Below are 57,350 nucleotides of genomic sequence, written 5' to 3'. Positions count from 1 at the left end.
TAGACCGGGCAGTGGTTCATGCAGGCGCCGCAGCGGATGCACTGCAAGGTCTTGCGCAGCTCCTCGTCCCGGTAAGCCTGGCTGCGGCCGTTGTCCAGCAGCACCAGGTGCACCTCGTCCGGGCCGTCCAGCTCCCCTGCCCGGCGCGGGCCGCTGATGACGTTGAAATAGGTGGTGATGGCCTGGCCGGTGGCCGAACGGGTCAGGGCGCTGTAGAGCGGCGGCACATCGGATAAAAATTCCACTACCTTCTCAATGCCGGTGATGGCCACGTGCACTTTCGGTACCGTGGTGCACATGCGCCCGTTGCCCTCGTTCTCCACCAGACACAGGCTGCCGGTCTCTGCCACCGCGAAATTCACCCCCGAGAGCCCCATGCCGGCGCGGCGAAACTCTTCGCGAAGGGCCCGCCGCCCGGTCTGGATCAGGGCGTCCACATCGGTGGTGGGGGTGAAGCCTTCCAGGTTGCTTGCGAAGGTATCGCTCACCTCCTGCTTGTTCTTGTGGATGGCGGGCATGATGATGTGGGACGGAGTGTCGCCGTCGAGCTGGACGATAAACTCCCCCATGTCGCTCTCAAGACAGCGAATGCCGTGGCGCGCCATTTCGTGGTTGAAGCCCACCTCCTCGCTCACCATGGACTTGCCCTTGACGATGGTGCTCACCCCGTGTTGCTGGGCGATCCCCAGAATGATGGCGTTGGCCTCGGCCGGCGTCTGGGCCCAGTGCACCCGGATGCCGTTGCGCTCGCAGTTGGCTTCGAGCTGCTCCAGCAGTTCCGGCAGGCGCGAGAGGCAGCGCTGGCGAATTTGCTCCGCCGCATCGCGTACCGCCGCTTCTTCCTGCGGGTCGGCGAAGGCATCCCGGCGCTTGGCGCGCAGATAATCCATGGCGCCGCGAAAGTTCTGGCGCAGCACGGGGTCGGCCAGGGCCGCCTCGGCCTGGGGATGGAAGCGGCGCGGCGAATACTTGGCGTGATCACTCATGATGGGCCCCCTGTTTTTGCGCTTGTAAGCCCTGAGCCACCGGCTCGCTATGGGCGAGCAGGAAGCTCGCCAGATGGGTGGCGGGGAGCGTCTTGCCCTGATAGGCCAGGGATCCCTTGATGTTTAGGAGGCACCCCCAGTCGGCACTCACCAGGGTATCGGCGCCGGTGGCCAGCAGGTGGCGGGTCTTGTCCTCCACCATGGCCTGGCTGATGTGGGGATGGCGCACCGAGAAGGTGCCGCCAAAGCCGCAGCACTCGCTCTCGTAGGCCTGCTCGTGCAAGGTGACGCCCTCGAGCTGCCCCAGCAGGCTGCGGGCCGTGGTGTGCACCTGCATCTCGCGCCGGGCCGAGCAGGAGGTGTGCATGACGATGCTCGCCTCCCCCACGGCGCGCCAGCGCACCCGGCAGACCCGGGCCAGAAACTCGGTGAGCTCGAACACCCGCTCGCAAAACGCTGCCACCTCGGGGCTGTCCGGGAAGAGGCGCGCATAGTGGTGGTGCATCATGCCGCCGCAGGAGCCCGACAGCACCACCACGGGCCAGGGCTCGGGGAAGAGCGCCATCTGGCTTTTCGCCACCTTGCGCGCCTCCTCCTCGTGACCCGAGGTGTAGGCCGGCTGGCCGCAGCAGGTCTGCTTCTCGACAAAGTGTACCCTTATCCCTTCCCGCTCGAGCAGGGCGATGGCATCGAGCCCCGCCACCGGATCGAACAGGTCCACCAGACAGGTGGCGTAGAGATAGACATCGGCCGGCTTGGCCGGATAGACCCGCATTACCTTCATCACTTGCTCTCCTTTACTTCAACTGCAGCAGTGCGTCCGAGACGTGGAAGCTGTACATGAGCGCCAAACCGATAAGGCCGGTGGCCAGCAGGTAGTAGAGGGTCGGCAGCGCCGTCTTGCGCAGCGTCGCCCCCTCGCGGCCCAAGAGGCCCACAGTAGCCGAGGCCGCCACCACGTTGTGGATGGCAATCATGTTGCCAGCCGCCGCACCGACCGCCTGCAGCGCCAGCATGGCGGCGGTGGAGACGCCGAGGGTCTGGGCCACCTCGAACTGGAACTGGCTGAACATCATGTTCGACACCGTGTTGGAGCCGGCGATAAAGGCCCCCAGCGCGCCGATAGTGGCGCTCAGGGCCGGGAAAAACTCCCCCACCAGCCCGGCGGCAAAGTTGGCGGTGGTCACCGGCATGCTGGCGAGATCCGCCCCGTTGACGCCGGAGTTGATGAAGATGCGCACCATGGGCACGGTGAAAATCAGCACGAAGCCGGCGCCGATCAGGGTGCGGCTCGACTCGCTCACGGCGCGGCCGAGGGGCGCCAGGGCGCGGGCCTGAATGAGGGTGGCGAGCAGGGCGCAGAGCACCAGCAGGCCCCCCGGCAGGTAGAGCGGCTCAATGGAGGCGCTGACCCCCTTCTCTCCCAGCAGATCGGTGAAGGCGAGGCTCACCGACAACAGGCTCGCCTTGAACTCCGGGCTCACCCGGCTCGCCACCAGCAGGAGCGCCAGCGCCACATAGGGGAGCCAGGCCAGCAGCAGGGACATGGGGCGGCCGGCGGCCTCTTTGAGATCGAGCTTGAGGGATCCCAGCCACTCGGCGGGCCACTCTTTCTCGGGAGCGAAATCCCAGGTGTTCTTGGGCACCAGAAAACCGTGGCGCGCCGCCGTCACCACCAGGGCCAGCCCCACCAGGCCGCCGATGAGGGACGGGAACTCGGGGCCGAGCAGCATGCCGGTCAGGGCATAAGGCACGGTGAAGGCGAGTCCGGCGAAAATCGCGAACGGCAGGATGGAGAGCCCCTCGGTCCAGCTGCGATTGCGGCCGAAGAAGCGGGTCAGCATCATCACCATCAGCACCGGCATCAGGGTGCCGACGGTGGCGTGAATGAGGGCCACGTTGGTGGTCACCTGCTGCAGGTAGATGTCCCAGCTGCTGCCACCAGCGCTCAGGGTGTGGCCGATGGCCTGGTTATCCAACCCCTTGTTGATGCCCACCAGGATGGGGGTGCCCACCGCACCGAAGGATACCGGGGTGGACTGGATCATCATGCCGAGCAGCACGGCGGCCAGCGCCGGGAAGCCGATGGCCACCAGCAGGGGGGCGGCGATGGCGGCCGGGGTGCCAAAGCCCGAGGCTCCCTCGATAAAGGCGCCGAAGCACCAGGCGATGATGATGGCCTGGATGCGCCGGTCCGACGAGATGTTGGTAAAGCCTCCGCGAATGGCGCTGATGGCGCCGGTGTGTTTGAGAGTGTTGAGCATCAGGATGGCGCCGAACACTATCCAGAGCACGGTCACCGTGATGATAAGCCCCTGCAGGCTGGAGGCGAGCACCCGGGTCGGGCTCATCTGCCAGCCCCACAGGGCGATGAATACGGTCAGGATAAAGGCGATGGGCATGGCGCGCTTGGCGGGCCAGTTGAGGCCGACCAGCAGCACGGCGGCCACCACGATCGGCGAGAAGGCCACCAGGGCCAACAGGGTGTCTGTCATCATTGCATCCTTGTCCAGAGGTCGTGCGACGGGCGCACCTTGTTGTTGTTTTGTTAAACGAACGTGACCTTACCCTGTTCCTTTTTCGCGATATATGGAAATAATGAACAACATTCATTCCTAAAATCGACAAATATGGCCAGTACCGACGACCTCATTCTCTTCGCCCAGGTGGTGGAGGCCGGCTCCTTCAGCAAGGTAGCCGAACAAAATTCCCTGACAAATTCAGTGGTTAGCAAGCGGATTGGGCGCCTGGAGGAAGAGCTCGGGGTGCAGCTGCTCTATCGCACCACCCGCCGGCTCACCTTGAGCGAGGCGGGCAAGGAGCTCTATCAGGGTGCCAAAAATGTGAAGGCCGCCGCACTGGACGCCTTCGATGCGGTGGCAGGATTCGGTGAAAAGGTGAGCGGTCATGTGCGGATGTCGGTGCCCACCATCTCGGGGGAGCTCTTGCTCGCCGACGCCGTGGCCGATTTTTGCCAGCAGCACCCCGGGCTCACGGTGGAGATGTCGCTGGACAACCGCTTCGTCAACCTGGTGGAAGAGGGGTTCGATCTGGTCATTCGCACCGGCTATCTGGATGACTCGAGCCTGATTGCCCGCCACATCCTCGATTCCCAGTGGGTGATCTGCGCCGCCCCCGCCTATGTGCGCCGCTTCGGGGCGCCGCGCGAGCCATCAGACTTGCTCACCCACAACTGCCTGCGCTACGCCTACCAGAGCACGGGGGCCTCGGAGTGGGCCTTCAAGGGGGAACAGGGGGACTATCTGCTGTCGGTGTCGGGGAGCTTTTGCACCGACAACGCGGGGGCCCTGCGCAAGGCGGCGCTGGGGGGGCGCGGCATCGTCTATGTGCCGCGCTGTCTCGTCTATCACGACCTGATGAACGGCGAGCTGGTAGATTTGTTTCCGGACCGGGTGGGCAAGAAGCTCGGCATCTACGCCGTCTACCCCTTCACCCGCCAGCCACCGCGCAAGATAAGGCTGCTCATCGAGCATATCCGCCAGCGTTACCTCGACATTGCCCACTACTTCGTGTGAGCGAACGGGTTGGCAACTTTGACCTGACGGGAGGCCTTGCTTACCATGGCCTCCCCGTTTACCCAGGAGGCGCCCCATGTGCACCGTTTTCTCCGGCCAGGATCCCTACAACTACACCAGCACCACCCGCTCGGTGCGGATCTGTGGCCATAGCACCAGCATCCGGCTGGAAAACAAGTTCTGGGATATTCTCGAGCAGCTCTGCCACGCCCAGGGGCGCTCCATGGGGCAGTTTCTCTCCGAGCTCTACCAGGAGGCGCAGGGCAACGGCATGGAGATGGGCAACTTTGCCTCCCTGCTGCGCTGCTCCTGCCTTATCTATCTCGAATCCAACCCCGCGACCGCTCGGAACGCCGCCTGAAAAAACGGCCAGAGGATCTCCCTCTGGCCGCCAAGTACATCCTGCCAGTTCAGCATCAGGCGAAGCGCCCGCCGCGCTCGATAAATTCAATCTTGTAGCCATCGGGATCGGTCACGAAGAAGAACCGGGCCAGCAGGTTGCCCTCGTGCTCCATCCCCTTGACCGGTGCCGGCGTGAGCCCAAGCGCCGTCAACCGTTGATGCGCCGCCTCTATATCCTCCACCGCTACCGCCAGATGGCCGTAGCCGCTGCCGTGGCTGTAGGGCTCGGTCTGCCCGTGATTGTGGGTGAGCTCAAGCTCGAAGCCGCTCTTTGCATTGGCAAGATAGGTGAGGGAGAAGCCGTCGAAGGGGAAGTGATCCCGCACTTCCAGCTCGAGGGCATCGCGGTAAAAACCGGTGGAGGCATCCAGATCGCGAACCCGGATCATGGTGTGGATGAGTTTGGTCATGTTGGCTCCTTATCAATGGGAGCCACAGGGTAGCGAAGCGCACGGCGCGCCGGGTAGTAGCTGAGTACCACAGCGGCCGGCAACCGCAAGGCGCCCGATTCAGGGGCGCTGGGCGGTGAGAAAGGCCAGGGTGGTGCGGTTGAACTGCTCGGGCTGCTCCACGTTGCAGACATGACCGCACTGCTCGATCACCATCAGGGAGGCGCTGGCATCGCGGGCCACCTGTTCGCGCACCGGCGCCAGGAACATGTGATCCTCCTCCCCCATCACATAGAGGGTGGGAATGGGCAGGGCGCGCTCGCGGAAATAGCGCATCAGGGGATTAACCTCGGTGGCGAGGCGAAACCAGCGCTTGAACTCTTTCTGGCAGAGCTTGCGGGCCTCGCGCACGAAGAGATTGCGGGACTCCTGATGATGCTGGCGCGGCATGATGATGAAGGCGAACAATCGGTAGAGCCACATGTAGGGCAGGATATGCTGGCCGAGGCGACCGAGCTGCACCAGCACCCGGGAGCGGATGTCGAGGCGCAGGATGGCGCCCCCCAGCACCATGCTCTTGACCCGCTCGGGGCAGAGCTCCGCCAGATGGCGAATAAGGATGGTACCGAGAGAGATGCCGACGAAGTGGGCGCGGCGGATATTCAGATGATCGAGCAGACGAACGATGTCCTCGGTCACGGCGCGAAAGCTGTAGTGGCCCTGGATCACCTGCTGCAGCTTGTGGGACTGACCGTGGCCGCGCAGATCCAGCAGCAGCACGTTGAAATGCTCGCGATAGGCGCGCAGCTGTCTGAACCAGATGGAAGAGCTGCCGCCCGCCCCGTGCACGAACACCACCCAATCCCGTTCGGGACCCAGCTCGAAGGTCTTGTGGTACAACATCCAATGGGCTCCTTCTGTGATGGGGGGTATACTCGGCAGCGCGCATAGTAACAGAAGCAAGCCCCTGATAGATATGCGCAAACCATGACCAGGATCACCCCTTACGCGAGAACCCACCATGGATCTGACTCACTTGCGCCAGTTTCTGCTCACCCTGCCGGGCGCCACCGAAGACACGCCCTTTGGTCCGGAGATCCTGGTCTACCGCATCGCCGGCAAGATGTTTGCGCTGGTGGACTGGCAGGCGGAGCCCCTCACCATCAACCTCAAGTGCGAGCCCGAACTGGCTCTGCTGCTGCGAGAACTCCACCCCGAGGTCAAACCGGGCTGGCACATGAACAAACAGCACTGGAACACGGTCACCCTGAGCGACACCCTGGCGGAGGATCTCTGGCAGGGCTGGGTGCACCACTCCTATGAAAGGGTCGTCGCCGGCTTGCCCAAGGCAAAACGCCCGCAGGCTCCTCAGGCCAAGTCATGACGTCGCAACTTCATATCGTCCCGCTGGGCGAGCAGCATATCCCCGCCCTCATCACCCTGTTCGAACAGACGGTGCGCCGCACAGGCCCCGAACACTACAGCCCGGAGCAGGTAGAGCAGTGGGCTTTGGGTGCCCATCATCCCGGCTTTGCCAATCAGCTTCGCGAGCACCACGGCTGGGTCGCCTGCTGGGGCGACACGCCCCTGGGTTTCGTCACCTTGAGCCAGGACGGACAGCTGAGCCTTCTTTATGTGAGCGCCGAGCATCAGCGCCAGGGACTTGGCAACCTGCTGCTGACCACTGCGTTGGCAAACGCCCCCCTGCTCGGGCTCAAAGCGGTGACCACCGAAGCCAGCGCCTTCAGTTATGGGCTATTTTTACGACATGGTTTTACCCTGACCGGGATGGAGTGTGTGGAGCGTGGCGGGGTCAGTTTTACCCGATATCGCCTGTTCTGCCGCTTGCCAAGCTAGGTCAAGCCACTAAAATACGCCTGATTTTCGCATTGTTACTGTATTGAGGCTGCACCCATGGTGGTAGAAAGTGATGGCTATATCTCGCTGATCGAGTATCTGGTAGAGCGTTTGGGACTGTTCGAGACCCAACAACAGAGTGAAGGGGGCGAGACCATCGAGGATCTGGTCAGCGGCCGTGTGGCCAGCAACCTGATGGCCATCTGCGAGCAGCATCCCGAGCTCGATCCCAAGGTGCGTTTCCTCATCATGCAGGAAGCGGATGCCGTGGTAGCGGATCTGGAAGAGGTACTCTCGGCCGTCTGGCTGCGCGCCCCGACCCCGGAACAGCAAGCCTTCCTCGAAGAGTTCATCGATCTCATCAAGAACCTGTTTGACAGTGCGATCGCCTGATCCGCGCCTGTTCCACTCTCCTTCGCCAGAAAATGAAAAGGGCCGCCTTGTCAGGCAGCCCTGCTTGCTATCATTTTCAACCCACCCGACCGTTCACTTATCGAGTGGTTCTCAAGGCATGAAATGTGTCTGGACTTTGCATCCGATCCCTGGACGCTAATCAGTTAGTCAGCGGTCGTCGCAGTAAGTTCCAGACTTTGATCTTATATTTTTACTTTTTTTAAAAACCAGCTACCGCTCGCCTCAACGGTTGAGCGACGGCGGCAGGCACACCCCAATTCCCCCCAGTCCACAATAGCCATCCGGATTCTTCTCCAGGTACTGCTGGTGATAATCCTCGGCGTAATAAAAGGGAGCATAGGGCAGGATGCGGGTGGTAATGGCGCGACTGTCGCCGCTAGCCACCATGGCCTGCTGGAACGCTGCCAGGCTCTGCTGGGCAATGGCCTGCTGGCTCTCGTCACCATGGAAGATGACCGACCGGTACTGGGTACCGATATCGCCCCCCTGGCGCATCCCCTGGGCCGGGTCATGCTGCTCCCAAAAGAGCTTGAGCAGGTCGCCGTAGCTAATCACCTTGGGATCAAACACCACCTGCACCGTCTCGGCGTGGCCGGTCAGGCCGCTGCAGACCTCTTTATAGGTGGGATTGGGGGTCAACCCGCCCTGATAGCCAGCGGCAGTGGAATAGACTCCCGGCTGCTGCCAGAACAGACGCTCGACACCCCAGAAGCACCCCATGCCAAACCAGGCGATCTCCATCCCTTCAGGCCAGGGGCCCTGAGTCGGGTGACCGTTCACCGCATGTTGCTGGCCAATCACCATCGCCTCGCGGCGGCCCGGCAGCGCATTTGCCGGCGAAATAATCTGTTCCATGAACCCTGTCCTTGTATAAAACCCTGTGTCATCGCACAGCTGACGAAAAGGAATATCGAAGATAACAGTTTATCGCCCCGGATCAACCAGAGCTCCCCTGCATAATCCAGTGATGGCTCACTCCCCTCCTCTACACCAGCCGCCAAGACAGCTGAACAAGGGAAACAACGGCGGGACCAGAAACCCCACAAATCAATATTTAGTCTTGATTTGTGAATTTATTTTCATATATTGAGCGAATCGCTGTTTTTTTATGGAAGATCCCTCAAGTGCGTGAACGCGAACCCAGTCTGGTCAATGCTTTCCGGCAATCCACCCCCTACGTCAACGTGCATCGGGGTGCCACCTTTGTCTTGATGATCGGGGGCGAGGCCATCGCCCACCCCAACTTTGCCAATATCGTCAGCGATATCGCCCTGCTGCAGACCTTAGGGATACGCCTGGTGCTGGTGTTCGGTTCACGTCCGCAAAATGACGAGGCACTGGCCCGCGCCGGCATCGATGCCCAGTACCACAAGCGCACCCGGGTCACCGATGACGAGAGCTTCGCCCTCATCAAACAGGTGTGCGGCGGCCTGCAATACGACATCACGGCCCAGCTCTCCATGGGGCTGGCCAACACCCCCATGCAGGGGGCCCGCATCAGCGTGGTGAGCGGCAACTTCGTCACCGCCCAGCCGCTCGGGGTGGATGATGGCATCGATTTTTGCCACAGCGGCCGGGTACGCCGCATCGACGTGGAGGGGATCTCCCGCCAGCTGGATCAGAAAAGCCTGGTGCTTATTTCCCCCATCGGCTGCTCGGTCACCGGCGAGAGCTTTAACCTCAGCTCCGAAGAGGTGGCGCGCCGGGTGGCAGTGGATTTGAAAGCGGACAAGCTCATCTGTTTTAGCAGCACCCAGGGGGTGATGGACAGACACGGTGAGGCCATCTCGGAGCTCTTCCCCGAGCAGGCCGAGGAACTATTGGTTGAGCTGGAGCAGGCGGGGGCCGAGATGTCCGGCACCGCCCGTTATCTGCGCTCGGCGATTGCCTCCTGCCGTGGCGGCGTGCCCCGCTCCCACCTGGTGAGCTACAAGGAGGACGGCGCCATGCTGCAGGAGCTGTTCAGCCGCGACGGTCTCGGTACCCAGATAGTGCGCGAAAGCGCCGAACAGGCCCGCGCCGCCACCATAGAGGATATCGGCGGCATTCTCGACCTCATCCGCCCGCTGGAGGAGGAAGGGATCCTGGTACGCCGCTCCCGCGAGCAGCTGGAGATGGAGATCGACAAGTTCACCATCATAGATCGCGATGGCCTCATCATCGGCTGCGCTGCCCTCTACTGCTTCCACGAGGAGGCGATGGCCGAGATGGCCTGCGTCGCCATCCACCCCGACTACCGCAACTCCAATCGCGGGGATCAGCTGGTGGCCAAGGTGGCCGAGCGGGCCAAGCGCCTCGGGATCCGCAGCCTGTTCGTGCTCACCACCCGCTCCATCCACTGGTTCCGGGAACGGGGTTTCGAGCCGCTGGAGGTGGAAGAGCTGCCGGTGGCGCGCCAGCGCCTCTACAACTGGCAGCGCCGCTCCAAGGTTTTGTCAAAGAGCATTGCGTAACTTGTTGATTATGCGTTTGGTTGAAGACTAATTTGAACTTTTTCACAAACTCGATTGACAGTGTAATCCAACGCAGGTTATTTCTAATTGTACTCCACCGCCACGGTGGAGCCAGAAGAGGAGCGCTGCCCAGGCAGCCCAAGGGAGGACGCCAGAGTCCGGTGAACTTGGGTCAGGGGGAGCAGCGCCGAGATGGACGAGGTAACTGGATGCCTCGCTGTCGGCTGCGGGGGCTGAATCCCCCGGGTTGTCATCGGTAGTGGTCATCCCCCACCGCGCTCTCACAGGGCGGGTACGGGATGGGCTCTGCGGATGGAGTGCTTCTGGCCGGGATAGCTTCGATCATTCCTGCCATTTTCAGCCTCCTCCTCTCTTTTTGCCCGATGGAACCGGATTTTTATATTAAGACAGGAGTACGCAATGAGCCCGATCAATGTCGCCAAGTTTGGCGGAACCAGTGTCGCCAACGCCGCGGCCATGAACAACTGCGCCAATATCGTGCTGGCCAACCCCACGACCCGGGTGGTGGTGCTGAGCGCCAGCGCCGGCGTCACCAATCTCTTGGTAGCGCTGGCCCAGGGCGAGCTGGATGAGGCGGGCCAGGAGGCGCAACTGGGCAAGCTGGCGGAGATCCAGCACGCCATTTTGGCCGATCTGGGCCACCCGAACGACGTGAGCGAGTTCATCCGGGCCCAGCTTGGCGAGATCCGCACCATGGCGCGCCAGGCCAGCCAGCAGACCGACGCCGAGCTGGCCGATCGCCTCATCGCCTGTGGTGAGCTCATCTCCACCCGCCTCTTTACCGAGCTGTTGCACCAGCGCGGCGTCAAGGCCCACTGGCAGGATGTGCGCCAGCTGATGCGCACCGACAGTCGCTTTGGCAAGGCCACTGTGGATATCGCTGTCACCCGCACCCTCTGCCAGCAAGCCCTGGCCCCCATGCTCGGGGACACCCTCATCATCACCCAGGGCTTCATCGGCGCCGATGGCGACGGTCGCACCACCACCCTGGGCCGGGGCGGCTCCGATTACAGCGCAGCCCTGCTCGCCGAGGCGCTGGACGCTGGCAGCATAGAGATCTGGACCGACGTGCCCGGTATCTACACCACGGATCCGCGTCTGGTCACCCGTGCCCGTCCCATCCCGGAGATCAGCTTCGTCGAGGCGGCCGAGATGGCCACCTTCGGTGCCAAGGTGCTGCATCCGGCGACCCTGCAACCTGCGGTGCGCCAGAACATTCCGGTGTTTGTCGGCTCCAGCAAGGATCCGGCGGCAGGGGGGACCTGGATCCGCTCCAGCACGGATTCGAGCCCGCTGTTTCGCGCCGTGGCCCTGCGCCGCAACCAAGTGCTGGTGACCCTGCACAGCCTCAACATGTTCCACGCCTATGGCTTTCTGGCCGAGGTGTTTGGCATCCTGGCCCGCCACCGCATCTCGGTGGATCTCATCACCACCTCGGAGGTGAGCGTGTCGCTCACCCTGGATCACACCGGCAGCCAGAGCAACGGCGAGCCCGTCTTGAGTGACAAGGTGCTGGCGGAGCTGGGGCAACTGTGCAAGGTGGAAGTGGAGACGGGGCTTGCTCTGGTAGCCCTCATCGGTAACCGCATGAGCGAGGTGAACGGGGTCGGCAGTCAGGTCTTCTCGACCCTGCGGGATCACAACATCCGGATGATCTGCTACGGCGCCAGCGCCCACAACCTCTGCTTCCTGGTACAGGAATCGGACGCCGGCAACATAGTCAACTGCCTCCATCAGGAGCTGCTGGATTAAGCAGCTTTCATAGCAGAGGGCACCCCGGGGTGCCCTCTTTTTTGTCTTCACGGTTGACCCTGTTTCAGGCCGGCGTCGCCACCGGCAGCTGGCAGGCCATGGCCTCGCGGCGCTGTCGCTGCAAGCGTGCCAGCATATCATCCCGGCTGGTGCCCTCCTCCTGCCCAGGCAAGTTATCCACCAGCAGGGGATAGTGATCGGTGACCGCCTGCTCCAGCCAGTCGAGACGGCGCAGGGTGAGCGGGCCGCAGCTCTGGCCGCTCAGATCGTCCGCTACATCGAGCTTGTGGCTGCGATACATGTCGCGCCACCAGTTGGCGACAAGCGCCTCGTCACTGGCCAGCGCCGCGCTCCACTCCCCCTGCAGGGCATGCAGCCGTGCCAGCACGGGGGCGCTCGCCCCCTGGCGGCCGAGATGGAGGATCTCCTGCTTCACCCAGGCAAGACAAAGCTCGCGCCAGTAGCGAAACTGTGGCAAGGGATCGGGCTCATCGAGCCAGAGCCCTGAGAGGGTGCGAGTCTCCAGCCGCTCCGGCACATGAAACTGGGGGTCGACCAGCCCGTTGGAGTTGTATTCGAAGCGGGGATCGAAGGTCCACATGTAGCCAAAATCGAAGACGCTGATCTGCTCGCCGTCATCGAGCAGGTTGCCGGGGCTCGGATCCCAGTCAAACCAGCCCCAGCGGGCCAGCTCCCCCTCCACCTCCAGCATCTGGGCCAGATTGCGCTCGTTGAGGCTATGCACCGGCACGCCACGCAGCCAGGGAGAGACCAGGATGCCGGCCCGGGCCGAGCCATAGCTGGTGCAGACCACGTGGGAGAGAATAGTGGGATGGAGCTCGCGCAGCGCTTCTATTTCCCGGCGGCGCTCCAGCTCGGTCAGAAAGGCGGTCTTGCCATCGAGATTGGCAACCAGTGAATCCTGGCGGCGCCGCTTCAGGCACCAGTGATGGCCATCAACCTTGAGGTGGAACACCTCGGCCGTCAGGCCATGGCGATAAACCTTGAGCACGGCGGGATGCGTCTCCTTGAGATTGACCAGTTGCCCCACGGGCAGCGGGCAATCGCGCTCGCGCCCGATCCGCACCTCCTCCTTGCTCTCCAGCATGCGTAGCAATCTGGCCTGACGCGCCATCACTTTAGGATTCATATATGTACCTCCCGGCTCTATTGAGAGACTAAACAGCCCACTCTCCCCAAACCAGCGGCAAAACATCATGATGACGCTTTCATCACAGAATCCGTGCCGCCTCTCGATCAGGATCACAATTTGCAGGGATGTATCGTCACCCAATATTCATCAAGCCGTCATTAAATTGACAAGCAGGAACAAGGTCAGCACCATCGGGTCAAACAGTATGCGGATACACGCTTTCTTTCTCACTCGCTCAAAGGACGAGCTCATATGAACGTCTCCTCCTCAGGTCGCCCGACGGGCCGCATCCTGAGTCTGCCCACCCTGTTGCTCGCCCTGCTGTGCGCACTGCTGCTGTTTACCCTGGTGTTGCCCCTCATCAATCCGGGCAGCTGGCTCGGCCGTGCCCAACCGCTGGTGCTGGGGCCCGCCGATCAGCCCCTGGCCACCCTCACCCGCCACTCGCTGCTCTATAAAAGCGACAGCCGTGGCCTCTATCTGGTGGTGCGCAGCCAGTGGCAACTGCTCAAACCGCTGCAACCCGAGGACAGGGTGCGCGTCGAACTGCTCAATGACAAGGGGGAGCGGATCGACCAGCTGAGCCAGCGGGTCGACAAGCGTCAGCGTTGCCGAGAGGCCCGCTGCACCCTTGACCTCAACAGTACCTTGCGGGCACCGGACGATGCCCTCGCCAGCCGCTATCAGCTGCGCATCGGCCTGCTGCTGGCAGACCGTCCCGAGAGCGCCGAGTTCAGCCAGATCCTGCAAACCCTGCCAGAACGGGGATTCAATCTCACCTATCTGTTCACCAGCCTGGTGCTGGTGCTGACCTTGAGCGCCGTCGTGCTCAGGGTACTGATGCCCAGACTCAGGCGCAACATGCGCTGGCGGGTGCTCGGCAGCCTGCTGCTCGGCAATCTCACCTTCGTGCTGCTGCACGGCTTCGTGGTGTTCAAGCTGGGGGAATTTCTGCTCTGGTCGGGTTTTCGACCGGAACACTACTATCTGGCCTGGGCCAGCATGGTGCTGGGTTGGGGCCTGTGCGCCCTGGCGGGGTTCAACCTCTATATGGGGCTGGTCTTCACCGCCCTCTCCGGCATCGGCCTCTTGGCCAACTTCATGAAGATTGCCATCTACGGGGTGCCCCTTGGCGGGGATGATCTTGGCAACCTGCTGGCCCTGGTGCGGATCCTGCTCGATCAGCACCCGGTGCTGCCGATATTGGCCACTTTGCTGGCGCTGTTTCTGTGCTGGCGCTTCGCCCTGTCACGCTGGGTGCTGCGCACCGCCGCCGCCACCGCCGCATTTTTTGCCCTGTGCGTATTCGCCACCCAGACCGGCAACAAGCTGCTGGGAGCCAACATTCGCTACGTGGACAGGGCGGTCAACTATCACAGGGACATCATCCGCTCCGGCCCGGGCCTCTATCTGTTCAACCTGGTGGACGAGATGCTGCAAAGCGGCAGCGTGTTTCGCTATCCGCTGCAGATCAACGAGCTGACGCCGCAGTTGAGCCACCCTCCCCAAGGAATCGCGCCGCGCTGGGATCTGGTGATCGTGTTGCAATATGAATCACTGATGCTCGACTGGCAGGGACGGATCTGCGCCCCTGCCCCCACCTTGCACCTGCCCGCCAGCGTGCAGCAGTGGCGCAAGACCATCCACTCCCCCACCACAGGGGGCATGACGGTGCTGGCGGAGTTCGAGATGAATACCGGTCTGCCGGTGGGCCTGCTCAAACAGGGGGTGGTGCCCTACTATTACCTCTCGGAGCAGGTGCCCGGGCTGGCCCAAAGCGCCAGGCAAAGCGGTTACAAGACCCTGTTCGCCCACCCCTATATGGAGAAGTTCTGGGGCCGCGCCAAGGCCATTCCGGCCCTTGGCTACGAAGAGCGCTGGTTCGATACCCGCTTCACCACCCTGGAGCACAAGGGACTCTATATCTCGGATGATGCGCTGATCGACCATCTGCTCAAGCGCAGCGAGCAGGACAGCCAACCCCTGTTTGCCTATGCGGTCACCATGCAGGGGCACGGCCCCTTCGATGGCCCCCGCTATCAGGGACAGGAACTCAATGGCGCCTGCCCGACCCAGAGCGAGTCAGACAAACAGCTGCTCAACACCTACTACACCGGGGTGGTGGATGCCATGGCATCCCTGGAGCGGCTGATCAAGACCCTGGATCAATCGGGCAAGCGCTATCTGGTGGTGGCTTTTGGCGATCACCAGCCCTTCCTGATGTCAGCGGGCAAGGGTATTCACGGCGACAAGCCGCCGCGCGATGCCAGCTACCAGATCCCCATGATGGCCTTTGCTAGGGCCGACGATCCCTTGTCGCTGGCCCAGCAGTTTGCCCCGGTGCGCCAGCTTTACCAGATGGGCCTGGCCACCCGCCAGCTACTGGCGGGGGACACCACCCCCATCACCGACCGGCCCCTGCTCCACCCGGTACTGGGAGAAGAGAAGGGGTTCGAGGTCTCCCCCCTGGTGCCCCAGATCCGTGCCAGCTTCCGGTCAGACGCCTTGCCCTGAGTCTCCTTCAGCTGAATACACAAGAGGCCGCAGTTGCGGCCTCTTTCATAAAACGGCGAGCTATTGCTCCGGCATTGACTGGAGCATCACTGGCTTACACCACCACGGCGGTACCGCTGATGCTCACCATCAGCATGCTGCCACTCTGGCCCACCACTTCGTAATCGATATCGATCCCGACCACGGCGTTGGCGCCGAGCGCCGCGGCGCGCTCCTTGAGCTCATCGAACGCTATCTCCCGGGCCCGGGCCAGCTCCTTTTCATAGGCACCGGAGCGGCCGCCAATGATGTCGCGGATCCCGGCGAACAGATCCTTGAAGACGTTGGCCCCGAGAATGGCTTCGCCAACCACGATGCCGCGATATTCACGTATGCTCTTGCCTTCCAGAGTGGGGGTGGTGGAGAGGATCATCTTGTACTCCTGCAGGTAACGAAGGAGCCAGCCTACCCCAAGTGGCCGCAAATCCCAACCCGCACGCCAGCCGCACACTGGCGGATAAAAACACACCGCGCACGGGGCGCGGTGTGTTTGTCGTTGGCTGGCGTTACGGATTGTAGGAGACGACCGAGCCACTGAGGCCCGTCATCTGGGCAATCCGTCCCTGCATCCCCTGCAGCTTGGCCTTGGAGACATCCGGACCGATAAAGACCCGGTTGAGCTGGCCCTGCACCGGCGTGCGCGGCGAGGTGTGGGCCGAATAGCCCGCCGCCCGCAGCTTGCTCACCAGCGCATTGACGCTATCGACATTCTTGAAGGCCCCGAGCTGGAGGATCCAGCTGCCCTGTGCCGGCGCGGGAGCTGGCTGGGTCGGCGTGTTCATCTTGCTCTCGATCAAATCGTCGAGGGATTTGATCTGGCCAGCCTGTGGCTTGGGCGGCGTCTTGACCACCTCGGCCGGTTTGGCAGGCTCGGGTTTGACCACCGGCTTGGGTGGCTCGACCGGTTTCTTGGCAACCACTTCGGGCTTGGGTTGCGGTTTGGGTTGTTCGACTGGTGCAGGTGCCGTTGGCTGAGCGGCGCTGCCCTGCCCCTGGTTTGCCAAGGTCATGGGATCGGCGATCTCTTCCACCTGCCACTGCTGGGCCGCCGATGCCTGCTGCTGGCTGGCCTGATGCTCGGCAGGCAGGGTGCTGGCCGCAGAAACCTGCAGTTCGGGACGAGCGGGCTCCAGTTCAGGGCGCAGCGGGATCTTGGCGAATGCCTCCTCCTTTTGCGCCAGCTTCTGCCCATCCAGCAGATCCGGCAGGAAAATGACGACCAAGGCCACCAGGATGACGGTACCCACCAGACGGTTTTGAAACTTCGAGGCCAAGTTGACTCCTAGCTTTACTTAACTCGATACGCGGCAGGCCCCCGCAAGCGGGGGCAGGAGGCTGCCCTAGCGGGGGGCCTGTGCCAAAATGTCGGCGACAGTGTAAAACGAACCAAACACAATGACCATATCATCCGGACTCGATGCAGCCAGGGCAGCCCGATAGGCGTCAACCACGGCATCATGAGTCTGTGCCGGGCCTCTGCCCTCCCCCAGCGCATCGCGCAGCTGGGCGGCGCTGGCCGCCCGCGGCCCGGTGAGACTGGCCAGATGCCACTCGTCAATAAGGCCGTCGAGTTCGGCGAGCGATCCCGCCATGTCCTTGTCTTTCAGCATGCCGACCACGGCCCGGCGCACGCCTTTGCAAGGGAGCTGGCGCAGCTGGCTGGCCAGATAGGCAGCCGAATGGGGATTGTGGGCCACATCGACGATGACCAGCGGCGCAGTTTGCAGCTGTTGCATCCGCCCGGCCAGGCGGGCATTCGCCAACCCTTCGCGGATGGCAGACTCCGGCAGCGGCAATCCAAGGGATTCCAGCGCGGCCAGCACAGTCACCGCGTTCATCAGCGGCAGGGCCGGTTTGGGCAGATCGCACCAGTGGTTGAGACCGTGATAATCCCAACCGCTGTCGTGCTCATCACCACGAAAGTCGATGCCGACCTGACGCAAATTGGCACCGATGCGCTGTGCTTCGCTGGCAATGGTGGCTGGTGGATTGGGCTCACCGCTGATGGCGGGTTTGCCGGCGCGATACACCCCTGCCTTCTCCACCGCCACCGCCTCCCGGGTATCCCCCAGCCAGTCGCAGTGATCGAGCGCAATGGAGGTGATCAGGGCCACATCGGATTCCACCACATTGGTGGCATCGAGCCGGCCGCCCAGCCCCACTTCCAGCAGCAGTACGTCCGGCGCGGCGCGGCGAAACAGCCAGAGCCCAGCCAGGGTGGCAAACTCGAAGAAGGTGAGAGCCGTCTCGCCACGGGCCGCTTCCACTTCGGCAAACGCGGCGCAGTGATCGCTATCGGCCAGCTCTTCGCCGTTGATCCGCACCCGCTCGGTGAAACGCAGCAGATGAGGGGAAGAGTAGACGCCGACCTTATAGCCCGCCGCCATCAGGATGCTGGCCGCCATGGCGCAGCTGGAGCCCTTGCCGTTGGTGCCCGCCACCGTGATCACCTTGAACGGCAGCTCGGTGAGCTCCATCCGGCGGGCGACGAGACCGACCCGATCCAGCCCCATGTCGATATTGACCGGGTGGATCTGCTCCAAATAAGAAAGCCAGTCGACCAGCGACCGGCTTTGGGGTTGTTGCATGTTTGAGCTCATCTTTACTCTTCGATGACGTGCGTATTCATCAGTTTGGCAAGCAGGCTGGCCAGACGATTGCGCATCTCGCGACGGTCGATGATGAGATCGATGGCGCCCTTCTCCAGCAGGAACTCGGAGCGCTGGAAGCCTTCCGGCAGTTTCTCGCGCACTGTCTGCTCGATGACTCGCGGACCGGCAAAGCCGATCAACGCCTTGGGTTCGCCCACGTTGACGTCACCCAGCATGGCGAGACTGGCGGAAACGCCACCCATGGTGGGGTCGGTCAATACAGAGATATAGGGCAGGCCCGCCTTGGAGAGGCGATCCAGCGCCGCGCTGGTCTTGGCCATCTGCATCAGGGAGAACAGGGCCTCCTGCATGCGGGCACCGCCAGAGGCAGAGAAGCAGACCAGGCCGCGACCATCCTTCAGGCACTCCTCGACGGCGCGCACGAAACGGGCACCGACCACGGAGGACATGGAGCCGCCGATGAAGGAGAATTCGAATGAACAGGCAACGACCGGCACCCCTTTGAGGGTCCCTTTCATTACCACCAGCGCATCTTTCTCTCCCGTCTCTTTCTGAGCGGCAGACAAACGATCCTTGTAGCGCTTGGAATCCTTGAATTTCAGTACGTCATGGGGCTCCAGCTCGGCACCGACTTCGGTCCGATCCTGCTCGTCGAGGAAGCTCTCGAGACGGGCACGGGCGCTGATGCGCATATGATGATCACACTTGGGGCACACTTCGAGGTTGCGCTCCAGTTCTGCCCGGTAGAGCACCTGTTCACAAGCACTGCACTTGGTCCACACCCCTTCCGGAATGTTGTGACGACGAGGGGCAGTGATCTTGCTCTTGGGAAGAATCTTCTCAAGCCAGCTCATGGAATTCCTTAATGCTTTTGTGCCTGACAACACGCATCGAGCCTTGGTTGTTCAATGACTTAATAGCTCGATGGCAACAAATGACGGGTCATTAAACCACAATTTTTCGGGCGCAGTTACTAAAAACTGGTCGTACCCGGTGCCGAGTCCGGCAGCCACAGCGGACCGAGCGGCACCCGCGGCAGGGCAAGCTCTGCCGGGTAATCCACGTCCACCAGATAGAGACCACCGGCCTTGGCGGTCGGCCCCGCCAGGTTGCGATCTTTGGCCGCCAATACCTCGGCGATCCACTCCACAGGTTTGAGCCCCTGCCCCACCAGCAGCAGTGAACCTGTGATGTTGCGCACCATGTGGTGCAAGAAGGCGTTGGCGCGGATATCGAGCACCACATAGGGCCCCTGACGGCTGACGCACAGGTGGGTCACATTGCGCCACGGGGTCTTGGACTGGCAACCGATGGCCCGAAACGAGCTGAAATCCTGCTCACCAAGCAGATATTGGCCAGCCTGGTGCATCAGCTCGGCATCGATGGTCTCGTGGTAGTGGCTGACGCCGCTGCCGAGGATCGCCGGGCGATAGTTGTGGTTGTAGATGACATAACGGTAGCGGCGGGCGGTGGCGCTGAAGCGGGCGTGGAACTCCTCGTCTACCTCCTTGACCCAGCGCACGGCGATGTCCGGCGGCAGGTTGGAGTTGAGCCCCAGGGTCCAGGCGGACTCGCTGCGGATCGCGTGGGTATCGAAGTGGATCACCTGGCCGGTAGCATGGACACCGGCATCGGTTCGGCCCGCACACTGGATAGAGACCGGATGATTGGCGATGCGGCTGAGGGCTTTTTCCAGCTCTTCCTGCACGCTGATCACTTCGCGCTGACGCTGCCAGCCAAAATACCGGCTGCCGTCATATTCAATACCTAGGGCAATTCGCATGGATAAACTTGTCTTGTTGTAAAAGGACGGTGAAAGAAAACTGGCGGATTATACGCGCCTCGTCTCAAAAATCCCAAAAAGCCGAAAGAAAAGGGGCAGCCTGCCGGCTGCCCCTGTCGTCATTGTCTTGCAGGCGCTGGTCTAGCCAAGGCGCTTGAGCAGCTTCTCGGCTTCGGCGCGCTGGTGATCGCTCCCCTGCTCCACCGCCTCTTGCAGCAGCTCGCGGGCGCTATCCTTGTCGTCGATCTCGAGGTAGGCGCGGGCCAGATCCAGCTTGGCCCCCACGCCGCCATCGTCGGCGTCCACGTCAAACCCGGTGGACTCCGGCAACACTTCGGGGAAACCGTCCAGCCCCACGTCCAGGGAGAAGTTCTGGTAAGGCTCCTGCTCGGGCACACCGGCATCGGCTTCGGCCAGCAGCTTGTCAATCTCGACGTAGCCGTTCTCCTCGGCCTGCTCGCGCGGCTGCACATCGCTCGGATGAGACTCCACCTCGGTGAAGGCATCTTCGAAATCGGCCAGCGCCAGTTCGTTGGGATCCCACTCCAGATCCGGTTTGGCATCCTGGGTACCGGTAGGCTCCAGGCCAAGCTCGGCCAGCATCTCGTCGGCACTGCTGTCTGCGCTCAGTTCGATCGCCTCGTCCCCCTTCGCCTCTTCACTCTTCACCTCATCGGTGGGCGCGTCGAAGGCACTCTCGAAATCGCTGAGATCGAAGCTTGCCAGCTCATCATCCGCCTCTTTATCAGTGGCGTGCTGGTTCAGTTCGGGTTCGATATCCGCAGCAAGATCGGCATCCAGCTCGGCAAACAGGGCCGCTTGCAGCTCCTCTTCGCTCATGATCTCGTCGGCGGCATCCGGCTTGGGATTGAACTCGCCGGCCAGATCCATGGCGGGTTCACTGTCCAGCGCCACCGGTTCGTCATGCTCCAGATCGAGGTCGGGCACCAGATCCGGATCGCGGCTCGCACTCTGGGCCGGCATCCGCTCGGGCTCGAAGCCTTGCAGCTCCATCTCGCCCTCATCGCTGAACACCAGATCCACATCCGCTTTTTCCGGCTCGTCCGGTGCAAAGCCGTCCGGGGTGTTGAGATCCGGCACCACAGAGCGCACCGGTTCGCTGTCGGTCACATCGACGCTGAGCAGGTCGTCAAACTCGTTGCGATCCTGATCCATCATCATGGCGGTGGATTCGGAGAGGCTCTTCTCCTGCTCTTCCAGCTCGCGGCGGGCACGAGCACGCAACCACAGGGTCACCATCGCCAATACCAGCAAGACCGGCAGCAGGATGATCATGGCCAGGTTGAGCGGCGAAGAGAGCAAGTCCATCAGCCAGTTCTGCTTGGGTTCTGGCTCGGCCGCCATCGGCGGTACCGGTTTGGCCTTGAGTTCGGCAATCTCTTTTTGCAGCGCAGTCTGATCCTGCAACTGGGCCTTGAGGGTTTCCACCTCCTCGGTCAGGGATTGCAGGCGCAGCTTGAGCCTGTGGTTCATCTCGGTCATCTGGCCGAGCTGGGCATTGGCATCTTCCAGCGCCAGCGCCATCTCGGTCGCCGGTTGGCCCACCGGCTTGTCGAGATCGGACGGCAGCGGGGTCGGCGCCGTTTCGGCTGCCGCACTCGGGGCCGCGACCACCGCCTCTTTCGGGGCGGGTTCGCTTACCTTGGCCACTTCCTGCGGTTGTGCCTTGGGTTCGACGACAGGTGCAGGAATGGGCGCCGGCTTGACGACCGGAGCGGGAGCCACAGGCGCTTTCACGGATTCGGGTTTGACCGGCTCAGGCTTGGCAGGGGCCGCCTTGGCCACCACGGGCTTGGCGGTATGAGCCTGCTTGTCAGCCAGATATTTGGGGCTCAGCCCCTTCCAGCTGGCGTTGTCACTGCGGAACTTGGCGCGGGCCTCGGCATCCGTGATGACGCTCGCTTCTGCCGCCGTGGGCAGCAAGATGCGGGACCCCACCAAGATATGGTTGATGTTGCCATCGGCGAAGCTGCGGGGGTTTTTCTCGTAGATGGCGACCATGGTCTGGTAGACGCTGACCCGGCTGGAGGGGCGGTACTTGTTCGCCAGGCTCCAGAGGGTATCGGTCGGGCGGATCGGGCCATAGCTGCCCGCATTGGCGGTGGCGACCTGACGAACCACGGGCTGGGCGGTGGCACGCACCGGTTGTGCCACGGGTCTTGCTGCCGGCTCGGCCTGCTGCTGAGTATTGACGGCAGGTGCTTCAGGCTGATCAGGGCCTTTCAGCTCGACAAAAAAAGGCGCGCGCGCAGGATCTTCGGCCTGGGCCGGGCCCAGCAGGCCCAGTGCGAGTAGCGTTGCCAACGTTATGCGGGAATGTCCCATATTCGTTCCTTCGTATGACGGCCCTATCACATTGAAAAATCTGGATAGTTACCCCAAAACAATCGGTTCAATATAAATCAGGCTTGCATCGCAAGCCAGCAGTCCGACACATTTAGCACCCAACTTGTTCCTGAGTGTAGGAAAAAACTTAATCAGTTGATATCACAACAGAATCTGGATGCAACGGAGTGCGGCCCCGGTCACACCCGGATCAGGTGCGCCAGTGCCGGCATCGGGTGCCCGGGTACGCGGCGCTCCCTGCCGCGTCCCCATACTGCCTTCAGCCCTTACAGATAGTCGCGCACCAGCAATTCGGCAATCTGTACGCTGTTGGTGGCGGCGCCCTTACGAACGTTATCGGCCACGATCCACATATTTACACCACAAGGGTGAGAAATATCCTGGCGAACTCGGCCCACCAGCACCTCATCCTTGCCGGTGGCGTCGCGCACCGGGGTCGGATAATCCTCTTCCTCGTCAAACAGGGTCACGCCAGGAGCATGGCGCAGCAGATCCTTGACCTGCTCGGCATCCAGCGGCTGGTGCAGTTCGACATGGACCGCCTCGGCATGGCCGTAGAACACCGGCACCCGCACGCAGGTAGGGTTCACCGCGATGCTGGCATCCCCCAGGATCTTCTGGGTTTCCCACACCATCTTCATCTCTTCACGGGTGTAGCCGTTGTCGGTGAAGCTGTCGATCTGCGGAATGAGGTTGAAGGCGATCTGCTGCGGATAGAGACTCGGCTCCACCGGACGGCCGTTGAGCAGCTGCGCGGTCTGGCCGGCCAGCTCGCTCACCCCCTCCTTGCCGGAACCGGAGACGGACTGGTAGGTCGCCACGTTGATGCGGGCAATGCCCACCTCGTCGTGCAGGGGCTTGAGCGCCACCAGCATCTGGATGGTGGAGCAGTTCGGGTTGGCGATGATGTTGCGGTTGCGAAAATCCGCCAGGGCGTCCGGGTTCACCTCCGGGATCACCAGCGGAATGTCTTCGTCGTAACGGAAGCAGGAGGTATTGTCGATGACGATGCAGCCGTGCTCGGCGGCAACCGGCGCCCATTTGGCGGACGCCTCGGCACCGGCGGAGAAGAGGGCGATCTGCACCTGGCTCCAGTCAAACTCCTCGACATCCTGGATCTCGAGGTTCTTGCCATCAAAGCGCACGGTTTCACCGGCGCTGCGGCTGGAGGCCAGCGGATAGAGGGTCGCCACCGGGAACTCGCGCTCCTCCAGGATCTCGATCATCGCCTGACCCACGGCGCCGCTTGCGCCCAATACCGCTACGTTAAACTGCTGGCTCATTCTGTTCTCCTCTGAAAATGGTGCGATGGCGCCGACAGGCGCCATGGTCGGCAGACTGGTGTCTGCCTGAAATGTCCGAACCGGTGCAAGGAACTCGGCACCGGTTCGGTAATAACTTGGCAATCACGCGCGAATGGCCGCTTCGGGCCACCCGATCAGGGCCGGGAGATATCGAATCCCAAGGCCCCCAACGCCGCGCTGGCATGCTCCCCCCCGATCTGCAGGGAGGATAGTTCACGGCGCTCCGGGTAGTGCTTGCGCTGGGCATCGAAACTGCCGGGCAGCCCCAGCCGGTTGCGAAAACGGGCATCATCGCGGCGCACGTCATAAATAAGGTGCACCAGCTGCTTGATCAACGCCTGATCCGGCGCCCGGCCCGGCTCGACCAGCCGCACATCAGGCGGCGGCAGGAGGCGGCGCAGATCCTGGCGCGGCTCGCGCTCCAGCTGGCGGCAGAGCGCCTCATAGAGCATCCAGGTGCCACGGGCCTTGCCCTCCAGGCTATAGCCCGCAATATGGGGCGTGGCGATCTCGGTATGAGGCACCAGCGCCTGCAACGGATCGGGCTCCCCTTCCCACACATCCATTACCAGCCGCAGTGGTTCAGGCCCCTGTTGGCGGGCAAGCAGCGCCCGGTTGTCCCACACCTCGCCGCGGGAGGCGTTGATAAGGATCTGGCCTGCGGGCCGCCTGGCAATCTCCTGCTCCCCCAGCAAATGGAAGGTGGCATCCGACCCCTCGCGGGTGATGGGCACGTGGAAGCTGATGATATCGGCGCCAAGGGCGCTCTGGTAATCTACATACTCCCCCGCCGCGCCACTGCGGGCCTTGGGCGGATCACAGCGCAGCACCTTCATGCCGAGCGCCTCGGCCTTGCCGGCCACGCACTCACCCGTGTTGCCGGCACCGATCACCGCCAGGGTCAGGTTGGCGAGCACCAGCTCGTAGCGCTCGGCCAGCACCAGCAAGGCGCTCAGCACATAGTCACCGACCGAATACTTGTTGCAGCCGGGGGCACTGAAAAAGGGGATGTGGCGACTCGCCAGGAGCGCCTTGTCCACATGATCCGTCCCTATGGTGGCGGTACCGACGAAGCGCAATTTGGGACAATCCGCCAGCAGGGCCGCATCGACCCGGGTGACGGAGCGCACCAGGAGGACGTCCGCATCCTGCAGATCCTGCGCCTGCATCTGCCGCCCTGGCAGGGGGACGACCTCACCGAATTCGGCAAACAGCTCCACGGCGTGGGGCATATTCTCATCAACGACTATTTTCATCGGGCTCTCTTTGGTCAATACCGCCAGCGCGCGCCATTCTAGCCCAAAGCCAGTCAGGATTTCAGCCCGTTAGGCAATAACAGTGCCCGCGCGTCCCGATTTCAGTGCGGCGGTACACACAACAACCAGACGGAGGGCGCTATGTGGCCGATTGTGTAAGCAGAGGTAACAAGGAGGCGGCAGACTTTGCCCTCCCGGTTACCCGCTGGCACAATGACCCTCTTTTGCCATCGCCCTTGTCTCTTTTCTTTATGTCGCCACAGCTTCACGCCACCGCCCTCACTCGCCGTCAGGTAGCCGGTTTCAGCGCCCTGCTGATCCTTCCCCTGCTGCTGCTCGTCTGCCTGCCCTGGCAACCTTTTATTCCCGCGCTGCTGCATGAGGACTGGCTATGGTGGCTCTACGCCCTTACCCGTACGGTCGATCTCCCCGGTATCGCGGTAACAGGCGCTGTGTTGCTGCTGCTGACCCGCCACAAGCTCAAGTTGGATCACGCCGCCTTCGTGGCCCTCGCCGGCGCCCTGTTTGCCCTGCTGGCCTGTGACTGGCTCCTCAAGAGCCTCATCAAGCACCTGACCGAGGAGCCCAGGCCCTATCTGCTCTGGCTCGAGAGCCAATCCCTCATCCCGGCGCTCAAGACCTTCTACACCAGCGCCACCGAGCTGCGCAGCGAACAGGTCCATGCCGCCAGTCAGTTGCTGGCCCTGCCCGACTGGCTGGGTCATCACTGGCAGGCAGAGGTGAACTACGCCTTCCCCTCCGGCCACAGCATCGCCGCCATCGCGCTGGCCCAGTTTTTCGGCCTGATCTGGCTGGCCCGAGCCCCCGGGGGAGTCTGGCTGCTCCCCCTGTGGGCACTGGGAATTGGTCTGTCTCGGATGCTGCTCGGCATGCACTGGCCCATTGACGTGCTGGCCAGCGCCGTGCTTGGCGCCTTCACCGCCCTCATTGCGGCGCGCTGGTGGCTGCGCCGCTACTAGGTCGCCCCCCTCTGGCCAGACGGGGGGACAAGCACCGGCTTTTTTGCCATAATGCCGCCCTGTTTTACGCCGACCGAGATCCCATGACCGACGCAGTTCATACCCTCAAGGGCCGTTTTCGTGGTTTTTACCCCGTCGTCATCGATGTTGAGACCGCAGGTTTCAATGCCAAAACCGATGCCCTGCTCGAAATCGCCGCTTATACCCTGAAAATGGATGAGCAGGGCTGGCTCGTGCCCGACCAAATCTTCCACTTTCATGTCGAGCCGTTCGAAGGGGCCAATCTGGAGAAGGCCGCGCTGGAGTTCACCGGCATCGACCCCTACAACCCGCTGCGCGGGGCCGTCTCAGAGAAAGAGGCGCTGACCGAGATCTTCAAGGGCATTCGCAAGGGGATGAAGGAGCAGGATTGCGGCCGCGCCATCATAGTGGCCCACAACGCCACCTTCGATCATGGCTTTGTCATGGCCGCCGCCGAGCGGGCCGGGCTCAAGCGCAATCCGTTCCACCCTTTTGCCACCTTCGATACCGCCGCCCTGTCCGGGCTGGCCCTCGGCCAGACAGTGCTGGCCAAGGCGTGTCAGGCGGCCCGCATCCCGTTTGACAACAAAGAGGCCCACTCCGCCCTCTATGATACGGAGCGCACCACGGATCTCTTCTGCCATATCGTCAACCGCTGGAAGAGCATGGGGGGCTGGCCTCCCGCCCAAGTGGATGAAGAGACCACTGATGCCCCTGCCAACAACGATGCGCAGGATGCATAAACAAAAGGCTGCCATGGGCAGCCTTTTTGCTTTTTGGCCATGAGGCCGGAGCCTCTTCCTGGTCCCATTCTGACCAGCATAGAGATGAACTGCGGAGATAAATCCCGTACAGGATCAACTTTGTGCCAGATGCCGCTACCGGATGGCCCTCTCTCCTGATTTTTTTCTCGACATTTGTCACATTTTTCGCAAACTAGCTCTCTTTCATATGACAGACAGCAATCACAAACTATAAGGAAATCAAATGAATCCTGTTGTTGTCGCAGTGGGGCTGATGCTGGTGCTCAGCCTGCTGCGGATCAATGTGGTGGTCTCCCTCGCCTTGGGCGCCATTGCCGGCGGCCTGGTCGGCGGGCTTTCGCTGACCGACACCCTCAGCACCTTCAGCGGTGGCCTGGGTGGCGGTGCCGAAATCGCCCTCTCTTACGCCATGCTGGGCGCCTTCGCCGTCGCCATCTCCCGCTCCGGGATCACCGACCTGCTGGCCCGCAAGGTGATCAGCCAACTGGGCAAGGATGCCAGCAGCTCCCGTATCCTCTGGGTCAAGGCTCTGCTGCTTTGCTCCATCCTGGCCGTCGCCATCTCTTCCCAGAACCTGATCCCGGTTCATATCGCCTTCATTCCGATCCTGATCCCACCCCTGTTGCACGTGATGGCACAGATGCGGATCGACCGTCGCCAGGTAGCCTGTGTCATCACCTTCGGCCTGACCGCGACCTATATGCTGTTGCCGGTCGGCTTTGGCGGCATTTTCCTGAACAACATTCTGGCCAAGAACCTGATCGACAACGGCGTCGCCATCACCACCAGCCAGATCCCGATGGCCATGGCTATCCCGGTCGGCGGCATGGTGCTGGGTCTGCTGGTGGCCGTGTTCATCAGCTATCGCAAGCCCCGTCAGTATGATCTGGCCAAGATCCTGGATGCCGAGCCGGAAGCCGTCGAGCTCAACCTCACCCACATCTGGGTTGCCTTGCTTGCCATCGCCGTGGCCCTCGGGCTGCAGCTGATGACCAACAGCATCGTCCTGGGTGCCCTGGCCGGTTTCGTCATCTTCACCTGTGGTGGCGTCATCAAGTTCCGCGAGAGCCAGGATGCCTTCACCCAGGGGGTGCGCATGATGTCGCTGATTGGCTTCATCATGATCTCCGCCGCCGGTTTTGCCGCCGTGATGAAGGCCACCCACGGGGTCGAAAGCCTGGTGCAGGTCGTTGCCTCCAGCATTGGCCAGCACAAAGGGATTGCCGCCTTCCTGATGCTGCTGGTGGGTCTGCTTATCACCATGGGGATTGGCTCCTCTTTCTCCACCGTGCCCATCATCGCCACCATTTATGTGCCCCTCTGCCTGCAACTGGGCTTCTCCCCCATGGCGATCATCGCCCTGGTCGGCACCGCCGGCGCGCTGGGTGATGCTGGCTCCCCCGCCTCTGACTCCACCCTGGGCCCGACCTCGGGTCTCAATGCCGATGGTCAGCACGACCATATCTGGGACAGCGTGGTGCCCACCTTTATCCACTACAATATCCCGCTCATCATCTTCGGCTGGATTGCCGCCATGGTGCTCTAAGCGCGAGATATCCGGCTGGATAAAGAGATGCAAAAGGCGACCTAGGGTCGCCTTTTTACTGCCTGCCGCCGACTACTAATGGAAGAGTGCACGCATACTCAGGCTTTGCCTCATGTCAGGGGAACAGACATGCTGGCCCCCCGCATCTCTTTATGCTCCTCTTCTCTTGTTTCTCTTGCTTCTCATGTCGCTCGCTCGTTGAGGTCACAAGCGCCCCTTCTCCTTATTTCCTTTCTTGCCGTTGCCAGCCCGACGACAACCACAGGGTAAATCCGTTGCCAACAAGGCACCCTCGATCCCGCACTACCAGCCTTACAGCAGGCTCACCCACAGGATAAAAAAAGGCCGCTCATTGAGCGGCCTTTTGATGGGCAGTGTCGAGATTAACCCAGACGAACCCGGGCATTGCGGAACATCCGCATCCAGGCGCCATCCTCGCCCCAGTTGTCCGGGTGCCAGGAGTTGGCGACGGTGCGGAACACCCGCTCCGGGTGCGGCATCATGATGGTGGCGCGACCATCCGTGGCGGTCACGGCGGTGATGCCGTCCGGCGAGCCGTTCGGGTTGGCCGGGTACTGCTCGGTCACCTGACCGCGGTTATCCACAAAACGCAGCCCCACCAGGCCGCTGGCTTGCAACGACGCCAGGTGAGCGGCATCACGCACCTCCACTCGCCCCTCCCCGTGGGAGACGGCGATCGGCATCATGGAGCCTGCCATGCCGGCGAAGAAGGCGGACGGGGAGTCCTGTACTTCCACCAGGCTGAAGCGGGCTTCGAAGCGCTCGGAGCGGTTGCGCACGAAGCGCGGCCACAGATCGGCCCCCGGGATGAGCTCGCGCAGGTTGGACATCATCTGGCAACCGTTGCAGACACCGAGCGACAGTGTATCGCCGCGCTCGAAGAAGCGCTGGAACTGCTCGCGGGCGCCATCGTTGAACAGGATGGACTTGGCCCAGCCTTCACCCGCCCCCAGCACGTCGCCGTAGGAGAAGCCGCCACAGGCCACCAGGGTCTGGAACGCATCCAGCTTGATACGACCGGAGAGGATATCGCTCATATGCACGTCGACGGCGGTGAAGCCGGCGCGGTCAAACGCCGCCGCCATCTCCACGTGGGAGTTGACCCCCTGCTCGCGCAGCACCGCCAGACGTGGCGAGGCCCCCTTGGCGATATAGGGCGCCGCCACATCTTCGGACGGGTTGTAGCAGAGCTTGGCCTGCAGGCCCGGATCGGTGGCGTCCTGACGGGCGGCATGCTCCTGATCCGCGCACTCCGGGTTGTCGCGCAGACGCTGCATCTGCCAGCTGGTCTCGCCCCAGATGGTGCGAAGGGCAGTGCGGCTGGCGCGGTAGACCTCCTGACCCGCCCGCTGCAGGGTGATGAGATCCCCCTCGCGCACCGTGCCCAGCACATGGGAGCAGGCCGCCAGACCGTGACCGGCCAACAGGGTCATCACCGCCTCTTTATCCTCGCGGCGCACCTGGATGACGGCACCCAGCTCCTCGTTGAACAGGGCAGGCAGCAGGTCGCCGCCGACGCGATCCAGTTGCAGGTCGAGGCCGCAGTGACCGGCGAAGGCCATCTCCACCAGGGTGACGAACAGGCCACCATCGGAGCGGTCGTGGTAGGCGACGAGTTTGCGATCGGCCACCAGCGCCTGGATGGCGTTGAAGAAGCCCTTGAGCTGAACCGGGTTGTCCAGATCCGGAGCCTTGTCACCCAGCTGGCGATAGACCTGGGCCAGGGCGGAGGCGCCGAGGCGCTGCTTGCCGTTGCCAAGGTCGATGAGGATAAGGTCGGTTTCACCGAGATCGGTGCGCAGTTGCGGTGTGACGGTGTTGCGCACGTCCTCGACCCGGGCAAAGGCGGAAATGAGCAGGGAGAGCGGCGAGGTGACGCATCGCTCCTTGCCATCCTGCTGCCAGCGGGTCTTCATGGACATGGAGTCCTTGCCCACCGGGATGGTGATGCCAAGGGCCGGGCAGAGCTCCTCGCCCACCGCCTTGACCGCCTCGTAGAGGCCGGCATCTTCCCCCGGGTGACCGGCTGCGGCCATCCAGTTGGCGGAGAGCTTGACCCGCTTCAGCGATCCGATGTGGGCCGGCGCCAGGTTGGTGAGCGCCTCGGCCACCGCCATACGGGCCGACGCAGCATGAGACAGCAGCGCCACCGGGGTACGCTCGCCCATGGACATGGCTTCGCCGTGGTAGCTGTCATAGGTAGCGGCGGTGACGGCGCAATCGGCCACCGGGATCTGCCAGGGGCCGACCATCTGGTCGCGGTTGACCAGACCCGTCACGGTGCGATCGCCGATGGTGATGAGGAAGGATTTTTCCGCCACGGTCGGCAAACGCAATACCCGCTCGGCGGCCTCGCTCAGAGTGGTGCCATCCAGCTGCAGCGGCTTGCCCTGCGCGGGCAGACTCTGCACCTCGCGGTGCATCTTGGGGGTCTTGCCGAGCAGCACATCCAGCGGCAGATCGATGGGGTGGTTGTCAAAATGCTGATCGGACAGGGTCAGGTGCTTCTCTTCGGTGGCGGTACCGATGACGGCATAGGGTGCACGCTCACGCTCGCACAGCGCCTTGAACAGCGGCAGTTTGTCCTGGGCGACGGCCAGTACGTAACGCTCCTGGGATTCGTTGCACCAGATCTCGAGCGGGCTCATGCCCGGCTCGTCATTCGGGATGGCACGCAAATCGAAACGGCCGCCGCGATCGCCGTCGCTCACCAGCTCCGGCATGGCGTTGGAGAGGCCACCGGCGCCCACGTCGTGAATAAAGACGATGGGGTTGTCGTCCCCCAGCTGCCAGCAGCGGTCGATCACCTCCTGGCAGCGGCGCTCCATCTCGGGGTTGTCGCGCTGCACCGAGGCAAAGTCGAGATCCTCGGCGGACTGGCCGGAGGCCATGCTTGATGCGGCGCCGCCGCCCAGACCGATGTTCATGGCCGGGCCACCCAGCACGATGAGGGCGGCCCCTACCGGGATCTCCCCTTTCTGGACGTGCTCGGTGCGGATGTTGCCGATGCCGCCCGCCAGCATGATGGGCTTGTGGTAGCCACGCACCTCGACGCCGTTGTGGCTCGGCACCTCCTCTTCAAAGGTACGGAAGTAACCGAGAATGGCCGGACGGCCGAACTCGTTGTTAAACGCTGCCCCGCCAAGCGGCCCTTCCTGCATGATGTCAAAGGCGCTGACGATGCGGCTCGGTTTGCCGAAATCCTGCTCCCAAGGCTGCTCGAAGCCGGGGATGCGCAGGTTGGAGACGGAGAAGCCGACCAGACCCGCCTTGGGCTTGGCGCCGCGGCCGGTGGCGCCCTCGTCGCGAATTTCGCCGCCAGAACCGGTGGCAGCGCCCGGGAACGGAGAGATGGCGGTCGGGTGGTTGTGGGTCTCCACCTTCATCAGGATGTCGACCTGCTCCTGGTGGTACTGGTACTCACCGTTGGCGGGGCTTGGGAAGAAGCGGCCGGCCTGGCTCCCTTCCATCACGGCGGCGTTGTCTTTATAGGCAGACAGGACATGATCCGGCGTCTGCTCGAAGGTGTTCTTGATCATCTTGAACAGCGACTTGGGCTGCTGCTCACCGTCTATGGTCCAGTCGGCGTTGAAGATCTTGTGGCGGCAGTGCTCCGAGTTTGCCTGGGCAAACATGTAGAGCTCGATGTCGTTGGGGTTGCGGCCAAGCCTGGTGAAGTTCTCCACCAGATAGTCGATTTCGTCATCGGCCAGGGCCAGACCCAGGGCCACATTGGCCTCCACCAGGGCGGCGCGGCCACCGGCCAGCACATCTACCTGGGTAAAGGGGCGCGGCTCGTGATGGGCAAACAGGGCTGCAGCCTGCTCCATCTCGCCAAACACCACTTCCATCATGCGATCGTGCAGCACGGCCGCCACGTCGGCACGCTGGGCGGCGCTCAGTTCACCCTTGGCCTGCACGTAATAGGCGATGCCGCGCTCGAGCCGCTTGACCTGGGTCAGGCCGCAGTTGCGGGCGATGTCGGTTGCTTTGGAAGACCAGGGGGAGATAGTGCCGGGGCGGGGGGTAACGAGAAACAGCTGACCGCTGGGGGTGTGTTCGGGGATGGTCGGGCCGTAGCGCAGCAGCTGGCCCAAGGTCGCTCGCTCGGGGGGCGACAGCGGGCTGGTCAGCTCGGCAAAGTGTACATATTCGGCATAGATCCCTTCTATCTCTACTCCTCTCTCCGGTTCACTCTCTGCCGCTATCTGCGCGAAGCGTTGCAGCAGTTTTTGGACTCGAAACTCAGACAGTGCAGGGGCACCACGCAAGATATCCATATGACCTTTCTCACCAAGTTTTAAAGTGGGGGGGAATTGAGACGCGCGTATTATAGGGATCTGGCTCACAGCGGACAAACGTTTTTCTAATTTGATGCAGTGTGACTCGACGCACACTCTCTGGTATAAAGGTGCCTCTTTTTTGACAAATGCCGATTTTTTCAACAAAGGTACTCACCTACTTGCGCTGCATTTTTCGACTGTTTATCGGGTTGATGTTGACGCTGGCCCTGGGTGGCTGTGACTTCTATACCCCCTCCAGCCAGCTGGAGCAGATCCGCCAACGGGGCGAGATCCGGGTTGGCACCCTCTACGGCCCCACCTCCTATTACCAGCGGGACGACATCGCCCAGGGCTTCGATTACGAACTGGCCAAAAACTATGCCGACTGGCTGGGGGTCAAGCTCACCATAGTGCCGGTCAACACCGCCGACGAGCTGGTAGCCCTGCTGCAAAAAGACAAGCTGGATCTCGCCGCCGCCGCCATCATGGTCACCCCGGAGCGGCGCGCACTGCTGCGCTTTGGTCCCGGCTTTTATCAGGTCTCCCCCAAGCTGGTTTATCGCAACGGCAAGCCCAAGCCTGCTTCCCTGAACGACATCAAGGGCAAACTGGTGGTGGCCGCAGGCTCCAGCGGCGAAGATCTGCTCAAAGAGCTCAGCAAGGACTATCCCAACCTCAACTGGAGCACCCGCACCGATGCCGACGTGGAAGATCTGCTCAAACAGGTCGTAAAAGAAGAGATCGACTACACGATAGTGCAGGATACCGTGCTGGCTCGCACCCAGCGCTACTACCCCGAACTCACGGATGGCCTGACCCTGGCCCAGCAGCAAACCGTGGCCTGGGCCATGACCAAGCTGCCCGATGACAGCCTCTATGCCAGCGTCATCGACTTCTTCGGCCAGCGCTTCATGGATGGCGCCATCGCCAAACTGGACGAGAAATACTTCGGCCACGTGCAGAACTTCGACTTCGTCGATACCCGCACCTTCCTGAAGCGCGCCAAGAGCCTGTTGCCGAAATACCAGCCTCTGTTCCAGGCCTATGCCAAGAACATCGACTGGCGTCTGTTGGCTGCCATCAGCTACCAGGAGTCCCACTGGGATCCCCAGGCCCGCTCCTATACCGGGGTGCGCGGCATGATGATGCTGACCGAACCCACCGCCAAGGCGATGGGGGTCAACGACCGGACCCATCCGGAGGAGAGCATCAAGGGGGGCGCCCTCTATCTGCAACACATGATGGAGAAGGTGCCCGACTCTGTGCCCGAGGATGAGAAGGTGTGGTTTGCCCTCACTGCCTACAACATCGGCTACGGCCACATGATGGATGCCCGTCGTCTGACCAAGGAACTCGGCAAGAACCCGGATGCCTGGGGCGACGTGAAAGAGGTGTTGCCGCTGCTGCAGCAGGCGCGCTGGCATCGCAAAGTGCGCTATGGCTATGCCCGTGGCGGCGAGGCGCGCAACTACGTCAACAACGTGCGCCAGTATTACCAGAGCCTGCTGTGGCTCGACAACGAACAGCAGAAGGATCAGCAGCGGGAAAGTCTCGATCGGGATGACGACAGCCCGTCAGAGCCGGTAGAGCGGCCGACCATCATCGCCGAGGTAGTCAGCCGGATCACCCAGAGTTAACCTGCTGATCCGGCTGTTTTCGGCCAAATTTCTCTGCTACCATCTGATCACATCGGAGCCTATCTGAAATCGCATTGTTTTTCATAGCGTTGAGATATGCACTAACAGCAATTTCCGATGGGCTCCGCCAATGACCCAAGGCCGGGATGGCCACCCAATTGGGAGGAGACCAAGATGCAAAAACGTAGAAAAATCAGTCTGGTCAGAAAAGCAAAGAGCTGCTGGAGCCCCAGACGCAAACTCAAGCTTAATGACATGAAGCGCAAGATATGGCGCAGAAACCGCTCATTTACCCTGCTCATCGCTGAGCACACAGCATAAACCCGGCATTTGCCGGGTTTTTTTATCGCTTCTTTCGCTGACCAACCATCATGGCAACAGGGTCGCCTGGAACTGCACCGAGCGTTTCGAGACCAGACTGTTGCAGTGGTTGCAGAAGTAATCCACCGCGCCGCACGCCTTCAGCCGCTCCAGCTCCTGCTGGCAGGCGGGGCATAGCGCCGTGATGCGCACGTTGGCATGACACTGGCCGCAGGTCTGTTCCTTGCTGCGGGTATCCAGTTCGGCCTGGCAGGATGGACAAAGCAGGGCTTCCATTTTCGACTCCTCGTAAAGTGAACCAGCCATGGGGTGGCCCATGGCTGGTTCCCCTTCCCTTGCGGATCCGGGAGAGCATAACAAAGCGGCTGCCGGTGAGGGCAGCCGCCATGGCTTATTTCTTCTTCATCTTCAACAAGCGTTTGCGCTGACGCTCCTGACTCAGGGTCAGGGTGTTCTTCTTGCCCTCGAACGGGTTGACCGATTCCTGGAACTCGACCCGGATCGGGGTGCCCATGATCTTGAGGGACTTGCGGAAGTAGTTGATGAGGTAGCGCTTGTACGAATCCGGCAAGTCGTTGAGCTGGTTGCCGTGGATCACGATGCGCGGCGGGTTGTAACCACCGGCGTGGGCGTACTTCAGCTTGACCCGGCGACCGTTCACCATGGGCGGCTGGTGATCTTCCTGGGCCATCTGCATGATGCGGGTCAGCATGGCGGTGCTGGTACGGCGGGTCGCCGACTGGTACGCCTCCTGAATGGATTCGAACAGGTGGCCGACACCGCTGCCGTGCAGGGCCGAGATGAAGTGAACGCGGGCGAAGTCGATGAATCCCAGACGACGGTCGAGCTCGTTCTTGACGTCCTCTTTCACCTTCTGATCCAGACCGTCCCACTTGTTCACCACCAGTACCACGGAGCGGCCGGTGTTGAGCACGAAACCGAGGATGCTGAGATCCTGATCGGTGATGGTCTCCTGGGCGTCGATCACCAGCAGGCAGACGTTGGCATCTTCAATGGCCTTCAGAGTCTTGATGACGGAGAACTTCTCCACCGTCTCGTGCACCTTGCCACGACGACGCACACCGGCGGTGTCGATGATGACGTACTTCTGATCGTCGCGCTCCATCGGGATGTAGACGGAGTCGCGGGTGGTGCCCGGCATGTCATAGACGATGACCCGATCTTCACCCAGCATGCGGTTGGTCAGGGTCGACTTGCCGACGTTGGGGCGACCGACGATGGCAAACTTGATGGGCAGGTCGGCAAACGGGGTCTCCTTGGTGTCTTCCTTGGTATCCAGGTCACCGGCGGCCACCATGCGCAGCAGGGCTTCTTCGTCGAAGTCCTCCTCTTCTTCATCCTGCGCCTCTTCCCCGGCTACCGCACCGACCAGCTCCTCCAGGTGGGGCGCCAGAGCCAGCTCCAGCAGGCTCAATACACCACGGCCATGGGCCGCCGCCATCTGGTACACCTCGCCCAGGGCCAGACCGTAGAACTCGGACACCGCGGAATCACCGTCGATGCCGTCGGTCTTGTTGGCCACCAGGAACACCTTCTTGTGGGACTTGCGCAGGTGCTCGGCGATGGCCTGATCCGCGGCGGTCAGACCGGCGCGGGCATCCACCATGAACAGCACCACGTCCGCTTCATCGATGGCCAGCAGGGACTGCTCGGCCATCTTCAGCTCGATCCCCTCTTCGGTGCCATCGATACCGCCGGTATCGACCACGATAAATTCCAGCTCGCCCAACTTCGCCTGACCGTATTTGCGGTCCCGGGTCAGACCGGGGAAGTCGGCAACCAGGGCATCCCGAGTACGGGTCAAGCGGTTAAACAGGGTGGATTTCCCCACGTTGGGGCGGCCCACCAGGGCTACTACAGGAGTCATAAAAGCCTCATTCTCAAGACGACAAAGGCTCCGGGTCCGAAGACCAGGAGCCGGATATTCACATTTTCGGACGATCAGGGACGCTTGATGGCGTACAACTTGCCGTCACGGCTCTGCACATACAGGGTGTCACCATCCACCAGGGGGGCGGAGTAGAGACCACTGCTGTCGAGCTGCTGCATCGCCTGGATGGTACCGTCGGTACGATCCAGCCAGTACAGGTATCCTTCCACATCACCCACCACCACATAGTCACCCAGGATGACAGGTGCGGTAACGGTACGATTCTCCAGCTGGGTATTGGACCACAGCTCCAGACCATTGCGACGGTCGATGGCAAACAGATGGCTGCGGCTGTCGGTCAGCACGATGGCATTGCCGGTCAGCGCCAGATCGCGGTAGCCGGAATACTTGCGCTTCCACACTTCGTCGCCGCTCATCAGCTTGCGGGCCATCAGCTGGCCGTTGTAGGCGATGGCATAAAGCTCGTCACCGGCGATGAGCGGGCTGGCATCCACGTCCACCATGCGATCCAGCTCGGTGGCGCCGCGCGGGTCGGCCACCTTGGACTGGCGCACCGGCTGGCCGTTGCTCAGCAGCGCAATGCCCACCTTGCCATCGGCACGACCGTAAATGACGGCACCGTTGGTGATGATGGGGGCACCGGTACTGCGCAAGGTCAGCGGCGGCTGCTCTTCGGAGAGCGACCACTGCAGCTTGCCTTCATCGGTATCCAGCGCCACCAGGCGACCGGAGGTGGTCAGCACCACCACACGGCCATCTTCCACCGCCGGGCTTGCCACCACTTCACCGGGCACCGAGGTCTGCCACAGCACCTCGCCGTTCTCCTCGTTCAGAGCGTAGACCACCCCGTTTTCGGAGCCGAGGAACAGTTTGCCATAACGGGCAACCAGACCGCCGGAGAGACGAGCGCTGCGCTTGTCGGCATTGATCGGCAGATCAGCCAGATCGACGCTCCACAGCTCCTTGCCACTGGCGCGGTCGAAGGCGGTGACGTCACCGTCACGGGCAGCGGCATAGATGCGTTCCTCTTCCACCACCGGCTTGAGCTGGGAGTAGAAGTTGCCGATCCCGTCACCCACGGTGGAGGACCAGACGGTATCCGCCGTGAAGGAAGAGGTCACCTGCGGCAGGGGCGCCATCGGGGTGAGATCCTCTTCCGAACTGAACAGGGAACACCCCTGCAGAGCGAAGGAGACTGCCGTCCCCAACGCCATCATCTTGAATAGATTACGCATCCGCTGCCTCACCTGTGGTCGTGGCCGGCAAGGCCAGATCGTCCATCTTCAATTTGAGTTCCTGGCTGCCCTGCAGGCCGCCGGCATCCGCCGCCGCCTGATAGGCATCCCGCGCCTCTTCCAGCTTGCCCTGCCCCAGCAGGATATCGCCGCGCACTTCCGCCACCTGGGCCTTGAAGGCGTCGTTATTGATCTTGCCAAGCTGGGCCAGCGCCTCGTCGGCCTTGCCCTGACCGTTCAGCACCCGGGCCAGACGCAGGGAAGCAAACGGACGAATGCTCTCGTCACCGGAGGAGGCCACCAGCGCAAGCTGCTCGGCAGCCAGGTCCAGCTTGCCCGCCTTCACAGCAGCTGAGGCCAGTTGCAGTGCAGCCATATCGCCGTAGGCATCGCCCTTGTTGGCGGTGACGAACTGCTGCGCCTGCTCCAGGTCGGCGGCTTCGCCCTTGGCCAGCTGCTCCAGCACCTGGTTGTAAGAGCGGGAAGCAGCCTCCATGGTCTCCTGCTGATGCTGGTTGTAATAGCGCCAGCCGAACAGACCAACCAGACCGATCACGGTCCCGGCGATCACCGAGGTTCCGTTCTCTTTCCACCACTCCTTGATAACCTCAACCTGTTGTTCTTCGGTGGTATAGACTTCCACAGCTTACTCTCCTTTGGCTGCCAGCAGGGCAATGGCGGCATCGACCGTGATGGTCTGTTGCTCGGCCTGACCACGCAGATATTTGATGGTGATCTCCCCGTTTTGCACCTCGGTCTCTCCGAGGATCAGGGCGATCGCCGCGCCGCTCTTGTCGGCACGCTTGAGTTGTTTCTTGAAGTTGCCACCACCGCAGTGGCTCATCAGGCGCAAGGAAGGCAGCGCATCGCGCAGACGCTCGGCCAGCTGGAAGCCAGCCTGCTCGGTCCCCTCGCCCACCATGCAGAGATAGACATCCACTGCCGGGCGAATATCGGCGTTGAGCTCGAGGGTTTCGAGCATCAGCACCAGACGCTCCATGCCCATGGCGAAACCCACCGCCGGGGTCGGCTGGCCGCCCAGCTGCTCTACCAGACCGTCGTAACGGCCACCGGCACAGACGGTGCCCTGAGCACCCAGACTGTTGGTCACCCACTCGAATACGGTGAGGTTGTAGTAATCGAGACCACGCACCAGGCGCTCGTTCACTTCATACTGGATACCGGCAGACTCGAGCAGGCGCTTGAGCCCCTCGAAGTGAGCCAGGCTCTCCTCGCCCAGGTGATCGAACAGACGCGGGGCATTGACCAGGATGGCCTGGACTTTTTCATCCTTGGAGTCGAGCACCCGCAGCGGGTTGCTGTACATGCGACGCTGGCTGTCTTCGTCCAGCTGATCCTTGTACTGCTCCAGGTAGGCCACCAGGGCATCACGGTAAGCCGCACGCTCACTGCTCTGGCCCAGGGTATTGAGCTGCAGGGTGACGTGATCCTGGATGCCGAACAGACGCCACAGGCGGTGAGTCAACATGATGAGCTCGGCGTCGATATCCGGCCCGTTGATGCCAAACAGCTCGACACCAAACTGGTGGAACTGACGGTAACGGCCCTTCTGGGGGCGCTCGTGGCGGAACATGGGGCCCATGTACCACATGCGGCGTTCCTGGTTGTAGAGCAGGCCGTGTTCGATACCGGCGCGCACACAGCTGGCGGTCCCTTCCGGACGCAGGCTCAGGCTGTCGCCGTTGCGATCTTCAAAGGTGTACATCTCTTTTTCGACCACGTCGGTCACTTCACCGATGGCGCGCTTGAACAAATGCGTCTGCTCGACGATGGGCATGCGCACTTCGCTGTAACCATAACTGGCAACGACCTGGCGCAGGATCTGTTCAACTTTCTGCCATACCGGGCTCTGCTCCGGCAGGCAATCATTCATACCGCGAATAGCTTGGATCTGTTTTGCCACGTTGATACTCGAGAAAAAGAGGTAAAATTTGGCCGCATTATAGGGATTTTCACCCCCGAGGTAAAATCAGGGAATCCGGATGCGGGATGTAAAATCAGTCACCTGGACACGGGACCACCGAATGTGGCCCCGTTTCGCTCAATCCTTGTCCAGCAGGATCTGGTTGGCGGGATCCAGCATGGCCGCCCGGGCGCGAATGCGACGCTCCAGGGTCGGGATCAGATCCTTGTTATCGAGCCTGTCGACCCGTTGGCCCCCCTCGTAGAAGGCGCTCTTGTTGGCCGCCCCGGCCAGCCCCAGATCGGAAACCAGCGCCTCCCCCGGACCATTCACCACGCAGCCGATGATGGAGACATCCATCGGAGTGATGATGTCCTCGAGACGCTGCTCGAGTTCGTTGACCGTGCCGATGACGTCGAACTCCTGACGGGAGCAGGAGGGACAGGCGATAAAGTTGATGCCACGGGAGCGGATACGCAGGGATTTCAGGATATCGAAGCCCACCTTGATCTCTTCCACCGGATCGGCGGCCAAGGAGATGCGCAGGGTATCGCCAATGCCCTCGCTCAGCAGCATGCCAAGGCCGATGGCGGATTTGACCGCACCGGCACGGAAACCGCCCGCCTCAGTGATGCCAAGGTGCAGCGGCTGCTCGATCTGCTTGGCCAGCAGACGATAGGCGCCGACCGCGAGGAACACATCGGAGGCCTTGACGCTCACCTTGAAATTCTGGAAGTCGAGACGGGTCAGATAATCCACGTGACGCATGGCGGATTCCACCAGCGCCTCCGGAGTCGGTTCGCCGTACTTCTCCTGGATATCCTTCTCCAGCGACCCGCCATTGACCCCGATGCGGATCGGGATGTTGAGGTCGCGGGCGCAGTCGACCACGGCGCGCACCCGCTGCTCGTTACCGATGTTGCCCGGGTTGATACGCAGGCAGTCGGCACCGTACTCGGCCACTTTCAGGGCGATGCGGTAGTCGAAGTGGATATCGGCAACGATAGGAATGCGGGTCTGCTGCTTGATGAGTTTGAAGGCTTCCGCCGCCTCCATGGTGGGCACGGAGACCCGGACGATGTCGGCACCGACCCGTTCGATCCGCTGGATCTGCTCGACGGTGGCGGCCACGTCCGTGGTTTTGGTGTTGGTCATGGTCTGCACCGTGATGGGGGCATCGCCCCCAACCGGCACATTGCCGACCATGATCTGCCGAGATTGACGACGAATAATGGGAGATTCGTGAGCGGACATGACTGAGAGATTACTCCTGCGGCAGTGAGAAGCGGGCAGTACGGCCGTTGTTGTAACGACTCATATCAAACGACTGGCCCTTGTATTCGAGCTTGACGGCCATGGGCGCGCCAATGATCAATTTCAGCGGCTCGGCGCCTTCCAGCACCAGTTCGTCGTTTGCCTTCTTCAGACCGCTATACAGGGTCTTGCCATTGGCATCCTTGACATCCAGCCAGCAATCGGCGGTAAAACTCATCTTGAGCTGGGGCGCGCTGGCCGGCTCGCTCGCGGCGCTCTCGTCGGTCGCGGCCACATCAGATGTGCTGCTCTCAGCCTGGGTGCTGACGGCGGCGCTGGGATTTTCCTCAGGCAGGACCGCCGCCTCCGGCGCCAGGGTGCCAGTCGCATCGGAGACGGCAGCGGGCGCTGCAGCGTCGATGGCAGTATCCGCTGCATCAGTCACCGGCGCCAGGCTCTCGGTTCCCGGCACAGAGTCTGTGGCTGCAACGGTGGTTGAGGCGCTCATCTCGGTGGCAGCGAGGGCTTCGTCACCTGCGGAGCGACGGGCCGTGCTCTGCCACCACCAGGCAACGGAGAGGCCGATCAGCACCAGGATCACCAGCCAGGTCACCACCTTGAGCCGACTGTCGTTGGCTTGCTGGCGGGAACGGCGGGAGAAGCTCTGCATGTCGATGTTGTCGGGAGGCGTCAGACCCAGCTTGTCGTAAGCCGCCAGTATGGTCTCTTCGGGGATCCCGACCAGCTTGGCATAGGTACGCAGATAGCCACGGATAAAGGTATGGGACGTGTGCTTGTCGTAAGTATCCGATTCAATGGCGGCAATCAGGGTCAGACGAAGATGAATGCGAGACGCAACCTGCTCTCGTGTCCATCCGAGCTGTTCACGGGCGTTGCGCAGCAGCTGGCCTGGGCCCACTGCCTGGGAATCGTCTTGGAAATCGTGTTGCTGTTCAGTAGTCATTGGCTAAGTAACGCTTGGCTTGTTGCGAAGTGGGATATTGCCTTACCAGCTCAGTCCCGAATTGGTGAAGTAATGCCGGTTTGTCCATGGCCTGCGCCAGCCGCAATCTCAACCAGAGACTCGCTTCGTTTTCGTCCGACACATCGGCAAAACGGGCGAGGTAGGACTGCACGTCAGGTAGCTTGCCATCTTTCATGGAAAGTTCGGCCAAGTCCAGCAATAACCTTGGATCGCGGGGATTATACCCCAAGGCCAGACGATAGTACTCGCCGGCTTTATCATTTCTGCGATTTTGCAGGGCACAAAGCGCCGCATTCTCGTACGTATCGGCTATTTTCACGTACCCTGGCTGGGTGACCGCCTGGTTGAACGCCTTGTCCGCCTCATCATAGCGACCCCGGTTGCACAGAAAGGCGCCATAGTTGTTCATTGCGTCAGCATTGGACGGATCCATGGCCAGGGCATTCTTGTAACTGGTTTCGGCCGCCTTGAAATCCCCCACCTTCTGGTAGAAGTAGGCAAAGCCGATCTGAACCTGGGGATTGGAGGGGTCGTACTGGAGGGCGCGGTCAAGGTTGAACTTGGCCTGTTCGGCATTGCCTTGCCGCAGATATTGAATACCCAAATCCAGGCGAGTCTGGGCAGCCGCCTTGAGGTCGGGGCCCACTTCACGCTGGGTCGAATTCTGGCCAGCGTAAGTGGTCTCGGTCACACAGCCTGGCAGCGCACAGAGCGCTGCCACTACGATCAATGTACGTGTATCCATTCCCTGTCTATACAATGGCTTAGCAATTAAACCATTTTGACGGAAATCCCATCCTGTTGCATCCGATTTTTGATGGTGCGCTTGGTGCGGTCGATCACATCCCCCACCAGCTGACCACAGGCGGCATCGATGTCATCACCCCGGGTCTTGCGGACGATCACGGTGAAACCGTACTCCATCAGCACCTTGGAGAAGCGATCGATACGGCTGTTGCTTGGCTTGCCGTAGGGGTTGCCCGGGAAGGGGTTGAACGGGATCAGGTTGATCTTGCTCGGGGTGTCTTTCAGCACCTTGGCCAGCTCGTGGGCGTGCTGCATGTCGTCATTGATATGATCGAGCAGCACATATTCCACGGTCACCCGACCGCCGTTGGCATTGGATTTGGCCAGATAACGGCGCACCCCGGCCAGGAAGTCTTCGATGTTGTACTTGTCGTTGATCGGCATGATCTCGGAGCGCAGCTTGTCATTGGGCGCATGCAGGGAGATGGCCAGGGCCACGTCGATCTGATCCCCCAGCATGTCCAGTGCCGGCACCACCCCGGAGGTGGAGATGGTCACCCGGCGCTTGGAGATGCCAAAGCCGTAGTCGTCCATCATCAGGCGCATGGCGGGCACCACGTTGGCCAGGTTCAGCAGCGGCTCGCCCATCCCCATCATTACCACGTTGGTGATGGGGCGTTTGCCACCGACAACCCGGGCGGCACGCCACACCTGGCCGATGATCTCGGAGACTTTCAGGTTGCGGTTGAAGCCTTGCTGGGCGGTGGAGCAGAACTTGCATTCCAGCGCACAGCCGACCTGGGAGGAAACACACAGGGTGGCGCGATCGTCTTCGGGAATGTAGACGGTCTCCACTTCCTGGTCCCCTACCTGCAGCGCCCACTTGATGGTGCCGTCAGAGGAGCGTTGCTCACGGCTGATCTCGGGGGCCTTGATCTCGGCGATGGCCTTGAGGCGCTCCTTGAGCACCTTGTTGACGTTGGTCATCTGATCGAAATCATCACAACCAAAGTGATAGATCCACTTCATGACCTGATCTGCCCGGAATGGCTTCTCGCCCAGTTCGACGAAAAAAGCGCGCATGGCATCCCGATCAAGATCCAGCAGGTTGATTTTTGTTTCGCTCATCAATGGCCTCGGTTCAAACACTTCATCAATTATTGGCTGACGATGTCAGGGGGCGGCATTGTACAAATTATGGGTCTGGCTTTCTACCTGGAGAATAGAGGGATATTGCGCTGGGGGCGAAAACAACAAAGGGAGCCGAGGCTCCCTTTGTCATATCACCCGGACCTTATCAGCCGCGCGGGCAGATCTCGTCATCGGAAAAGAAGTAGGCGATTTCACGGGCGGCAGAGGCCGGGGCATCGGAGCCGTGAACGGCGTTGCGATCGATGCTCTCGGCATAGCAGGCACGCAGGGTACCGGCCAAGGCCTCTTTCGGGTTGGTCGCGCCCATGATTTCACGGTGACGGCGGATGGCATCTTCGCCTTCCAGCACCTGTACCATGACAGGGCCCGAGGTCATGAAGCTGACCAGGCCGTCATAGAAGGGCTTGCCCTGGTGCTCGGCATAGAAACCGGCGGCCTGTTCGCTGCTCATGTGCAGCATCTTGGCGGCAACCACTTTCAGACCTGCGCTCTCGAAGCGGTTGTAGATGGCACCGATCAAGTTCTTGCTGACAGCATCCGGCTTGACGATAGAGAAAGTACGTTCGATGGCCATTGAGATCTTTCCTTAACTACAGAGGTTTATTGTTAGAATCCATGTTCGCTGGCGATTATACGTAAACAAAAACCCAAAAAACACACAGTTCAGCAACTTTTTATTAAAAACACTGTTCTTGCAGTCAACATCAGAGCCATCTTGGCCGAGCCAGGCCAGAAAATATGTGCGCTTGTGCACGATAATCCTATGAAGCGCTTAAAAAGCCATCTTTTGCTCATTATTCAAGCACCATGAAAAAGGGCGCCCAAGGCGCCCTTTTCGTTTAGCCAGCCTCTGCCAGCAAGGTGTGCGCTATGGTGCGCATTCCCAGGGTATTGGCCCCCGGCGCCCAGAGGGCATCGCCGTTGTCGCTGAAGCAGGCGGCCAGATCGATATGAAGCCAGCCAGCCCCCTCGTTGGCAACAAAACGGGAGAGGAAACCCGCCGCGTTGGAGGCGCCACCCGGCCCGCCCCCCTTGACCGGACGACTGTTGGCCGTATCGGCATAATGAGACGGACACTGCTGGCGATGCCAGGGCTCGAGCGGCAGCGGCCAGGCCGGCTCCTGCTCTGCCTCTGCATAGGCCATGGCCCGGCTCACCAGCGGCTTGTCCAGACCAAACAGGGCGTTGTAACGCCCACCCAGCGCCATCACGGCGGCGCCGGTCAGGGTGGCCGCATCTATGATGAGCGGGGCTCCAGACTCGCTCGCGAGCTGCAGACCGTCGGCCAGCACCAGCCGCCCTTCGGCATCGGTGTTGACGATTTCCACCGTGGTACCGTTCTTGTAGGTGAGGATATCCCCCAGCTTGTAGGCATGACCCGACACCAGGTTTTCGGCGCAGCAGAGGATGAGCTTCACCCGCTTGTTGAGCCCGCGCAGCATGGCCAGCGCCAGGGCACCGGTGACGATGGCCGCCCCGCCCATGTCACACTTCATGGTGAGCATCCCCTCGGAGCTCTTCATGGAGTAGCCGCCGGAGTCGAAGGTGATCCCCTTGCCCACCAGGGCCGCCGCCACCGGTGCCTTGGGATCCCGACTCGGGTTGAAGTCGAGTTCGAGCAACACGGGTTCGCGCTCGCTGCCACGCCCCACCTGATAGAGGCCAACCCAACCCGCCTGCTGCAAGGCGGCCCCCTTGAGGATCCGGTGGCTCACCTTGTCCGGCGCCAGCTCGGTGATGAAGGCTGCAGCCTCCACCGCCAGTTCCAGTGGCCCCAGCTGCTCGGGGGTAGCATTGGTCATCTCGCGCACCCAGCGACCACATAGCCAGCGCGCCTCTAGTTCCTCCCTGTCCTCTTCCGACGACATGGCCCACTGCAGTTGCACCTCGGCCTTGGGGGTCTGCAAGCCCTGGGCAAAGGCCCACTGCTGTTCACGTTCCCAGTGACCGGCCAGAGTCACTTTCTGGATCCCCTGCTGGCAGAGGCGGCGCGCCGCCTGCTGGATATCGAGCAGGGGGCTCGTGCTCACCAGGTGGATCACCATGCCATCGGCACGGTGGGAGAGCAGTGCCCCCTCCCCCCATTCAGCCGGGGCAAAGTCACGGCATAACCAGACGTTCATACACTCACCTCCTGCAACCAGCGGGCGATGGTGCGCAGGCCATGCCCCTTGGCACCGGTTGCCCAGAGATCGTTGCCCGCTTTTTGATAGGAGGCGGCCAGATCCAGGTGTACCCATCCCTTGCCTTCGTCACGCACGAAACGCGACAAAAACGCCGCCGCCGTGGTGGCGCCGGCCGTTCCTTCCGCTGAGGCGACATTGCCCAGATCGGCAAACGCCGAGGTGAGCTGGCCTGCATGCCAGGACTCCAGCGGCAACGGCCACGCCTTCTCGTTTTCAGCTTTGGCGGCGGCCAGCGCACGCAGTTGCTCGGCCTCGTCCAGGGCAAACACGGCGTTGTAATCACGGCCCAGCGCCATCTTGGCGGCGCCGGTCAGGGTAGCGGCATCGAGAATGTGAGCGGCGCCGCTCTCGCTGGCGACCAGCAGCCCGTCGGCCAGCACCAGGCGGCCTTCCGCATCTGTGTTCTGGATCTCGACCGAGACACCGTTGCGGTAAGTGAGGATGTCACCGAGCTTGAAGGCGTGGCCGGAAACCAGGTTCTCGGCGCAGCAGAGGATGAGCTTGACCCGCTTGTCGAGCCCTCGGCTGATGGCCAGTGCCAGCGCCCCTGTGACCATGGCAGCGCCGCCCATGTCGGATTTCATCGGCAACATGTTGTCGGAGGACTTCATGGAGTAGCCGCCGGAGTCAAAGGTGATCCCCTTGCCCACCAGGGCCGCCGCCACTGGAGCATCGTCACGGCCGGTCGGGTTATAGTCGAGCTCGAGCAGCACGGGTTCCCGCTCGCTGCCACGGCCCACCGACCAGATCCCGATATGGCCCGACTCTTTCAATGCCTCGCCAACGGTGAGACGCGCGGTTACCTTGTCTCCCGCCAAGCCGCGAATGAGCAGCAGCGCCGACTCCGCCAGGCTCATGGGATAGATCTCCTCCGGGCAGCCATTGGTGACGTCGCGCACCCAGCGGGTCGCCTTCTGCATGGCCTCCAGCTCGCGGGCTTCTTCTGCTGGTTGCTCACCAAAGTCGAGCTCCCGCTCCCCCTTGGCGGCGTAGAAACCCTGGGCAAACGCGTAACGACGCTCCAGATCCCAGCCACCGCCGGCCAGCGTGATGCGCTTGATCCCGGTCGATTCAAGGCGACGGGCGGCACGTTGAATGGCACGCAGCACCTCGTTTTCCTGGCACACAGGATCGAGATGGATCAACGCACCGTCACCGTTGAAACTGAGCAGGGCACCCTCGCCCCAGTGAGCGGCCGCAGCCTGGGTGGACAACCCTACCTTCATCATGTCAGCCATCTTTTCTTGCTTCCTTCTTCACTGGCACTGTTTATTGGCGCTTGTCATGGCCAAAGGGAAATCACGAATACAAAAAAGGCCGTGCCCTCACGGGTCACGGCCTTCACCATATCACTGATGCACCACAGGTTGCTGCATGTGCAATTCACTCATGTCCGATTAATGACGCTCGGAGGCGAGGTTCAGAGTGTACTTGGGCAGCTCCACCACCAGATCCTCGTCCGCCAGCTTGGCCTGACAACTGAGACGGGATTCCGGCTCCAGTCCCCACGCCTTGTCCAGCATGTCGTCTTCCAGCTCGTCACTCGGCTCGAGGGAGTCAAAACCTTCCCGCACCACGCAATGGCAAGTGGTGCAGGCACAGGATTTCTCGCAGGCGTGCTCGATCTCGATGCCGTTGCGCAGCGCCACGTCCAGGATGGTCTCGCCGCTTTGCCCCTCGAGGGCAGCGCCATCCGGACAGAGCACGGGGTGAGGAAGAATGATCAGTTTTGGCATATTACACCTTGTTGACGTTTTGTCCGGTCAGCACCTTGCGGATGGAGGCATCCATCCGGCGGGCTGCAAATTCGCCACTGGCAGCATCCGCCGCCTCAATGGCCTCTTTGATTTGATTGGTGGATCCCGACTGGCGCATGGCCAGCAGATGGGCGATTGCCCCGTCGATCTCGGCACGCTCGTCCGCGTTCAGCAACGCCTCACCATCGGCAGCCAGGGCAGCATTGAGGCTCTCGACCACGCGATCTGCCTCAACCTGCTGCTCGGCCAGCATGCGGGCCTCCATGTCCTGCTGGGCGTTCTCGATGGAGGCGCTCAGCATGGAGAGAATGTCCTCTTCCGCCAGCCCGTAGGAGGGTTTGACCTGGATCTCGGCCTGCACACCGGAGGATTTCTCCATGGCGCTGACCGAAAGCAGGCCATCCGCATCCACCTGGAAGGTGACGCGAATGTGGGCGGCCCCCGCCGCCATCGGCGGAATGCCGGTCAGGGTGAAACGGGCCAGGGAACGGCAATCAGCAACCAGCTCGCGCTCCCCTTGCACCACGTGAATTGCCATCGCGGTCTGGCCATCCTTGAAAGTAGTGAACTCCTGGGCGCGGGCCACCGGAATGGTGGTATTGCGCGGGATCACCTTCTCGGCAAGGCCGCCCATGGTCTCAAGACCGAGAGAGAGCGGGATGACGTCCAGCAGCAGCATCTCGGCATCCGGCTTGTTGCCCACCAGGATATCGGCCTGGATGGCGGCACCGATGGCCACCACCTTGTCAGGATCGATGCTGGTCAGCGGGGTGCGCTCGAAGAACTCGCCCACCAGTTCGCGCACCAGCGGAACCCGGGTGGAGCCACCCACCATCACCACCTCCAGCACTTCCACCTGCTCGAGCCCCGCATCGCGCAGCGCGCGGCGGCAGGCCAGCAGGGTCCGTTTGACCAGCGGAGTGATGAGCTCGTCAAACTGGCTGCGCGTCACCTCCCCCTGCCAGCCGGCAAAAGCGCAAGGCACGGCATCAGCATCGGTCAGACCGTGCTTGACGGCAGCGGCCACATCCAGCAGTTCCCGCTGCAAACGGGCATCCAGCTCGCCGGACAAACCAGCCTGCCCCTTGATCCAGTCGGCCAGCAGGTGGTCGAAGTCATCGCCGCCGAGGGCGGAATCACCACCGGTGGCCATCACTTCAAACACGCCGCGGTGCAGACGCAGGATGGAGATATCGAAAGTACCGCCCCCGAGATCGTACACGGCGATCACCCCTTCCTGACCGGAGTCAAGGCCATAGGCAATAGCTGCCGCAGTCGGTTCGTTGAGCAAGCGCAACACGTGCAGACCGGCCAGTCTGGCCGCATCCTTGGTGCCCTGGCGCTGGGCATCGTCGAAATAGGCGGGCACAGTGATCACCACGCCATCCAGATCGCCGCCCAGGGTCTGGGCGCCGCGCTCGGCCAGTTTTTTCAGGATCTCGGCTGACACCTGCACCGGATTGACCAACCCCTGACGGGTCTGCAACTGGGGCATGCCGTTGTCGGCAGCCACAAATTCATAAGGCTGCTGGCGGGTGTCGATGTCGGCCAGCGCCTTGCCCATCATCCGCTTGACCGAGACGATGGTGTTGTGGGGATCGAGGGCTGCTTCGCGCTTGGCGTCGAAACCAACCCGGATCCCGTCGGCCTGATAGTGCACGACGGACGGGAGAAGATCGCGACCTTGCTCGTCACTGAGGGTATCGGCGTGGCCGCTGCGCACTGCGGCGACCAGCGAGTTGGTGGTTCCAAGGTCGATGCCGACGGCTCGCTTGTGCTGATGAGGAACGGCGCTCTGGCCGGGCTCGGCGATTTGCAGTAATGCCATGGGTAATCAAACTTCCAGCGTTAAGGGATCAAGACTCGAGCAGCGAGTCTTCGAATCGTTCCAGCTCCTCAAGGAGCTTGTCGACAAACTTGAGTTTGCGAACGCAATCTGCTGCCCCGAGATCCTCGCCATCGGCGAGCATTCGAGTCAGCTGCTGCATCAACAGCTGGTGATCATGCCTGATCTCGTGACGAAAATCCTTGATGGCGCGCTCAGGGTCGGCCTCGCCTTTCAGATCGGCCAGGCGCTCGCGCCACTCCAGCTGTTGCATCAGGAAGGCCGTGTCTTGCAGGGTTTGCTGTTCGCCGCGAATATCGGTGCCACGCAGGGAGAGCAGATATTCTGCACGGCGCAGAGGCGCCTTGAGGGTCGTGAAGGCATCGTTGATCTGGGCGGCACGCTGCACCGCAGCCAGCTGCTCCCGCTCGGGAGCAGTGGCAAAACGATCGGGGTGAAACTGGGTTTGCAGCTGACGATAGGTGTTTGCCAGCTGGCGGGTATCGAGCTCGAAGCCTTCAACCAGCCCAAACAGCTCGAAATGGTTCATGCCAACCTCTTAGACACTGAAGCTTTCGCCACAACCACACTCGCCCTTGACGTTGGGGTTGTTGAACTTGAAGCCTTCGTTGAGGCCTTCCTTGACGAAATCCAGCTCGGTGCCATCCAGATGGATCAAGCTCTTGGCATCGACAATAATCTTGACGCCATGCTGCTCGAATACCTGATCTTCATCAGCCAGTTCATCGACAAACTCGAGCACGTAGGCAAGGCCGGAGCAGCCGGTGGTCTTGACGCCGAGGCGCAGGCCAATGCCCTTGCCCCGGTTTGCCAAGAAAGAAGAAACCCGTGCCGCTGCGGCATCTGTCATGGTAATAGCCATACTGCTCTCCGGCGCTTAAAGACCTTTCTTCTGCTTGTAATCGGCGATGGCCGCCTTGATGGCATCCTCGGCCAGGATGGAGCAGTGGATCTTCACCGGCGGCAGGGCCAGCTCTTCCGCGATGTCGGTATTCTTGATGCCAGCCGCTTCGTCCAGGGTCTTGCCCTTGACCCATTCGGTCACCAGGGAGCTGGAGGCGATGGCGGAGCCACAACCGTAGGTCTTGAACTTGGCATCTTCGATGATGCCATCGTCGCTGATCTTCAGCTGCAGTTTCATCACGTCGCCGCAGGCCGGTGCGCCGACCATGCCGGTAGCGATGCTGGGATCGTTCTTGTCGAAGCCACCTACGTTGCGGGGATTCTCGTAGTGGTCGATTACTTTTTCACTGTAAGCCATATCTCACTCCTGCTAATTCTGTTGTTCACCGATCATCGAGATCAGTGATGAGCCCATTCGACCGTGTTCAGATCGACGCCGTCCTTGTACATCTCCCACAGAGGAGACATCTCGCGCAGGCGACCGATGGAGTCACGAATAAGCTTGACCGCGTAGTCGATCTCTTCTTCTGTGGTGAAGCGACCGATGCTGAAGCGGATGGAGCTGTGAGCCAGCTCGTCATTCAGACCCAGGGCACGCAGCACATAGGAGGGCTCCAGGCTGGCGGAAGTACAGGCAGAACCGGAAGAGACCGCCAGATCTTTCAGCGCCATGATGAGGGATTCCCCTTCCACATAGGCAAAGCTGACGTTGAGGTTGCCGGAAACACGCTGCTCGAGGTCACCATTCAGGTAGACGGCTTCGATGTCCTTGAGGCCATCCCACAGGCGCTGACGCAGTGCCATCACACGCTGACCTTCGCTGGCCATCTCTTCCTTGGCGATACGGAAGGCTTCACCCATACCGACGATCTGGTGAGTTGCCAGGGTGCCGGAACGCATGCCGCGCTCGTGACCACCACCGTGCATCTGGGCTTCGATACGCACACGCGGCTTGCGGCGCACGTACAGAGCACCGATCCCTTTCGGGCCATAGATCTTGTGAGCGGAGAGAGAAAGCAGATCGATCTTCATCGCTTCGACGTCGATCTCGACCTTGCCCACGCTCTGGGCGGCATCTACATGCAGCAGGATCTTGCGGGAGCGGCACAGCTCACCCAGTCCCTTGATGTCCTGGATGACGCCAATCTCGTTGTTCACGTGCATCATGCTGACCAGAATAGTGTCATCGCGCATGGCATTTTCGATCATCTCGAGGGTGAACAGACCGTTCGGCATCGGCTCGAGGTAGGTCACTTCGAACCCTTCGCGCTCCAGCTGGCGACAGGTGTCCAGCACCGCCTTGTGTTCGGTCTTGGAGGTGATGATGTGCTTGCCCTTGCTGGCATAGAAGTGGGCGACGCCCTTGATGGCCAGGTTGTCAGACTCGGTCGCACCGGAAGTGAAGACGATTTCGCGTGGGTCGGCACCGATCAGCTCAGCCACTTGATTACGAGCCAGATCTACCGCTTCTTCAGCCTGCCAGCCAAAGCGGTGAGAACGGGAAGCCGGATTGCCAAACAGGCCATCCATGGTCAGACACTGCATCATTTTTTCTGCGACACGCGGGTCCACCGGACAGGTTGCCGAATAATCAAGGTAAATGGGCAATTTCATGTTTTTCTCCGTCACAGTTCGGGTCATACATCGCCCCGCTGTGGAAAGCACGTTTATAGTTGGACTTTCAAGCTCACATCGCCGCGTTCCGCCCGTTCAACCAGGGACAACGCAGTTTTCATCTGTTCATCTTGCTTGCCGGCAATCCGGCGCACATCGGCCTGGCAAACCAGTTCGGCCAGGGTGATATTCCCAAGGAAACTGGAGATCCGCTCGCTCAAGTCCCGCCACAGGGAGTGAGTCAGGCACTGGGTACCACCGTGGCAGCCACCCTTGCCCAGACATTTGGTCGCGTCGACCGACTCATCAACCGCGGTGATCACCTGGCCAACCGAGATCTCGTCTGGCGCCAGACCGAGTCGATAACCGCCACCCGGGCCACGCACGCTGCTCACCAGGCCATGCTTGCGCAGGCGGGCAAACAGTTGCTCGAGATAGGACAAGGAGATGCCCTGGCGCTCGGAAATATCGGCAAGGGGAACAGGCCCCTGCTCAGCATGCAGCGCCACGTCGAGCATGGCGGTTACAGCGTAACGTCCTTTTGAAGTCAGTCTCATGTGCCTTACCGTCTTGCGAAGCAATTAATGGGCACATGGTCACATACCCGACCAAATCAGTCAAGTATATGGTTGAGTAAATTAGTCAGGATTAATCGATGACGCCCGATTTCTGAACCGAGGTCAAAATTCCCCGCAGGATATTGAGTTCCACCGCTTCCGGTCGAGCCCGATTGAAAAGACGACGCAACTTGCTCATCACGTGCCCCGGGTGATCTTCGGTGATAAAGCCGGTCTTGAGCAGGGTCTGCTCCAGATGCTGGTAGAAACCTTCGAGCTGGGCCGCACTCGGGTAATCTTGTACACCGTCAGTTTCAGCGACTTGTTCCTGCGACTGCAGCCAGTGCATACGCACCTCATAGCAGAGGGTCTGCACCGCCATGGCCAGGTTAAGGGAGCTGTACTCAGGGTTGGCCGGGATCGCCACATGGTAGTGACACTTTTGCAACTCATCGTTGGTCAGGCCGGTGCGTTCACGGCCAAATACCAGCGCCACCGGATGCCTAACCCCTTCCGCCACGGTTTTTTCACCCGCCTCGCGAGGATCCAGCATGGGCCAACTCAGGGTGCGAGAACGGGCACTGGTACCGATGACCAGACCACAATCGGCGATGGCTTCATCCAGGGTAGAGACGACTCGGGCATTGGCGAGTATATCGCTGGCACCGGCAGCCAATGCATTGGCATTGCCATCCGGCAAGGCTTGCGGATCAACCAGCACCATCTGGTTCAAACCCATGGTCTTCATGCCGCGTGCCGCAGAGCCCATGTTGCCGGTATGAGAGGTGTTTACCAAAACAATACGAATCTGATCCAACATGCCCAGTCAATCTTCGGTGAAAAATGGCGCGCAATTATAACATAAGAGAGCGCTATTTTGGCACCGTTAAAGGAACGCCATTTCAGCACTAACGCGACAGTTTGTATAACAAACCAGCATGAGGCAAACGTGAGAGATGACTAAACTTGAAGGATAAGCGATTAACAGCGCAGGAGTGCCACAGCCATGCTTCCCCCGTATATCTATGAGAGACTGCCCAGCCTCTATTTGCTGATGGCCATTGTCATGATCACCTTGAGCGAGCAGCCTCTGCTGTGGTTTGCAGGTTGTCTGCTGTTTATCGTCGGGGCGATCACCTGGATGATGCGCTCCAGTTATCGCCGTACCGACCTCATCATCTTTCCAGACAAACGCTGGTTGCAACCGGAGTGGCTCTACGAGGCACAACCCTTTATCTGGCTTGCCTTGGGGCTGCTGATATCGCAGCAACCCGCCCCCTTTGCCTCGCTTGCATTGCTCCCCTGTCTGTGGGCATGCCGTTGTCTTTGGGCCCGGCACCGCTACCGTCATCACGTCTGCGGGGCGACAGCCCACTTAAGACGGGATCCCGCCCGGCGTCGCCTGCATCGCAGTCTGAACTGACCCGTTGCGGGCACGCTCGATAAAGGTCGCCAGGTCCATCAAGGGATACTTCATCAGGCTCGGCAGACCATCGAGATCCAGGCTATCCATCAGGTTTTTCACTTCCAGACCCAATTCCGTATCGCCTTCAATTTTCAGCTTGCGCTGGAAGAAGAGCGAATCCGGGTCTTCCTTGCGTCCGGCGATCAGGATGAGGTCATTGGTAGTGCCGCTGAAGCAGACATCCACTTTTTCGCAGTCGCGCGCCACAACCAGTTGACCCTTCTGCTCGCTGATGAACCAGCACAGCTCGAGATCGGATACTTCCACCTTAAGCCACTTGCCAGCCAGAAATTCGAAGTCGCCATCCTCAATGGCCTCCTTGAATACCCGTGCCAACAGGCTCTCCATTACCTGCTTTTGCAGATTGAAGGGCACCAGTTTGAGGGGATGACGCAAGAAACGGGGGGCCTGCTCTACCAGACCAAGATGCAATTTTTGAAACACGATGGACTCCCTTTTTTGCGCATTCAACCATATGCCTTCCAATCAGATCCTGTGGGAAATCAAACTTCTGCCGAGTTACCTCTAGAAGGGTAAAGCCACCGAAAACTGCCTCAGGTCAAAAAGCAGCGCCATGCCGATGAATACAATCAGGGCCTATTTGCCCTTCATATGCACCCTCGGAGCGTACTAATGGAATTACTCTGTCCGGCAGGCAGCTTGCCGGCACTGAAAACCGCCGTAGATAACGGGGCTGATGCCGTTTATATCGGCTTCAAGGACGACACCAATGCCCGCCACTTTGCCGGTCTGAACTTCACCGACAGCAAACTTGAGAAGGCGGTTGATTATGTGCACCAGCATGGTCGGAAACTGCATATCGCCATCAATACCTTCGCCCACCCGGGGGCCGATGCCAGGTGGAAGCAGGCGGTGGATCGCGGCGTGGCGCTTGGCGCCGATGCCCTGATCATCGCCGATTTGGCTGTGCTTGATTATGCCAGCCGTCGCTACCCGGAGATGGAACTGCATGTCTCGGTACAGGCCAGCGCCACCAATGCCGCTGCCATCCGCTTCTATCAGCAACAGTTCAATGCCAAACGGGTCGTTCTGCCCCGGGTGCTCTCCATGCATCAGGTCAAGCAACTGGCCCGCGAGACCGATGTCGGCCTCGAAGTCTTTGCCTTCGGCAGTCTCTGCATCATGGCCGAAGGGCGTTGCTACCTCTCTTCCTACATGACGGGCGAGAGTCCCAACACGGTCGGCGCCTGCTCACCGGCCAAGTTTGTGCGTTGGGAAGAGACACCAAACGGCCTCGAATCGCGCCTCAACGAGGTGTTGATCGACCGCTACGGTCCGGGTGAAAACGCCGGTTATCCGACCCTGTGCAAGGGGCGCTTCGAGGTGGACGGCCTGACTTACCACGCCCTGGAGGAGCCGACCAGCCTCAACACCCTCGGCCTCTTGCCCGAGCTCTTCAAGACCGGGATCCAGTCGGTCAAGATTGAGGGACGCCAGCGCAGCCCCGCCTATGTGGAACAAGTGACCCGGGTCTGGCGCGCCGCCATTGATGCCTACCAGGCCAATCCCGATGTCTACCAGGTCAAGAGCGAATGGGATGCCCAGCTCGCCCGCGTCTCCGAGGGAAGCCAGACCACGCTCGGTGCCTATCACCGCCAGTGGCAATAAGGAGTCCCCTATGTCCTTCTCTTTCCTGCTCTTCTCTTGCGGCTACAAGGAGCTCAACTCATGCAATTCTCTCTAGGGCCCCTGCTCTTCTACTGGCCCAAGGCCGACACAGAGGCGTTCTATCAGGCCGCGGCCAGGAGCGACGCCGATATCATCTATCTGGGAGAAACCGTCTGCAGCAAGCGTCGCGAACTCAAGGTGGATGACTGGATCGCGCTGGCCCACCAGGTGGCGGATTCCGGCAAACAGGTGGTGCTCTCCACGCTGGCACTCATTTCGGCCCCTTCCGAGCTCAAAGAGGTCAAGCGGCTGGTCGACAATGGCAATCTTATGGTCGAGGCCAACGATCTCGGCACTGTCCAACTTGCCCGGGAAGCGGGCCTGCCGTTTATATGCGGTCCGGCCATCAACGCCTACAACGCAGATGTGCTCGGCATGCTGCTCAAACAGGGGATGAAACGCTGGGTGATGCCAGTGGAGCTGTCGCGCGACTGGCTGGTGCAACTCAACCAGGATCTGGGCGCTATGCGCCAGCAGTTTGAAGTAGAGGTGTTTGCCTATGGTCATCTGCCACTGGCCTACTCGGCCCGCTGCTTCACCGCCCGCTCCCTCGACAAACCCAAGGACAACTGCGAGCTCGCCTGCATTCACTACCCGACCGGTCGTCTGGCCAACAGTCGCGAGGGGCAGCGGGTGTTCAACCTCAACGGGATCCAGACCCAGTCCGGTTACTGCTACAACTTGGGCAACGATCTGGCGAGCATGGCGGATCTGGTGGATGTGGTCAGGCTCTCTCCCCAGGGCATGGATACCCTGGACATGCTGGCCCGCTTCAAGGCCAATCAGCAGGGAGAGGCCCCCCTGCCCCTGCAGCAGGATCGTGACTGCAATGGGTACTGGCGCCAGATCCCCGGCATGAGTCTGGTGGAATAACGCCGGCTCTCGCCCAGCAAAAAGGCCTCATTGCGAGGCCTTTTTTACAGCTGTGTGTCCCGTCCTGAATATGGTTTATACCTTTACCCCGAATATACGGAAACCCTGATGGGACAAGGAGTGAAACGAACACCATACGATTGCTTGCTGACGTTTAAACTGACCCTAGCCGAGCGGCGAGATGGCATACAAACAGGCACCAGTGCACTATGGCATTCAGGGCAAGGCGACCGATCTTAGCGCCAACTTCTACCAGCTGCGCCAGACCAGCTATCACCAGCTAACCGTCGGCAGCACGTTGATGCCAGCGCCACAGTCCCACCCCAGCCTGCGCCAAACGCTTCAAGGGCATTCAGATCGACCACATCGACCAGCAGAACGAAAGCGCTCCCGACTTCCTCACTCGGCTGGCAGGTCAATGTGGCGCCCTGATCACCATCAAGTTGGGCCGCCTGCTCTTTATCGGGCGGGGCAAGGAGCTCTCCCCTCCGTCACCATCCCACGCTAGAACGGCGACCAGCACCGCTTCGCCGTCGCTGACTGTGAGGCTTACACCAGCGTCGTGGCCAACTAGCACCACGACCAGAAGAAGACCACTACCGAGGGCTCTACCGTCAAGCGCAAACGCAAGAAGAAGCCAAAGTCGGAACAGGAATTGCCGAGTGGTACCACAGTCAGGGGATTCAAACCGCAGATCAACGAGGCCGCCAGGGTTGTGTACAACATCAACAACAGCGGCTACACCAACAACAATTAACCTCGAAGTGGCGCTCGAAGATCTGCCGGAAGTAAGCTAGAAAAACTCCGTGTGGACCAAATATGGGCGTTGTTGCCCAAATC

At 61.3% G+C, this 57,350-nt stretch carries 53 protein-coding genes and 1 riboswitch (1 of these 54 running past the window's edge); of the genes, 16 read left to right on the top strand and 37 right to left on the bottom strand.

The features are described from left to right. The 3 genes in view from BN1123_RS06710 to BN1123_RS06700 are tightly spaced (at most 13 nt apart) and all read right to left on the bottom strand, a layout consistent with a single transcriptional unit that may run on beyond the window. Positions 1-986 carry the 5' portion of a LutB/LldF family L-lactate oxidation iron-sulfur protein gene (locus BN1123_RS06710; protein WP_042026003.1) on the bottom strand. It extends 451 nt beyond the left edge of the window, so the window shows 986 of its 1,437 coding nt (coding positions 1-986); it begins with the start codon at positions 984-986; its stop codon lies off the left edge, out of view. Next, complete coding sequence (locus BN1123_RS06705) at positions 979-1,770, bottom strand: (Fe-S)-binding protein (RefSeq protein ID WP_156130419.1); 792 nt, start codon at positions 1,768-1,770, stop codon at positions 979-981. The genes BN1123_RS06710 and BN1123_RS06705 overlap by 8 nt, the downstream gene beginning before the upstream one ends. Before the next feature lie 13 nt (positions 1,771-1,783). Beyond that, positions 1,784-3,481 carry an L-lactate permease gene (locus tag BN1123_RS06700; protein ID WP_042026002.1) on the bottom strand — a complete coding sequence of 566 codons (1,698 nt, stop codon included), beginning with the start codon at positions 3,479-3,481 and terminating at the stop codon, positions 1,784-1,786. Between the two features lie 63 nt (positions 3,482-3,544). On the opposite strand from BN1123_RS06700, the gene BN1123_RS06695 reads away from it, so the two are divergent. Together BN1123_RS06695 and BN1123_RS06690 are read left to right on the top strand one after the other, a co-directional pair. Beyond that, a complete protein-coding gene (locus BN1123_RS06695; protein ID WP_156130414.1) occupies positions 3,545-4,522 on the top strand; it encodes a LysR family transcriptional regulator in 978 nt (325 codons plus the stop codon). A 76-nt stretch (positions 4,523-4,598) separates the two neighbouring features. Further along, a complete protein-coding gene (locus BN1123_RS06690; protein WP_042025999.1) occupies positions 4,599-4,883 on the top strand; it encodes a ribbon-helix-helix domain-containing protein in 285 nt (94 codons plus the stop codon). Between the two features lie 55 nt (positions 4,884-4,938). On the opposite strand, the gene BN1123_RS06685 is transcribed toward BN1123_RS06690, so the two are convergent. Next, on the bottom strand, positions 4,939-5,334 hold the full coding sequence (locus tag BN1123_RS06685; RefSeq protein WP_042025998.1) for a glyoxalase superfamily protein: 396 nt from the start codon (positions 5,332-5,334) through the stop codon (positions 4,939-4,941). Between the two features lie 99 nt (positions 5,335-5,433). Beyond that, positions 5,434-6,216, bottom strand: a complete 783-nt coding sequence (locus BN1123_RS06680; RefSeq protein ID WP_026456517.1) for an alpha/beta fold hydrolase — start codon at positions 6,214-6,216, stop codon at positions 5,434-5,436. A 118-nt stretch (positions 6,217-6,334) separates the two neighbouring features. On the opposite strand from BN1123_RS06680, the gene BN1123_RS06675 reads away from it, so the two are divergent. The 3 genes from BN1123_RS06675 to BN1123_RS06665 are packed head-to-tail and all read left to right on the top strand — an operon-like array spanning position 6,335 to position 7,563. After that, on the top strand, positions 6,335-6,697 hold the full coding sequence (locus tag BN1123_RS06675; RefSeq protein ID WP_042025997.1) for an MmcQ/YjbR family DNA-binding protein: 363 nt from the start codon (positions 6,335-6,337) through the stop codon (positions 6,695-6,697). Further along, positions 6,694-7,170, top strand: coding sequence for a GNAT family N-acetyltransferase (locus tag BN1123_RS06670; RefSeq protein WP_042025996.1), 477 nt, complete (start codon positions 6,694-6,696; stop codon positions 7,168-7,170). Before BN1123_RS06675 ends, BN1123_RS06670 begins: the two co-directional genes overlap by 4 nt. 57 nt (positions 7,171-7,227) lie before the next feature. Then, positions 7,228-7,563 carry a DUF3802 family protein gene (locus BN1123_RS06665; RefSeq protein WP_042025995.1) on the top strand — a complete coding sequence of 112 codons (336 nt, stop codon included), beginning with the start codon at positions 7,228-7,230 and terminating at the stop codon, positions 7,561-7,563. A 243-nt stretch (positions 7,564-7,806) separates the two neighbouring features. Here BN1123_RS06665 and msrA read toward each other — a convergent pair whose 3' ends face one another. Continuing rightward, positions 7,807-8,439 carry a peptide-methionine (S)-S-oxide reductase MsrA gene (gene msrA, locus BN1123_RS06660; RefSeq protein WP_042025994.1) on the bottom strand — a complete coding sequence of 211 codons (633 nt, stop codon included), beginning with the start codon at positions 8,437-8,439 and terminating at the stop codon, positions 7,807-7,809. A gap of 269 nt (positions 8,440-8,708) precedes the next feature. Between msrA and argA the strand changes: the two genes are divergently transcribed. Both argA and lysC read left to right on the top strand, forming a co-directional pair. Next, a complete protein-coding gene (gene argA, locus BN1123_RS06655; RefSeq protein ID WP_042025993.1) occupies positions 8,709-10,037 on the top strand; it encodes an amino-acid N-acetyltransferase in 1,329 nt (442 codons plus the stop codon). Between the two features lie 107 nt (positions 10,038-10,144). Then, positions 10,145-10,368, top strand: a riboswitch (Lysine riboswitch). 89 nt (positions 10,369-10,457) lie between these two features. Beyond that, the gene (gene lysC / locus BN1123_RS06650; RefSeq protein WP_042025991.1) at positions 10,458-11,810 is read left to right on the top strand and encodes a lysine-sensitive aspartokinase 3; all 1,353 of its coding nucleotides are present in this window, start codon (positions 10,458-10,460) and stop codon (positions 11,808-11,810) included. Between the two features lie 64 nt (positions 11,811-11,874). Here the strand turns inward: lysC and BN1123_RS06645 are convergent, their stop codons facing one another. Next, positions 11,875-12,960 carry a protein kinase family protein gene (locus BN1123_RS06645; RefSeq protein WP_042025990.1) on the bottom strand — a complete coding sequence of 362 codons (1,086 nt, stop codon included), beginning with the start codon at positions 12,958-12,960 and terminating at the stop codon, positions 11,875-11,877. A gap of 255 nt (positions 12,961-13,215) precedes the next feature. Here BN1123_RS06645 and BN1123_RS06640 point away from each other — a divergent pair, with 255 nt between their 5' ends. After that, complete coding sequence (locus tag BN1123_RS06640) at positions 13,216-15,477, top strand: LTA synthase family protein (protein ID WP_042025988.1); 2,262 nt, start codon at positions 13,216-13,218, stop codon at positions 15,475-15,477. A gap of 94 nt (positions 15,478-15,571) precedes the next feature. Here BN1123_RS06640 and BN1123_RS06635 read toward each other — a convergent pair whose 3' ends face one another. The 8 genes from BN1123_RS06635 to BN1123_RS06600 form a co-directional block, all read right to left on the bottom strand. Continuing rightward, positions 15,572-15,889, bottom strand: coding sequence for a heavy metal-binding domain-containing protein (locus BN1123_RS06635; protein WP_042025987.1), 318 nt, complete (start codon positions 15,887-15,889; stop codon positions 15,572-15,574). 133 nt (positions 15,890-16,022) lie between these two features. Continuing rightward, positions 16,023-16,790, bottom strand: coding sequence for a cell division protein DedD (gene dedD / locus BN1123_RS06630; protein ID WP_042025986.1), 768 nt, complete (start codon positions 16,788-16,790; stop codon positions 16,023-16,025). A gap of 66 nt (positions 16,791-16,856) precedes the next feature. After that, complete coding sequence (gene folC / locus BN1123_RS06625; protein WP_042025985.1) at positions 16,857-18,116, bottom strand: bifunctional tetrahydrofolate synthase/dihydrofolate synthase; 1,260 nt, start codon at positions 18,114-18,116, stop codon at positions 16,857-16,859. A 2-nt stretch (positions 18,117-18,118) separates the two neighbouring features. Further along, positions 18,119-18,982 carry an acetyl-CoA carboxylase, carboxyltransferase subunit beta gene (gene accD, locus BN1123_RS06620; protein WP_026458562.1) on the bottom strand — a complete coding sequence of 288 codons (864 nt, stop codon included), beginning with the start codon at positions 18,980-18,982 and terminating at the stop codon, positions 18,119-18,121. Positions 18,983-19,101: 119 nt separating this feature from the next. Then, a complete protein-coding gene (gene truA, locus BN1123_RS06615; RefSeq protein WP_042025983.1) occupies positions 19,102-19,911 on the bottom strand; it encodes a tRNA pseudouridine(38-40) synthase TruA in 810 nt (269 codons plus the stop codon). Between the two features lie 141 nt (positions 19,912-20,052). Then, positions 20,053-22,257, bottom strand: a complete 2,205-nt coding sequence (locus BN1123_RS06610; RefSeq protein ID WP_042025982.1) for a FimV/HubP family polar landmark protein — start codon at positions 22,255-22,257, stop codon at positions 20,053-20,055. Between the two features lie 287 nt (positions 22,258-22,544). Next, on the bottom strand, positions 22,545-23,561 hold the full coding sequence (locus BN1123_RS06605) for an aspartate-semialdehyde dehydrogenase (protein ID WP_042025981.1): 1,017 nt from the start codon (positions 23,559-23,561) through the stop codon (positions 22,545-22,547). A gap of 155 nt (positions 23,562-23,716) precedes the next feature. Beyond that, a complete protein-coding gene (locus tag BN1123_RS06600) occupies positions 23,717-24,838 on the bottom strand; it encodes a 4-phosphoerythronate dehydrogenase (RefSeq protein ID WP_042025980.1) in 1,122 nt (373 codons plus the stop codon). Positions 24,839-25,089: 251 nt separating this feature from the next. Between BN1123_RS06600 and BN1123_RS06595 the strand changes: the two genes are divergently transcribed. From BN1123_RS06595 to BN1123_RS06585, 3 genes are all read left to right on the top strand, one after another. Beyond that, entirely contained in the window at positions 25,090-25,818 is a 729-nt protein-coding gene (locus tag BN1123_RS06595; protein WP_042025979.1) for a phosphatase PAP2 family protein, read from the top strand. 83 nt (positions 25,819-25,901) lie between these two features. Next, positions 25,902-26,582 (top strand): ribonuclease T, encoded by a 681-nt coding sequence (gene rnt, locus BN1123_RS06590; protein ID WP_042025977.1) that lies wholly within the window; start codon positions 25,902-25,904, stop codon positions 26,580-26,582. Positions 26,583-26,826: 244 nt separating this feature from the next. Further along, positions 26,827-28,149, top strand: a complete 1,323-nt coding sequence (locus tag BN1123_RS06585) for a Na+/H+ antiporter family protein (protein WP_042025976.1) — start codon at positions 26,827-26,829, stop codon at positions 28,147-28,149. A gap of 383 nt (positions 28,150-28,532) precedes the next feature. On the opposite strand, the gene purL is transcribed toward BN1123_RS06585, so the two are convergent. Next, on the bottom strand, positions 28,533-32,450 hold the full coding sequence (gene purL, locus BN1123_RS06580) for a phosphoribosylformylglycinamidine synthase (RefSeq protein ID WP_042025975.1): 3,918 nt from the start codon (positions 32,448-32,450) through the stop codon (positions 28,533-28,535). Between the two features lie 149 nt (positions 32,451-32,599). Here purL and mltF point away from each other — a divergent pair, with 149 nt between their 5' ends. Then, positions 32,600-34,090: a membrane-bound lytic murein transglycosylase MltF gene (gene mltF / locus BN1123_RS06575; protein WP_026456140.1), complete on the top strand. Its 1,491-nt coding sequence runs from the start codon at positions 32,600-32,602 to the stop codon at positions 34,088-34,090. Positions 34,091-34,264: 174 nt separating this feature from the next. Then, a complete protein-coding gene (locus tag BN1123_RS21650) occupies positions 34,265-34,411 on the top strand; it encodes a hypothetical protein (protein ID WP_197064459.1) in 147 nt (48 codons plus the stop codon). Between the two features lie 48 nt (positions 34,412-34,459). Here BN1123_RS21650 and BN1123_RS06570 read toward each other — a convergent pair whose 3' ends face one another. The 20 genes from BN1123_RS06570 to trmJ form a co-directional block, all read right to left on the bottom strand. Next, complete coding sequence (locus BN1123_RS06570; RefSeq protein ID WP_042025973.1) at positions 34,460-34,687, bottom strand: zinc ribbon domain-containing protein; 228 nt, start codon at positions 34,685-34,687, stop codon at positions 34,460-34,462. Between the two features lie 115 nt (positions 34,688-34,802). Further along, positions 34,803-36,299 carry a ribosome biogenesis GTPase Der gene (gene der / locus BN1123_RS06565; protein ID WP_042025972.1) on the bottom strand — a complete coding sequence of 499 codons (1,497 nt, stop codon included), beginning with the start codon at positions 36,297-36,299 and terminating at the stop codon, positions 34,803-34,805. 74 nt (positions 36,300-36,373) lie between these two features. Continuing rightward, positions 36,374-37,558, bottom strand: a complete 1,185-nt coding sequence (gene bamB / locus BN1123_RS06560; protein ID WP_042025970.1) for an outer membrane protein assembly factor BamB — start codon at positions 37,556-37,558, stop codon at positions 36,374-36,376. Continuing rightward, entirely contained in the window at positions 37,551-38,201 is a 651-nt protein-coding gene (locus tag BN1123_RS06555) for a YfgM family protein (protein ID WP_042025969.1), read from the bottom strand. Before BN1123_RS06555 ends, bamB begins: the two co-directional genes overlap by 8 nt. A 3-nt stretch (positions 38,202-38,204) precedes the next feature. Continuing rightward, positions 38,205-39,482, bottom strand: a complete 1,278-nt coding sequence (gene hisS / locus BN1123_RS06550) for a histidine--tRNA ligase (protein ID WP_042025967.1) — start codon at positions 39,480-39,482, stop codon at positions 38,205-38,207. Between the two features lie 138 nt (positions 39,483-39,620). Beyond that, positions 39,621-40,736: a flavodoxin-dependent (E)-4-hydroxy-3-methylbut-2-enyl-diphosphate synthase gene (gene ispG / locus BN1123_RS06545; RefSeq protein WP_042025965.1), complete on the bottom strand. Its 1,116-nt coding sequence runs from the start codon at positions 40,734-40,736 to the stop codon at positions 39,621-39,623. A gap of 10 nt (positions 40,737-40,746) precedes the next feature. Next, complete coding sequence (rodZ, locus tag BN1123_RS06540; RefSeq protein ID WP_042025964.1) at positions 40,747-41,700, bottom strand: cytoskeleton protein RodZ; 954 nt, start codon at positions 41,698-41,700, stop codon at positions 40,747-40,749. Beyond that, complete coding sequence (gene tapF, locus BN1123_RS06535; protein ID WP_156130408.1) at positions 41,690-42,481, bottom strand: PilW family type IVa pilus biogenesis/stability lipoprotein TapF; 792 nt, start codon at positions 42,479-42,481, stop codon at positions 41,690-41,692. Before tapF ends, rodZ begins: the two co-directional genes overlap by 11 nt. An 11-nt stretch (positions 42,482-42,492) precedes the next feature. Further along, complete coding sequence (gene rlmN / locus BN1123_RS06530; RefSeq protein ID WP_042025961.1) at positions 42,493-43,596, bottom strand: dual-specificity RNA methyltransferase RlmN; 1,104 nt, start codon at positions 43,594-43,596, stop codon at positions 42,493-42,495. Positions 43,597-43,765: 169 nt separating this feature from the next. After that, positions 43,766-44,194 carry a nucleoside-diphosphate kinase gene (gene ndk, locus BN1123_RS06525; protein WP_026457648.1) on the bottom strand — a complete coding sequence of 143 codons (429 nt, stop codon included), beginning with the start codon at positions 44,192-44,194 and terminating at the stop codon, positions 43,766-43,768. Between the two features lie 265 nt (positions 44,195-44,459). Then, positions 44,460-45,743, bottom strand: coding sequence for an aminopeptidase PepB (pepB, locus tag BN1123_RS06520; protein WP_042025960.1), 1,284 nt, complete (start codon positions 45,741-45,743; stop codon positions 44,460-44,462). Further along, positions 45,740-47,044, bottom strand: a complete 1,305-nt coding sequence (gene pepB / locus BN1123_RS06515; protein ID WP_042025959.1) for an aminopeptidase PepB — start codon at positions 47,042-47,044, stop codon at positions 45,740-45,742. The genes pepB (BN1123_RS06520) and pepB (BN1123_RS06515) overlap by 4 nt, the downstream gene beginning before the upstream one ends. Positions 47,045-47,203: 159 nt before the next feature. Next, entirely contained in the window at positions 47,204-47,542 is a 339-nt protein-coding gene (fdx, locus tag BN1123_RS06510; RefSeq protein WP_005333808.1) for an ISC system 2Fe-2S type ferredoxin, read from the bottom strand. Position 47,543: 1 nt separating this feature from the next. After that, positions 47,544-49,391: a Fe-S protein assembly chaperone HscA gene (hscA, locus tag BN1123_RS06505; protein WP_042025956.1), complete on the bottom strand. Its 1,848-nt coding sequence runs from the start codon at positions 49,389-49,391 to the stop codon at positions 47,544-47,546. 28 nt (positions 49,392-49,419) lie between these two features. Then, the gene (hscB, locus tag BN1123_RS06500) at positions 49,420-49,938 is read right to left on the bottom strand and encodes a co-chaperone HscB (RefSeq protein WP_042025955.1); all 519 of its coding nucleotides are present in this window, start codon (positions 49,936-49,938) and stop codon (positions 49,420-49,422) included. 9 nt (positions 49,939-49,947) lie between these two features. Continuing rightward, entirely contained in the window at positions 49,948-50,271 is a 324-nt protein-coding gene (iscA, locus tag BN1123_RS06495; RefSeq protein WP_026457929.1) for an iron-sulfur cluster assembly protein IscA, read from the bottom strand. A gap of 15 nt (positions 50,272-50,286) precedes the next feature. Further along, positions 50,287-50,670 carry a Fe-S cluster assembly scaffold IscU gene (gene iscU, locus BN1123_RS06490; protein WP_005299770.1) on the bottom strand — a complete coding sequence of 128 codons (384 nt, stop codon included), beginning with the start codon at positions 50,668-50,670 and terminating at the stop codon, positions 50,287-50,289. Positions 50,671-50,711: 41 nt separating this feature from the next. Continuing rightward, positions 50,712-51,926 carry an IscS subfamily cysteine desulfurase gene (locus BN1123_RS06485; protein ID WP_042025954.1) on the bottom strand — a complete coding sequence of 405 codons (1,215 nt, stop codon included), beginning with the start codon at positions 51,924-51,926 and terminating at the stop codon, positions 50,712-50,714. Positions 51,927-51,979: 53 nt separating this feature from the next. Beyond that, positions 51,980-52,483: a Fe-S cluster assembly transcriptional regulator IscR gene (gene iscR, locus BN1123_RS06480; protein WP_042025953.1), complete on the bottom strand. Its 504-nt coding sequence runs from the start codon at positions 52,481-52,483 to the stop codon at positions 51,980-51,982. 91 nt (positions 52,484-52,574) lie between these two features. Then, entirely contained in the window at positions 52,575-53,303 is a 729-nt protein-coding gene (gene trmJ / locus BN1123_RS06475; protein WP_042025952.1) for a tRNA (cytosine(32)/uridine(32)-2'-O)-methyltransferase TrmJ, read from the bottom strand. Between the two features lie 186 nt (positions 53,304-53,489). Between trmJ and BN1123_RS06470 the strand changes: the two genes are divergently transcribed. Further along, positions 53,490-53,906, top strand: coding sequence for a hypothetical protein (locus tag BN1123_RS06470; protein WP_026457687.1), 417 nt, complete (start codon positions 53,490-53,492; stop codon positions 53,904-53,906). Here the strand turns inward: BN1123_RS06470 and ubiT are convergent. Next, entirely contained in the window at positions 53,859-54,392 is a 534-nt protein-coding gene (gene ubiT, locus BN1123_RS06465) for a ubiquinone anaerobic biosynthesis accessory factor UbiT (RefSeq protein ID WP_042025951.1), read from the bottom strand. The two genes, BN1123_RS06470 and ubiT, sit on opposite strands and share 48 nt — an antisense overlap. Before the next feature lie 189 nt (positions 54,393-54,581). Between ubiT and ubiU the strand changes: the two genes are divergently transcribed. Both ubiU and BN1123_RS06455 read left to right on the top strand, forming a co-directional pair. Next, complete coding sequence (ubiU, locus tag BN1123_RS06460) at positions 54,582-55,577, top strand: ubiquinone anaerobic biosynthesis protein UbiU (protein WP_042025950.1); 996 nt, start codon at positions 54,582-54,584, stop codon at positions 55,575-55,577. A 60-nt stretch (positions 55,578-55,637) separates the two neighbouring features. Beyond that, the gene (locus tag BN1123_RS06455; RefSeq protein WP_042025948.1) at positions 55,638-56,510 is read left to right on the top strand and encodes a U32 family peptidase; all 873 of its coding nucleotides are present in this window, start codon (positions 55,638-55,640) and stop codon (positions 56,508-56,510) included. The last annotated feature ends 840 nt before the right edge of the window (positions 56,511-57,350 follow it).

The organism is Aeromonas enteropelogenes (assembly GCF_000819845.1).
Classification (GTDB): domain Bacteria; phylum Pseudomonadota; class Gammaproteobacteria; order Enterobacterales; family Aeromonadaceae; genus Aeromonas; species Aeromonas enteropelogenes.
Note: the sequence above shows the minus strand (reverse complement) of the source record. Positions and strands in the feature narration are given on the sequence as shown.

Bases quoted from the DNA above. Each gene is read 5' to 3' on its own strand.
- BN1123_RS06705 (WP_156130419.1), bottom strand. From the start codon at position 1,770: ATGAAGGTAATGCGGGTCTATCCGGCCAAGCCGGCCGATGTCTATCTC.
- BN1123_RS06700 (WP_042026002.1), bottom strand. From the start codon at position 3,481: ATGACAGACACCCTGTTGGCCCTGGTGGCCTTCTCGCCGATCGTGGTG.
- BN1123_RS06690 (WP_042025999.1), top strand. From the start codon at position 4,599: ATGTGCACCGTTTTCTCCGGCCAGGATCCCTACAACTACACCAGCACC.
- BN1123_RS06685 (WP_042025998.1), bottom strand. From the start codon at position 5,334: ATGACCAAACTCATCCACACCATGATCCGGGTTCGCGATCTGGATGCC.
- BN1123_RS06680 (WP_026456517.1), bottom strand. From the start codon at position 6,216: ATGTTGTACCACAAGACCTTCGAGCTGGGTCCCGAACGGGATTGGGTG.
- BN1123_RS06675 (WP_042025997.1), top strand. From the start codon at position 6,335: ATGGATCTGACTCACTTGCGCCAGTTTCTGCTCACCCTGCCGGGCGCC.
- BN1123_RS06670 (WP_042025996.1), top strand. From the start codon at position 6,694: ATGACGTCGCAACTTCATATCGTCCCGCTGGGCGAGCAGCATATCCCC.
- BN1123_RS06665 (WP_042025995.1), top strand. From the start codon at position 7,228: ATGGTGGTAGAAAGTGATGGCTATATCTCGCTGATCGAGTATCTGGTA.
- msrA (WP_042025994.1), bottom strand. From the start codon at position 8,439: ATGGAACAGATTATTTCGCCGGCAAATGCGCTGCCGGGCCGCCGCGAG.
- lysC (WP_042025991.1), top strand. From the start codon at position 10,458: ATGAGCCCGATCAATGTCGCCAAGTTTGGCGGAACCAGTGTCGCCAAC.
- BN1123_RS06645 (WP_042025990.1), bottom strand. From the start codon at position 12,960: ATGAATCCTAAAGTGATGGCGCGTCAGGCCAGATTGCTACGCATGCTG.
- BN1123_RS06640 (WP_042025988.1), top strand. From the start codon at position 13,216: ATGAACGTCTCCTCCTCAGGTCGCCCGACGGGCCGCATCCTGAGTCTG.
- BN1123_RS06635 (WP_042025987.1), bottom strand. From the start codon at position 15,889: ATGATCCTCTCCACCACCCCCACTCTGGAAGGCAAGAGCATACGTGAA.
- folC (WP_042025985.1), bottom strand. From the start codon at position 18,116: ATGAGCTCAAACATGCAACAACCCCAAAGCCGGTCGCTGGTCGACTGG.
- accD (WP_026458562.1), bottom strand. From the start codon at position 18,982: ATGAGCTGGCTTGAGAAGATTCTTCCCAAGAGCAAGATCACTGCCCCT.
- truA (WP_042025983.1), bottom strand. From the start codon at position 19,911: ATGCGAATTGCCCTAGGTATTGAATATGACGGCAGCCGGTATTTTGGC.
- BN1123_RS06610 (WP_042025982.1), bottom strand. From the start codon at position 22,257: ATGGGACATTCCCGCATAACGTTGGCAACGCTACTCGCACTGGGCCTG.
- BN1123_RS06605 (WP_042025981.1), bottom strand. From the start codon at position 23,561: ATGAGCCAGCAGTTTAACGTAGCGGTATTGGGCGCAAGCGGCGCCGTG.
- BN1123_RS06600 (WP_042025980.1), bottom strand. From the start codon at position 24,838: ATGAAAATAGTCGTTGATGAGAATATGCCCCACGCCGTGGAGCTGTTT.
- BN1123_RS06595 (WP_042025979.1), top strand. From the start codon at position 25,090: ATGTCGCCACAGCTTCACGCCACCGCCCTCACTCGCCGTCAGGTAGCC.
- rnt (WP_042025977.1), top strand. From the start codon at position 25,902: ATGACCGACGCAGTTCATACCCTCAAGGGCCGTTTTCGTGGTTTTTAC.
- BN1123_RS06585 (WP_042025976.1), top strand. From the start codon at position 26,827: ATGAATCCTGTTGTTGTCGCAGTGGGGCTGATGCTGGTGCTCAGCCTG.
- purL (WP_042025975.1), bottom strand. From the start codon at position 32,450: ATGGATATCTTGCGTGGTGCCCCTGCACTGTCTGAGTTTCGAGTCCAA.
- mltF (WP_026456140.1), top strand. From the start codon at position 32,600: ATGCCGATTTTTTCAACAAAGGTACTCACCTACTTGCGCTGCATTTTT.
- BN1123_RS21650 (WP_197064459.1), top strand. From the start codon at position 34,265: ATGCAAAAACGTAGAAAAATCAGTCTGGTCAGAAAAGCAAAGAGCTGC.
- BN1123_RS06570 (WP_042025973.1), bottom strand. From the start codon at position 34,687: ATGGAAGCCCTGCTTTGTCCATCCTGCCAGGCCGAACTGGATACCCGC.
- der (WP_042025972.1), bottom strand. From the start codon at position 36,299: ATGACTCCTGTAGTAGCCCTGGTGGGCCGCCCCAACGTGGGGAAATCC.
- bamB (WP_042025970.1), bottom strand. From the start codon at position 37,558: ATGCGTAATCTATTCAAGATGATGGCGTTGGGGACGGCAGTCTCCTTC.
- ispG (WP_042025965.1), bottom strand. From the start codon at position 40,736: ATGTCCGCTCACGAATCTCCCATTATTCGTCGTCAATCTCGGCAGATC.
- rodZ (WP_042025964.1), bottom strand. From the start codon at position 41,700: ATGACTACTGAACAGCAACACGATTTCCAAGACGATTCCCAGGCAGTG.
- rlmN (WP_042025961.1), bottom strand. From the start codon at position 43,596: ATGAGCGAAACAAAAATCAACCTGCTGGATCTTGATCGGGATGCCATG.
- ndk (WP_026457648.1), bottom strand. From the start codon at position 44,194: ATGGCCATCGAACGTACTTTCTCTATCGTCAAGCCGGATGCTGTCAGC.
- pepB (WP_042025960.1), bottom strand. From the start codon at position 45,743: ATGAACGTCTGGTTATGCCGTGACTTTGCCCCGGCTGAATGGGGGGAG.
- pepB (WP_042025959.1), bottom strand. From the start codon at position 47,044: ATGGCTGACATGATGAAGGTAGGGTTGTCCACCCAGGCTGCGGCCGCT.
- fdx (WP_005333808.1), bottom strand. From the start codon at position 47,542: ATGCCAAAACTGATCATTCTTCCTCACCCCGTGCTCTGTCCGGATGGC.
- hscA (WP_042025956.1), bottom strand. From the start codon at position 49,391: ATGGCATTACTGCAAATCGCCGAGCCCGGCCAGAGCGCCGTTCCTCAT.
- hscB (WP_042025955.1), bottom strand. From the start codon at position 49,938: ATGAACCATTTCGAGCTGTTTGGGCTGGTTGAAGGCTTCGAGCTCGAT.
- iscA (WP_026457929.1), bottom strand. From the start codon at position 50,271: ATGGCTATTACCATGACAGATGCCGCAGCGGCACGGGTTTCTTCTTTC.
- iscU (WP_005299770.1), bottom strand. From the start codon at position 50,670: ATGGCTTACAGTGAAAAAGTAATCGACCACTACGAGAATCCCCGCAAC.
- BN1123_RS06485 (WP_042025954.1), bottom strand. From the start codon at position 51,926: ATGAAATTGCCCATTTACCTTGATTATTCGGCAACCTGTCCGGTGGAC.
- iscR (WP_042025953.1), bottom strand. From the start codon at position 52,483: ATGAGACTGACTTCAAAAGGACGTTACGCTGTAACCGCCATGCTCGAC.
- trmJ (WP_042025952.1), bottom strand. From the start codon at position 53,303: ATGTTGGATCAGATTCGTATTGTTTTGGTAAACACCTCTCATACCGGC.
- BN1123_RS06470 (WP_026457687.1), top strand. From the start codon at position 53,490: ATGCTTCCCCCGTATATCTATGAGAGACTGCCCAGCCTCTATTTGCTG.
- ubiU (WP_042025950.1), top strand. From the start codon at position 54,582: ATGGAATTACTCTGTCCGGCAGGCAGCTTGCCGGCACTGAAAACCGCC.
- BN1123_RS06455 (WP_042025948.1), top strand. From the start codon at position 55,638: ATGCAATTCTCTCTAGGGCCCCTGCTCTTCTACTGGCCCAAGGCCGAC.